Genomic DNA, 57,671 nt, shown 5'->3' on the forward strand with positions numbered 1-57,671 from the left:
CATACGGCGCCCACCGAGATCTTCAAGCAGCCAGAGCAGCCCCGCGCATTCGCCGTGGATCAGCGCACCATCGTCGGCAGCCTGACGTAGATCGCGGCGAATGTCATCACGAATAGATAGCGCGTCGGCATGCTCTTCTGGGAATCCACCGGGCACGATGTAGCCTTCGGCTTCCGGCAGTTCGTCAACCAATGGGTCGAAATCCACGACCTCGGCTCCAGCGGCCTGCAATAGCTCACGGTGCTCTGCATAGGTAAACGAGAACGCAGGACCCGCCGCGACCGCTACACGCACGCGGCGCTGAGTAGCCAGCGGTACAACGAACTGTGCGGGGTTCCATGGTTCAGCTGGATAGGGCTGCCGGGCAAGCTGGATAATCCGGTCTATGTCGATGTAGGTCTCCACCAAGTTGGCCATCGATTCAATGACCGCTTCTAGCTGCTCACCCTGCTCGACTGCAGTGACCAGCCCCAAATGCCTGCTGGGCACCTCAATATCAGTCACTCGCGGAATAGCGCCGAGCACCTCGACCCCCATGGTCTCCACAGAACGGGTAATGATGTCCGCATGCCGCGGGCTGCCCACCTGATTAATAATCACGCCACTGACACGGACGTCAGTGCGAAGCGTGGAGAAACCGTGGACAACAGCCGCCGCCGACTGCGACATATGCCGGGCATCAATCACCAACACCACCGGAAGTCCCAACAGTGAGGCAATCTCAGCCGTCGAGCCCTCCACCGATAGCGGGTCGTCACCAATGCGGCCGTCGAAAAGCCCCATAACCCCTTCGACCACCGCAATATCGCTGTCGGCAGCTCCATGTGCGTAGAGCGGCCCAATCATCTCAGGCGCGCACATAAAGGAATCCAGATTGCGGCCGGGACGACCAGCGGCTACCCCGTGATAGCCAGGATCAATATAGTCGGGTCCGACTTTGAAAGGTGCCACCGCGTGACGGCGCGACAGTGCACGCATCAGGCCCGTGGAGATTGTCGTCTTTCCCGTGCCTGATGCTGTCGCCGCGATGACAATTCCAGGCGCTACCACTCGATGCCCTTTTGTCCCTTACGTCCGACATCCATCGGGTGCTTAATCTTGGTCATCTCCGTCACCAGATCCGCGACCTCCACGAGCTTCGGATCCGCATCGCGGCCAGTCATCACCACATGCTGGCGGCCGGGACGGTTCCTCAATGTCTCCACCACATCGTCGACATCAATCCAACCCCACTTGATTGGGTAGGTGAACTCGTCGAGCACGTAGAAGTCGTGCACCTCATTTTCCAGGCGGCGTTTAATCTCCTGCCATCCCTCGGCAGCAGCTGCCGCATGGTCCTCCTCAGTGCCCTGCTTACGCGACCAAGACCAACCTTCTCCCATCTTGTGCCATTCGACCGGGCCGCCTTCCCCCGTGTCGTCGTGAAGCTCGCCCAACCGGCGCATGACAGCTTCCTCGCCAACCTTCCACTTTGCCGACTTTACAAACTGGAAGACACCGATATTCATCCCCTGATTCCACGCGCGCATCGCCATACCGAATGCCGCGGTGGACTTGCCCTTACCTGGGCCCGTATGCACCGCAGTAATCGGAATCATGCGACGCTGCCTGGTGGTCAGTCCATCGTTGGGAATTGATTTGGGGTCAAGCTTTCCTTGTGCCATGGTCTCGATGATAGGCATGGACCACGCCCGCCACGGCTTCGGCATTGAGTTCGGAGAGATTTATGCAGGTCGCACCCAATTCCACGCTGAGTTCCTGTGCCAGCCCCAGCCGCACGCGAGAGCGCTCACAGTCGATAACCACCGTCGCCGCCAACGCTTGACGACGGATCTTTGCGGCCACAGCCCTCGCCTGCTGCAGGCCATTTTTACCCGTTGCTCGGCCGTCGGAGAGCAAGACCATGATTGCGCGCCGTGTGGGCTCCCTATGGGCTTCCCGAACTACCACTTCGTGTGCCTTCAGCAATCCTTCGGCCAATGGAGTTCGGCCACCAGTGCGGACATCTGCGAGGCGACGTACTGCGGTGTCGATAGACTTCGTCGGCGGTAAAACTAATTCGGCGTTATTTCCGCGGAAAGTAATGACAGCGACTTTATCGCGGCTTTGGTAGGCATCACGCAGCAGCGATGTGACCGCGCCGGTGACGGCTGCCAGACGGTCGCGTGCTGCCATGGAACCCGAGGTGTCCACGACAAAGACGACCAGATTGGACTCAGTTCCCTGTCGGATAGCGCCGTGAACGTCCTCTGGTTCCAGAGGGATCATCGAGTCGCCCATCCGGGCGCCACGATTGGCCGCCGCCAACACTGTCGCCGGCACGTGGAGACCATGGCCTCCCCGCTCGGCACCAATGGTGCTGCCCCGCGGGCCAATGGCCTTGGAACGCCGGCCGGAATCCCCTTGGCCGACACCGTCAACGCTGATTTTACGAACGGCGAAAGGGGGCGCCTTCAGCGGCGCGACCTCCCTTCGATCCCGCGGAATTCGACTGTTGCGGCTCCTGAGGCTCGGAGTTGGAGTCGAACTGGGAGGGCTTCTCAGGTTTGACTTCGGGCTGGTCTGAGGTCTCCGAATCCGACTCTGGCTGATTCTGGTCATCTCGGAACTGCTCCTCTGCATCCTGCAGAGCATCGTCGAGCTGTTCCTGGTCCAGTCCTGGTTCATCAAAGGGGTCACGGCGACGACGGTGCGGCAGTGCCATTTCCGCAGCTACCTTAATGTCTTCAGCAGTGATCTCAATTGGATTGCCGGGTGCCGGCTGCGCCGACTCGTCCCCGGCTACTCGCCAGGCAGCGTGAGCGCGGGCGGTACGTGCAATGACGATGTCGGCACGCATCCCGTCCACATCAAAAGCAGCGCACACTGTGGCAATTTGACCAAGAATGTTGGGGGTCAATTCGACGTCGTCAAGCAGTGCGCGCGCGCGATCGATGCGGGCGTGCAGTGCCTCGTCGTCGGCGGCGAACCGCGTGACAAAGCTCTCCGGGTCGGCGTCAAAGTCGAGGCGGCGGGCGACGATTTCCGCGCGGACAGCCGGATCCTTGGATGCGGTGACGTCGATGGCGAGACCAAAGCGGTCGAGAAGCTGGGGACGCAATTCGCCCTCTTCCGGGTTCATCGTGCCGACCAACACGAACCTGGAGGTTGCGGAGTGCGAGATGCCATCGCGTTCAACAACCACGCGACCGGTGGCTGCGGCATCGAGAACGGAGTCAACGAGATGATCCGGCAGCAGGTTGATCTCGTCGACATAGAGAATGCCACCGTCAGCCGCGCTGAGTAGTCCCGGGTTGAACTGTGCGTGTCCGGTAGTCAGGACGGTCTCCACATCGATGGAGCCTACGACTCGATCTTCCGTAGCGCCGAGTGGCAGGTTTACCAACGATCCGCTGAGAAATGGCGCCAACGCGCGGACCGTAGTGGTCTTCGCTGTGCCCTTCTCACCGCGGATGACGACACCACCAATCTCCGGGGATAGCGCGGTCAGAATCAACGCAAGCTGTAGTCGCTGCTGCCCGACGATCGCAGTAAAAGGAAAAGTGGGCTCTGTTTGTGCAGTGGTCGCTGACGTGATTTTTTCCATAAGCACAGTTCTACCCCACTGCGAACGGATGGCTCACAGCGGGGTAGAACAATGTTGGCTTAATTGAACTCTTTGAAGCTCTTCAGCGAGTTACTAGCGCTCCAACTTCAGGGCCTTCTGGGAAGCCTCCCAGACCTCCTTGAACAGAGCCGGGTCATCAGCCAGGTGCGTACCGTAGGACGGGACGAGCTCCTTCAGCTTCGGAGCCCACTTGCCCATGTGGCGACCGAAGCAGCGCTCAATCAGGCTGATCATCACGGCCGGAGCGATGGAAGCGCCCGGGGATGCACCCATCAGGCCGGCAATGGTGCCGTCCCACGAGTTGATGACCGCGGTACCGAACTCGAGGGTACCGAAGACCGGAGCCTTCATCGGCTTAATGACCTGGACGCGCTGACCAGCGACGATCAGCTCCCAGTCCTCTGGGCGAGCGTTCGGGACGTACTCACGCAGGGACTCAATACGTGCGTCGAAGTCCTTCAGAACCTCAGTAATCAGGTACTTGGTCAGCCCCATCTCCTGGACACCAACACCCATCATGGACGGCAGGTTGGCCGGACGCAGGGACTTAATCAGGTCCAGGTTGTTACCGTTCTTGAGGAACTTCATGTTCCAACCGGCGTACGGGCCAAAGAGCAGGCCGCGCTTGCCGTCGATAACACGGGTGTCCAGGTGCGGAACGGACATCGGCGGCGTGCCGACGGAAGCCTTACCGTAGACCTTGGCGTCATGCTTAGCAATGACTTCCTCGTTGGTGCAGCGCAGCCACTGACCGGAGACCGGGAAGCCACCGAAACCGCGAATCTCGTTAATACGAGCCTTCTGCAGCAGCGGCAGTGCGTCACCGCCGGCACCGACGAATACGAAGTTGGCAACCAGGGTGCGAACGTCCTTGGTGTGCAGGTTCTTCACGGTGACGATCCACTTGGAACCGTCGCGCTTCAGACCGGTGACCTCGTGTCCGTAGCGAATCTCAGTACCCATATCGGACAGTGCGGCCAGGTACTGCTTGGTCAGTGCACCGAAGTTAACGTCCGTACCATTCGGGTTACGAATAGCGGAGACCGGCTTGGAGAAGTCACGACCCTCGGACATCAGCGGAAGGTACTCAGCGAAACGGTCCGGATCCTCAATGAGCTCCTGACCGTGGAACAGTGGCTCCTTCTCAAGTGCCTCATAGCGACGACGCATGAACGCCATCTGCTCCGGACCCTGAGCGAAGGTGGTGTGATCAACTGGGTTGATGAATTCCTTCGGGTCAGTCAGGGTGCCGTTTTCAATCAGCGAGGTCCACAGCTGGCGGGAAACCTGGAACTGCTCATTAATGAGCTTAGCCTTGGTGACATCGACCTTGCCGTTCTTCTCCGGCGTGTAGTTCAGCTCACACAGAGCAGAGTGGCCGGTGCCAGCGTTGTTCCACGGGGAGGAAGACTCCTTGGCGGGCTGATCGAGACGCTCGAACAGAACCTGTGACCAGGATGGCTCGAGCTCCTTGAGCAGCACACCCAGCGTCGCACTCATTACACCTGCACCGATGAGGACGACGTCTACCTCGTCGCCACTGGAAGCAGGAAGCTTGTTATCAGCCATTTTGCTGTCAACATCCTTACTAACTTGATTAGTGATTCAAACTAGCGCTCGCTCACATGCGCGCACACAACTAAAGACGCAAAAGAGAGCTACCGTCTCAGTCCATAATCTATTGTGGCACACATTCCCACTACCCCCGGTAATCGGCGCTAGGCTTGACCCTGTGACTACCGATATTCCCGATTTCGTTACCCCCACCTTTAACCCCGATAACCTAGGCGAAGACTACAGCCAACATGTCATCGAACTCGGCCAGGATCCCGACGGTGAGGGATCCGTACACGCGGTATTGGTCCGCTACTGCCCCGACTCGTCGGCAAGCGACTTCCAAAAACGTCCGGCGGTTCTATGGATTCACGGGATGTCGGACTATTTCTTCCAGAAGCACGTGGCGGAGCGGTACCACGCCGAAGGCTACGCCTTTTACGCTATTGACCTGCGTAAGTGCGGGCGCGCACACCAACCGGGGCAGACTTGGCATGGCTGCAGCGATCTAACGAATTACTTCGAGGATCTCAACAGGGCACTCGCAGTGTTAGACCACGCCGGTCATACAACTGTCACTGTTAATGCGCACTCCACTGGTGGTCTCATTGCCGTGCTCTGGCTCGATTGGTTACGAAGCACAGGCGGCCATTGCCCGCAAGCACCCAATATTTTCGTCACAGCTGCCGTCTTGAACTCACCGTGGCTGACTCTGCACGTTTCCCGGGCAAAGGCTCCCGTGTACTCGCTGGTGACTCGCGTTATGTCGCGGATTCGCCCTAACAGTCTCATTCCGGTGCAGTCTGCGGGCGGCTATGGCAAATCCATTAGCGCCGACCACCAGGGACGCTGGGAGTACAACCGCACTTTCAAGCCGCTGGCTGGCCATGACAAGAACTGGCGTTGGCTCAATGCCATCATCGTCGGCCAGCAACGTGTCAGCCGCGGTATCGATACCGGCGTGCCGACGCTCGTCCTCCACTCGGACAACTACCTTCTCGGCTCCGACTACACACCGGAGCACAGCCGCGTTGACTCTGTCCTCAACACTGAGCAAATTGCCGATGCCACTGCCCACTTGGGACCGCAGGCTCGCAACGTCGCGATTCCGGGTGCTCTCCATGACGTCTACCTTTCCGCACCCGAAGCACTTGACCGCGCTTTTAATGAGACCTTTCAGTTCCTTGCCACAGTCAATCCAGGAGACAGCTCAAAATAGGAGCACAGAATAGGAACTCGGAATAAATCAGCATTCAGTACGGTTGAACCAAACTAGTTTGACCAGAATGCTAGGAGTGCTTGTGACCACTGAGAATTCGCCTGAGACTACCCCACGCCACTACGACGTCATCATTATCGGAACCGGGTCCGGCAATTCCATTCCAGCCCCAGCCTACGACAATGTCCGTATCGCTCTGGTGGAGGAAGGACGCTTCGGCGGTACTTGCCTCAACGTTGGGTGTATTCCCACCAAGATGTTCGTTCTGGCCGCTGATGCCGCCCGCAACATCCGCGAGGCCAGCCGCCTGGGTGTGCACGGCACCTTCGACTCCGTTGATCTCAAGCAAATCCAGGATCGCGTTTTTGCCCAGCGCGTCGACCAGATTGCCGACGGCGGCGAGGCATACCGCCGCGGGGACGAGACTCCCAATATCGATGTCTACGACCGGCACGCAACGTTCGTCGGCCGCCGCACTATTCGCACTGGCATCGGCGAGGAAACCGTCGACATCACAGCCGACAACATCATCATCGCTGCAGGCTCCCGCCCTCACGTTCCGGGCCTCATCGCAGACTCCGGGGTCGATTACTACACCAACGAGAACATCATGCGCGTCGACAAGCTCCCGCGCGAAATGATCGTCGTCGGCGGCGGCTACATCGCTAGCGAGTTCGCGCACGTCTTCGCCTCCTTCGGTACGAAGGTGCACATGCTGGTGCGCTCCGATGTCATGCTGCGTGGCTCAGACGCCGCTATCTCCGAGCGCTTCCACGAGGTTGCCGCCCGCGACATTGACATCCGCATGAACACCTCCATCACTGAACTCTCCCAGGAGGGCGAGATCGTCACGGCCACGCTTGACGACGGCACGGAGATCGCAGCCGATGCCCTGCTCGTGGCAACCGGACGCATTCCCAACGGTGACCGTATGGACCTTGCAGCCGGTGGTGTGGAGATGCACGACGATGGTCGCATCAAGGTTGACCAGAACGGCCGCACCTCTGCCGAAGGTGTGTGGGCGCTGGGCGATGTCTCTAGCCCGTACCAGCTGAAGCATATTGCCAACCATGAGGCCAAGGTTGTCTTCCACAACGTGCTGAACCCGTCGGACCTGCGCGAATTTGACCACCGCTACATTCCGTCGGCAGTCTTCTCACATCCGCAGATTGGTCAGGTCGGTATGACCGAGGATGAAGCTCGCGCCTGGGCTGCGGAAAATGGCACGGAGATTACCGTGAAGGTACAGAACTACGGCGATGTCGCCTACGGCTGGGCGCTGGAGGATCGCGACGGCTTCGCTAAACTGATTGCGGACCGCTCCACCGGCCGCCTGCTGGGTGCGCATTTCATCGGCGAGCAGGCTGCCACCCTAGTGCAGCAGTGCATCCAGATGATGAGCTTCGAAATGGATGTGCGCGAAGTTGTCAAGGGCCAGCACTGGATCCACCCAGCACTGCCAGAGCTGATTGAAAACGCAATCCTGGGCCTGGAGTTCGATAACTAGCCCAGCTGTTCAATACCTGTGGCCTGGGCCAATGCGGGCCCAGCCAGGTACTTCTCGACTGCATTGGCCAACAGGTCGACCTGCAGCAGCCGTTCTCCGGCAAACGAAGTATTAGGACTGACCTCAAAGCCGTCCCGACCGACGGCAACTGCAACTTCCATCAGCAACTCACGGCGCGCCTGATCATTTTCCAGGTAGCCGTGGCGGTGCGTGCCCATCACCATGCCACGCCGCGCCCCTTCTTCAGGCTCAGTGATAAAAGGCGCCTCGCTGCTTCGCACAACCTGTCCATTGTGGACTTCGTAAGAGCCATCCGGGTGGCTCACCAGCGTCTTCGTCCCCGCGAATTCAATGTCGGTATCGAACACGCCAAGCCCGTTCACTGTCCCGGCTACCGACTCCACCGAGTCAGTGATGGTGGTGCAGAGCATTTGGAACCCACCGCAGATGCCAATCAGCGGCAGCCCTCGGGCGGCTCGGTTCTCCAGTACGTCGTCAAGCCCACGCTCGCGCAACCACTTGAGATCGGCGACCGTCGACTTCGTCCCGGGCAACACGACCAGGTCGGCGCGAGCAACGACCGACGGATCGACCGTCCACTGCACGTGTACCCCTGGTTCACAGGCAAGCGCTTCGATATCGGTGGCGTTGGACACGCGCGGCAAGCGAATGGCGGCCACGGACAACGTTTCCGTACCCAGCGGTGCGTTCGCCGGCCCTACCGACGCACCAGCGACTGTGCCGAGCGAATCCTCCGCATCGATCCACAGCCCCGGAATAAAAGACACTACGCCGAGTACGGGCACGCCGGTGTGCTCGCGCACCACGTCCAATCCCGGTGTCAACAGCGAAACATCGCCCCGGAACTTGTTGACGATAAAACCGGTAATCCGCGCGCGGTCTTCGGGGCTCAAAATTGCATGCGTGCCGACGAAATGTGCAAGCACCCCACCGCGGTCGATGTCGCCGGCGACCACAACCGGCAAATCAGCGAGCTCTGCCAAGCCCATGTTGGCGATGTCTGACTCTCGCAGATTGACCTCGGCAGGACTACCAGCGCCTTCGCACAGGACGACATCGAACTGCCCCCGCAGCTCTTCCAATGTCTCCGCGACTACCCCGCGCAACGCTTTTCGACGCGACCGGTACGTCAGAGCGCTCACATGCCCATCGGCTTTGCCCTTCACCACCACCTGACTAGTGTGGTCCGAGCCCGGCTTGAGAAGCACCGGGTTAAAGGAGACATCCGGCTCCAGCCCACAGGCGAGCGCCTGCAGAGCCTGCGCGCGCCCAATCTCGCCGCCGTCAAGCGTGACAGCGCAGTTGTTGGACATGTTCTGTGCTTTGAAGGGTGCGACCTTCACGCCGCGGCGCGCGAGCAGCCGACACATGCCGGCGACCAGAACCGACTTACCGGCATCTGAGGTGCAGCCGGCAATCAGAGCTGCAGGGGCCTGCACGGGTTAGGCCTCGGGCTTCCAACCAGTTTGGAACTGACCTGGCACGTTCTGCTCATCCGGCAGAGTGAGGATTTCATAGCCGTCGGAGGTCACCAGCACCGTGTGCTCGAACTGGGCGGTGAACTTGAAGTCATCATTCTGCACAGTCCAGCCATTATCCCAGATGTGGTACGGCAGCTCACCAAGGTTAATCATCGGCTCAACAGTCAAGGTCATGCCCGGCTCGAAAATGGTGTCCTGGCTCGGCTCATCGTAGTGGAGAACGATTAAACCATTGTGGAACGTGGTACCGACACCGTGACCGGTGAAGTCCCGAACGGTGTTGTATCCAAAACGCTTAGCGTAAGACTCGATTACGCGGCCGATGACATTAATCTCACGGCCCGGCTTGATGACCTTAATGCCGCGCATGGTGGCGTTGTAAGTGCGCTCCACTAGCTGGAGGTGCTCCTCCGAGACATTGCCCGCGAGGAAAGTCGCGTTGGTGTCACCGTGGACGCCGTTCTTGTATCCGGTGACGTCGACATTGACGATATCGCCGTCTTCAATAACCTGAGTGTCCGGAATACCGTGGCAGACAATCTCATTGAGAGACACACAGCACGACTTCTCGAAACCGCGGTACCCCAGCGTGGACGGGTAGGTGTCGTGATCCAACAGGTACTCGTGCACCACCCGGTCAATCTCATCCGTGGTCACGCCCGGAGTTACGGCCTTGCCGGCCTCCACCAACGCGTTGGCAGCAATGCGAGAGACCTCTCGCATATTTTCAATATCTTCCGGAGTCTGTACCAGCGGCTCGCCGACGCCTTCCTGAACCTCGTCCTTCCAGGCGTACTCCGGCCGTTCAATATGTGCCGGAACAGTGCGAATTGGCGTGGACTTTTGCTGAGTAAGTGGAGAACGCTGAGTCATGGAACATACTCTACCCCTACCCCCGGATTAGCCTTTCGGCCTGTGCCGGTTTCGAAGCCAGAAATGCTCTAGCCCTCGTCTCCTGAACCTTCATCCATATTGGCGAAGAAGGCATCGGTAATCGCCACGGCATGCTCCGAACCACCACCGCCAACGATAAGCGTGGCAAAGGCCAAATCATCGCGGTAGCCAGTAAACCAAGCGTGGGAGCCGCCAGCGTACTCGGCCTCACCGGTCTTTGCATAAACTTCACCTCGACCGGCAATGGCCGAACCAGTACCAGAGGTCACCACCGCCCGCATGAGTGTGCGAACCTCATTCAAAACCTCAGGCGGCAGTGGCTTTGATACCTGCGACTGCCAGGTTCCCGCGCTTGGCACGAGTGACGGTGTCGGAGTGCGTCCGGCCGCCACCGTCGCGGAAACCAGCGCCATGCCAAACGGGCTGGTCAAGTCATTGCCCTGCCCATAGCCCGCATCGATACGCTCGACTTCATCACTGCCATCAGACACGCTGCCGGTAATAGTGTCGAGGCCCGCGATGTGATAGTTGATGCCGATGCCGAAGTTCTTGGACTCCTCCTTGAACTGCCCTGGCTCCAACTTGTGAGAGATGTTGCCAAACGTGGTGTTACAAGACCGCGCGAACGCATCGCTCAGCGAGGTATTCCCGACACCACTTCCGTTGTAGTTGGTGACAATACGCGGCCCGATCTCCATCGAACCTGGGCACGGCACAGTCGATCCCGCATTTAGCCCCTCGTGCTGCACACCTGCGGCGGCAGTAACAATCTTGTACGTCGATCCCGGCGGGAACTGTCCCATCAGCGCAAGGTCGCCGTCCTTATCTGCTTCCGCTGTCTGTGCTACCGCCAGAATCTTGCCCGTAGACGGCTGCACAGCCACCAGCATTGCCTTAGCATCTTGCCGCGTATCGACGGCCTTTTGCGCTGCGTCCTGCACCTTTTTACTAATTGATGCCTGCACCGCCGGCGCTACATCCGGAGACACCTCATAGAGGGTGCCGACGACGGCTCCGCCCTCGTTGGCCGCCACGATATTCCAGCCATCGGCACCGTGATCACCGGTGTCCACTAGTCTTTCCACGCGGCTCATCAAATCGGGCGCGAACCCCGGGTCGGGTCGCACCATAGCGGCTTCATCGTTAACCGAAATTCCATCAATGTCAGCGAGATCATCTTTGACACGCTGTGGCGTGGATGCCGGCAACACGATCAGCGAAAAATTACCCCTTCCGCCGCTCGCCTGCTCCCCCACAGCGCGTGCGTCAAGCTTCGGACCGTCTTCCGGCATTTCATTATTGATGACCGTCGCCGCCCGGTTAATCGACGACTGCACATTCTCCGCCCCATCACGATGGAGAATTACCCGGTGCACAGTCCCTGGCTCGAGCAAGGCCGCACCGTCCGAGCCAACCACAGACGGACGTGGAGCTGCGATAGTGCGCAATTCTGGGTGTTGGTTACGCCCCAGCTGTGGATGCAGGGATGCTGGCGACCAGCGCAATGCCCAATCCCGTTGCCCAGTCTCAGTCTTGGTCAGTGTGAAAGTGGTGTCATATCCCCAGCGTCGCTGATGCGGCAGCTGCCAATTCATGGTGACTTCGGCCGAGGACTGATTCGAGCTGGTATCGATACCCTCGATTTCATAGTCAAGCCCCTCCGGCTGAAGGCCGTCGGTGGCCGCATTCAGATCCCCCTCAGCGGAATCCGGATGATCGGTCAGCGCCGCCGCCTTAGCGACATCCCCTCCCGCCAGCGCCCCAAGGAATTCCTCAAGCACCTCGCGCCCGGTGTCAGGCCGCGGCGTACACGCGGCGGATGACAACACCAGACCCGTGATTGCCACAGCCGAGATACTGCGAAGCAGGGGCTTGCGGCGCGAAGTTTGTTCCATGTGGGCTGACGTTAGCACCGCTTTGCTTTACGACGACGCTGGCGCGCCGCAACCTGCTATCAGCGGTTCAGCACAATTGGATTGACCACGTCAGCAGCCATAACCAGAACGCCGAAGACCAGCAAAACTGCGGTAAAGGCCATAGTAATTGGCATGAGTTTGGTGTAATCGGCAGGCCCAAGCGCAGGCTTACCGAATGCCTTGCGAATCAGGTCGCGGATGCGCTCATAAATAACAACGGCGATGTGGCCACCGTCGAGTGGCGGCAACGGCACGAGGTTGAACACGGCCAGGAAATAATTGAGGTTAGCCAGCAACAGAAAGAATGACGGCCACTGGTTCATCTCCACCAATTCACCACCGGCACGCGACGCGCCGACGACACTCATTGGGCTGGCCGGGTCACGCTGAGCACCAAAGATAGAGGCGACCACGCCGGGAACCTTCTCCGGAATGGAGAGCAGCCCGTTCCAAACCGCCCCGAAAAGGCTGCCTGTGAAGCTGGCCGCACCGCCGATGGCAGTCACTGCGTTGTACTCGTGAAGGATGGTCTCTGGTCGCTGGAAGGCGATACCAATTGCTGGCTGGTCGATGTCCTGCCCGTCGTTAGTCTTGCGCTTGACGACTTCCGGGGTGACCGTGACCGTCTCGGAGGTGCCATTGCGGTCGATGGTCATTTTGATGTCGCCACCTGCAGAGCTGCCAATAAGCGACACAGCCTCGGGGTAGGACGTGATCTTGGTGCCATTGATCTTCTCAATCACATCTCCGGCACGTAGCCCTGCGCGCTCTGCAGGACCGGAACCAGTGCAGGGCTCCAGCGTGCCGTCGGCACGCTGTGCCGGCGAGACGCACTGCACCGCCTGAATGCGTGGCGCCATTTCCTTACCCATGTTGGGCAAACCCCACGTCACGGCAATGAAGTAAAGAATGATGAATCCAACGATGAGGTTCATTGCCACCCCACCGAGCATCACGATAATGCGCTGCCACCACGGCTTCTTGTACATGGCGTAGGGTTCTTCGGCAGGATCGATTGGATCCATAGCGGTCATACCTGCGATGTCGCAGAATCCGCCAAACGGAACTGCCTTTACTCCATACTCGGTGTCATGCCCTCCTGCCGCAGCGTGATGCCGCTTGAAGGAAAACAGCGTTGGGCCGAAACCAATGAAGTACCGACGCACTTGCATTCCACACAGTCGAGCTGCGGTGAGATGGCCCCATTCGTGAAGGGCGATTGTCACCGCGATGCCGATTGCGAAGAGTAAAACTCCAAGAAGAAATGTCACGAGTGCTCACCCTACCCCCACTTTGGGCAAACGAGCACACCGGCGGAGAGTTTCCGGCCGGGCGAAGTCCCAATTTCAGCAAGTTCTAAGGTATCCTTACACCCGATACTCAAGATTGTCTGAAAATGCGCTCAGTCGCTTTCAGCAAAATCGCAGATAGACTGAAGTGCATATAGAGTGCAATTCGCCGAAAGTGTTTACAGGAGGACTTTCAAGTGAGCAACCACGAGCCAAAGGAAGAGATTTACCGCGGCGTCAGCACCCTCGACGAGCCGTCGGCGAAGTGGGGCTGGCACGGCATTAGCAAGAGCGCTATGCAGAAGGCCGGCTGGATTTCCGTGATTTTCCTGCTGGGTATGACCATTGGTAACCACAAGGGCAACGTCGAGAACTGGTGGCTGGTCGCCATCGCCGCCCTGATTGCTATTGGCCTGCTGCTGCAGTTGTTCGCCCCGCAGGGTTCTCAGGTCCGCACCGTTACCGGTCACAACAAGCCGGAAGGCCACATTGAGCCGGAGTGGGCACGTGACCAGGTTAACGGCACTGGTGTCTACGCTAACCTGACCGACTCTCAGCTGCGCTCCTGGAACCGCCTGCCGGAAGGACAGAACCAGTAGAGTTAGCCACTTTTGCAGAAAGTCTGGCCTAACAGCTCTATAGCGACAGCTCTATAGCGCTACAGCGCACAAAAAGATCCGCACCGAATTCGGTGCGGATTTTTGCTATTCAGCGACTAAACTTCTTCAGCCGCCAGCTGACCACACGCTGCCGCAATCTCGTTGCCACGGGTATCGCGGACCGTGCACGGTACCCCCTGGGCCTGTACGCGGCGGACGAACTCCTCCTGCTGCTTCTTCGGGGAGGCGTCCCACATCGAACCCGGAGTTGGGTTGAGCGGGATTAGGTTGACGTGGACACGTGAGCCCAGAGCATTGTGGAGCTTCTTACCCAACAGGTCTGCACGCCAATCCTGGTCGTTAATATCGCGAATCAAAGCGTACTCAATAGATACGCGACGGCCTGTCTTGTCTGCGTAGTAGCGAGCTGCATCGAGTACCTCGGCCACTGTAAAGCGATTGTTGATCGGTACCAGCTCGTCGCGAAGCTCGTCATCCGGAGTATGCAGAGACACCGCGAGAGTTACTGACAGGTACTCGTCGGCAAGCCGTCGGATATTCGGCGCGAAACCAACCGTAGAGACGGTGACATTGCGCATCGAGATGCCAAATCCCTCCGGCGAGGGCCGCGTGATGCGATGGACGGCGGCGAGAACACGATTGTAGTTCGCGAGCGGCTCGCCCATGCCCATGAATACGATGTTGGTCAGACGACCGCCCTCAGCTGCCATAGTGGCAGCGGCCTCACGCACCTGGTCGACAATCTCCGCGGTGGAGAGATTACGCTGCAGACCGCCTTGCCCCGTCGCGCAGAATGGGCATGCCATACCGCAACCGGCCTGTGAGGAAATACAGAGGGTCGCACGCCCCGGGTACTTCATCAGCACGGATTCCAGCAGCGTACCGTCACCTGCACGCCACAGAGTCTTACGAGTCTCGCCGTCATCACAGGTGATGTGGCGAACGGGAGTCAACAGAGGTGGGAAGAGACTGTCCTTGACCTTTTGACGATCTGCTTCTGGCAGGTCAGTCATCGTCATAGGGTCAGCCTCAAGCCGACCGTAATAGTGCCGGGCAATCTGATCGGCACGGAAGGCCGGCAGGCCCAGTTCCTTGACCGCAGCCTTCCGTTCCTCAACATCGAGGTCCGCAAAATGGGTCGCGGGCATGCCGCGACGTGGAGCTTTAAGAACGATTGGAAGTGAAGATGCCATGATGACACCCATTTTCGCATGTAATGACGGTTTTGGCCTAATGAGTGACTCGGCAGCCGCAACTAAGTGAACCTTTATAAGTGGTACATACCTGCCAAAACGTGTTGAATGATAGGTATGACTAACGCTAATCAGCCGAATAACGACAGTCCGCTTTTCGACGACGTTCCGTCGTACTCCCCAAATGATTCCGTGGCTCCTGCACCTGAGCAGGACAACCTTCCAGAGCCAGTCGTTGACGCGCCGACAGAGAAGGACTCCGCACCGGAGCCAGCGCCCGCCCCTGGCCAGCGTAAGGTGAAAAAGACCACTGCGGGCTCTATGTGGATTGGCCTGGTCATCAGTGCAGTTTTGCTGATCGTACTGCTGGTGTTCATTCTGCAGAATCAGCAGGAGACCGCACTAAACCTGTTCGGCTGGACCTGGAACTTCCCAGTCGGCGTCGGAATGCTGTTCGCTGCCATCCTCGGCGCCCTCATCACCGCACTCATCGGTGGCTGGCGAATGTTTGATCTGCGCCGCCAGATTCGTAAGGGCGGCAACTAAAGGCCGATTGAACCAGCCGAATTAAACTAGGCTGAATAGCTGCAATATCAGCCACGTCATCGCGGCTGATGGCAGCATGCCATCCAGGCGGTCCATCAGACCGCCGTGGCCCGGCAAAATCGAGGACATATCTTTAATCCCCAGATCTCGTTTGAACTGGGACTCCATCAGGTCACCAAGCGTAGCCGAGATAACCAGGGCGATGCCCAGCACGATGCCCTGCCACCACGGCGCGTGCAACATAAAGATCGCACAGAGCGCTCCAGTAATGGTGGCGAGTACAAGAGAGCCGCCGAACCCTTCCCAGGATTTTTTAGGGCTTACCTTTGGGGCCATCGGATGCTTTCCGAACATTACACCAGCGGCATAGCCTCCGACGTCATTTGAAATAACCCCAATCATGAAGGTCACAATGACCAGACGCGGATCAACTCCCCAGGGATTGTCCATGCGTACCAGCTGCACTGCTAGCGCGGCAAAGAACGGAATCCACATCATCACGAAAACACCGACTGCGACATCCCGCAGCCAGTTCCGTGGTGCTTCGGCCATCCCGTGTAAGAACAGACGAACGACCAGCAAGAGCATCAGAGTCGCGGCCAGGCCCATGACCAAACCGTCAATCCCCCAGTAGGCAGACAACCACACCATCAGCTGTCCGCCGAGAATCAATACCGGGCGAGGGACCTGCCAATCGGACTCACGGAGCCGCTCGCAGACCTCCCAGGTTGCGAGACCAACCGCCGCGGCGACCAGAACGGTCCAGGCGAGCGCCCCCAGTAGCAAGCCGATGATGACGACTGCACCAAGTGCTACGCCCACCGTGATTGCAACCGGCAGGTTCCGACCTGCTGAGTTGCGTGGCTTAATGAGCCGTAGTTCGTCTAGAACACGTTCCTTATTGGACGCTGGCTTCGACGTTGGCATTGGCGCCTCAAATCCCCTCTCCCGGTTGAATATGAAGGCCTAAACCTCCATCAATTCCGCTTCCTTGCGTTCAACCAAGGAGTCCACCTGCTCGACGTAGTTCTTGGTGACCTGGTCCAGCTCCTTTTCGCCTGCCTGCACCTCGTCCTCGCCAGCATCGCCGTCCTTCTGAATCTTCTTCAGAGTTTCCATGCCCTTACGACGGACATTGCGAATCGCGATCTTGGCGTCTTCGCCCTTCGAACGTGCGACCTTAACCATCTCACGACGACGCTCCTCGGTCAGCTGCGGGATAGTTACGCGCAGGACCTGGCCATCATTAGTCGGGTTCACACCCAGGTCGGAGTTGCGAATCGCGTTTTCGATGTCGCCCATGACGCTCAGCTCATACGGCTTAATCAGCAGCATGCGCGGCTCTGGAACCGAAATGGTAGCCATCTGGGTAATCGGAGTCGGAACACCGTAGTACTCCGCAATAACGCCGTTGAACATTGCCGGGTTCGCACGGCCAGTGCGAATGTGGGTCAGCTCCTCGCGGCAGTGTTCTACGGAGCTACCGTACTTTTCTTCACAGTCAAGCAGGACTTCATCAATCATTGTGTTTTTAACCTCGGGTTTCTACGCGGGTTCTAGATAGTTCTAGAGCGCTCTGTGGAAAGAACGTATTACGAACAAATTTATCAGCTGTGGACGAGAGTACCGATTTGCTCACCGGCTACCGCGCGCGCAATGTTTCCGTCGGTAAGCAGATTAAACACGAGAATCGGCATGTTGTTGTCCATGCACAGGGAGAAAGCGGTGGCATCCGCAACGCGCAGGTCGCGTTCCAGAACCTCACGGTGGGTGATGTCGTCGAACAGCTCTGCGTCCGGCACCTCACGTGGGTCGGCCGTGTAGACACCGTCAACGGCCTTGGCCATCAGCAGTACCTCGCAGCCGATCTCCAGGGCGCGCTGGGCGGCGGTGGTGTCGGTGGAGAAGTACGGCATACCCATACCTGCACCAAAGATGACCACGCGGCCCTTCTCCAGGTGGCGCTTAGCACGCAACGGCAGGTACGGCTCCGAGACCTGTGCCATGTTGATTGCAGTTTGAACGCGGCAGTCCACGCCCTCCTGCTCGAGGAAGTCCTGCAGAGCCAGGCAGTTCATGACCGTGCCCAGCATGCCCATGTAGTCAGAGCGTGCGCGGTCCATGCCGCGCTGCTGAAGCTGTGCGCCACGGAAGAAGTTACCTCCGCCAATGACGACACAGACCTCGACGCCCTTTCGGGAAACTTCCGCAATCTGTCGGGCAACGTTTTGCACCACGTCCGGGTCAACGCCAACCTTGCCGCCACCGAACATCTCACCACCGAGCTTGAGCATCACACGTTTGAAGCCATTGCGCTCGACAGATTCTGCCATGACCATGCACCTTTCTCACACCGTTTAAAAAGTCGCAGACGAGTCTACCCGGTCACGACAGCAAGGCACACTTGACGCTCCGCATTGTCTGCAACATGGCAGCAAAATGCCCCACCCGAAGCAATCGGATGGGGCATTCACACTAGCTAGCAGCTAGAGGTTAGAGCACAAATTACAGCGAATTAGTGCTGACCAACCTCGAAGCGGACGAAACCGGTCAGGGTAACGCCAGCCTCTTCCATGAGCTGCTTAACGGTCTTCTTGCTGTCAGCGACGGACGGCTGCTCCAGCAGAACAACGTCCTTGTAGAAGCCGTTCAGACGGCCCTCGACGATCTTGGCGATAGCCTGCTCCGGCTTGCCCTCTTCGCGAGTAATCTTCTCGTAGACAGCGCGCTCTGCCTCGACGCGGTCAGCCGGGACATCCTCGCGGGACAGGTACTGAGCCTTCAGAGCGGCAACCTGCATAGCTGCTGCGTGAGCAGTCTCTGCAGCGCCCTCTCCCTCACCGGTGTAAGCAACCAGAACACCGACAGCTGCCGGCAGGTCTGCTGCACGGCGGTGCAGGTAGACAGCGATGTTGTCGCCCTCGAGAGTAGCAGCGCGACGCAGCTCCAGCTTCTCACCGATCTTTGCGGAGAGCTCCTGGGTAGCCTCAGCTGCGGTCTGACCGTCGAGGTCAGCTGCTGCGAGCTCTTCCGGGGAGTTTGCCTTGACTGCTGCGGCAGCGTCGGCGACCTTGTTGGCGAAGTCGATGAACTCCTGGTTCTTGGCAACGAAGTCGGTCTCGGAGTTGACCTCGACCATGGTGTTACCAGAAACAGCAATCAGGCCCTCGGCAGCGGTGCGCTCTGCACGCTTGCCGACGTCCTTTGCGCCCTTAATGCGCAGGATCTCGACAGCCTTGTCGAAATCGCCGTCGGTCTCGACGAGTGCGTCCTTACAAGCCTTCATGCCGGAGCCGGTCAGCTCACGGAGCTTCTTGACGTCAGCAGCAGTGAAATTCGCCATGCTGGGCGTTCCTCCTTGTGGTGGTTAGAACTTGTGGTGGTTAGAAAGTTCAGCTTTACTCAGCGGATGCCGTCTCAGTTGCAGCGGAGCCCTCGGCGTCCATCTCTGCAGCCTGGTCGGTGTTCTCAGCGGCGGACTCGATCGGAGCGTCGCCTGCTGCTTCGCGAGCAGCGTTGGCCTCGCGCTCAGCGCGAGCCTTGCGGCCCTCTTCAACAGCGGTGGAGATGATGCGGGTCAGCACGGAAGCAGCGCGGATTGCGTCGTCGTTGCCCGGGATCGGGAAATCAACGTCATCCGGGTCGCAGTTGGTGTCCAGGATGGCAACAACCGGAATGCCCAGCTTCTTAGCCTCGGAGACAGCGATGTGCTCCTTGTTGGTGTCAACAATCCACAGTGCGGACGGAACCTTGGACATGTCGCGAATACCGCCCAGGGTGCGCTCCAGCTTGGTGCGCTCACGGGTCAGCATCAGGATTTCCTTCTTGCCGCGACCCTCGTAGCCGTTCTCAGCAGCGTCCATTGCCTGAAGCTCCTTCAGGCGAGCCAGGCGCTTGGAAACGGTGGCGAAGTTGGTCAGCATACCGCCGAGCCAGCGGTGGTTGACGTACGGCATGTCAACGCGCTCTGCCTCGTTCTGAACGGCTTCCTGAGCCTGCTTCTTGGTACCGACGAACAGGATGTTGCCACCGTGAGCGACAGTCTCCTTGACGAACTCGAAAGCCTCGTCGATGTAGGTCAGGGTCTGCTGCAGGTCGATGATGTAGATGCCATTGCGCTCGGTGAAGATGAAACGCTTCATCTTCGGGTTCCAACGACGGGTCTGGTGACCGAAGTGGACACCTGCATCGAGCAGTTCTCGCATGGATACAACAGCCATGTCATATTCAGGGAAGATCCTCACGTCCAGCCTGACTAGGGCTGCGGCTGCTTCCCTTCCTTTCTTATCCGATATAGGTGGTTACAGTTCACGCACAGGCTTTCCCTGTGCCCTAGCGCTCCCCCGCTGCCTCACACCCGACAGATATCCTGCCGAGCACCCGTGAACCAGCCGGAATGGGTCGCGCGCGTAGTCTTTGTGCTAATGCCCGCCCATTAAGGCAGACACCGCGAGCGTAATCTTATCTGATACATCGCGCAGGTCGCAATATCTGACACGCCCTGCTATCCACAGGACAAAAAGTCATCCACAGCTAGAACCGTTTGCAATGCACTGCCGCTTGTCGACGGGTGTAGCGTCCGCCACACTATCGCGCATGACAACCAAGCAGAGTTTCAGGCGCTCGCTAATGCGCACATTAGCGCTATTCGTGCTCGCTGTCGCGCTAACAACACCCCCAAGCCCACCTGCAGCTACCGGCGAGCCAATATCCGCTATTACGCATACTTTCCCTGTGCACGGCAAAGTTCTACGCTTCTACACCCCACCGGAAAAACGCTGGCAGCCTGGACATCGCGGAGTAGACCTGAACGCCTCCCCGGGCCAGCCAATCCGCGCCTCAGCTCCCGGTGTGGTGCATTTCGCCGGTTCGATCGCCGGAATGACTTCCGTGTCAATCATGCACGCCGATGGCATCCGCACAACCTATCAGCCCATAGATACCGCGTTAGAAAAGGGAGACCACGTGGCCGCTGGCCAGGTGATTGGTCATCTTGTGGTCAACGCCAAACATCCCGAACCGGGCCTGCATTGGGGCGCACTGCGCGGCAAAGACTATCTCAACCCACTGGATTTGATACAGCGGAGACCAATCGTGCTCAAGCCTGTACGCAATTAAACAACCCTGCGCAATTAAGCGCGCGGATGTGCCCGCTTATGTACTTCACGGAGACGATCCGCTGAGACGTGGGTATAAATCTGCGTGGTCGCCAGACTCGAATGACCGAGCATCTCCTGCACCACACGCAAGTCAGCGCCACCTTCCACCATGGCCGTGGCCGCAGAATGTCGGAGAGCATGCGGTGAAACATCAGCCCATTTATGAATAACTCGGCGCGCCTGACGAGGATTCAATCTACCTCCACGCACACCGAGAAAAAGCGCATGTTCGGCCTGTGCGGAAGCATGAAAGCTTCCACGCACCTGGAGCCAGCCTTTGAGTGCCGCCTCCGCTGGTGCACCGAAGGGCACGATGCGCTGCTTGTTCCCCTTACCCACTACCGAGATGATGTGGCGGGAAAAGTCCACATCTGAGACGTCGGCCTTGCACAGCTCTTCTACACGCATCCCGGTGGCATACAACAGTTCCACAATGGCCAAGTCGCGAGCCGCAACTGCGCTGTCCTCGGATGAGACTTTCTCGATTGCCTCCTCAACCCTCTCCGGCGAGAGCACTTCCGGAAGATGCTGATGTTTCTTCGGCGTTGACAGCCGCAGCGACGGATCAGCATCGAGAATTTGCCGAGCTACGAGCCAACTACAGAACTGGCGAATGGACGTCGTTAAGCGAGCCAGCGATGACCGCGCAGCACCCTCCGCATGCTTCGCGCCGAGGTGCGCACGGATGACAGGGGTGGAGAGTTCACTGATGTGGTCCAGGCCGGCGAGGAGGGGGATGAGATCGGCTCGATAGGCACGGACGGTTGCGTCAGAGAGTCTGCGGGAATAAGTCAGCTCATCGAGAAAATCCATGAGCACGGCCTCAATATTGGCGGATAACCCGAGATCCAGCTCAGTCCTGTCGTCGTTATTGGTTGCGCGCTTCACGGTTCTGACCTTAGTAGATGCACACCGCGAGACCTCACCAGACAGCGGAAAAAGGCAGTGACTCCGACTTTCGCCAGAGCCACTGCCCTATTGCCTCACCCATGTCACAAGCCCGTTTCCGTAACAGTTACTTAGGCTTGCCTTGCCTATATTACTGAGCGTACAGAGAATTGCAATACCTAATTCAAGATTTTTTCGAGATTCTCTGCAGAAGGCTTTATTAGCGCCTCACTAACGCTTCTGTTCCTGGCGCAACCACCCACCCTCCACCCGACTGGTCAGCCCCTGTCCCTGCAGCTCCAGCAACAAATGTGTCGTAAGCGCCACGGCCAATCCCGCCTGCGCTGCGACTTCTCCCACCGGCGTTGGCTCCGCAGAATTCAGAGAGTCGTAGACAGCGAGCTCGTTTCGAGAAAGCTTCTGCACCGCCGACTTTTCCCACAACAATTCAAGCTGAGCATCCTCGTTCACTGTGCCAACTGACCGATACAGCGACCGCACATTATCGGCACTACACACCAGGACAGCCTCGCCACTGCGGATTAGGTCATGACAGCCAGAGGTAGTTTGCAGCGTCACCGGTCCCGGCACTGCTCCCAAGGGCTTGTTTAGCCTCACTGCCCAGTGCGCTGTGTTGCGCGCCCCTGAACGCCAGCCCGCCTCGACGATTGTGGTTGCTCGCGATAGGGCCGCTACCAGACGATTCCTAGTCAAAAACCGATGCCGCGCAGGTCGCACCCCCAGTGGATACTCCGTAATCAGCGCACCCCGCTCTGCAATCCCGTCGAAGAGTTCTGCATGCGCCCGCGGATAGTCAACCCCTACACCACCGGCTCCGACCACAACCGTAGTGCCGCCAGCGTCGAGCGCAGCTCGATGCGCCGCGGCATCAATACCCAACGCACCACCACTGATGACACTAACCCCCGCATTCGCGAACTGCCCCGCGAATTGGGCCGCCACCTGTGTCCCGTAGCTGCTGGCCATCCGCGTTCCGACAATCGCCACCGCTTCACTGACCACGTCCCGCAAGTCACGGCCACGCACCCACAGCGCAAGTGGTGGTGCATCGGCGCGGTCACGGACTTCGAGCGTCGTAAAGCAGGACAGCAGCTCCCCCGGCCACTCTGGGTGCCCCGGATAAATAAGACGCCACCCCATCGCTGCCGCCAGCTCCAAATCGTGGCCGCTCTGGTCAACGTCGGCCCGTGCCTGCGTCGTATTGAGCAGACCTTCCGGCAGCCCGGCGCGAGCCTTGATCCTCTCTGCTACCTCTACCGGCCCAAACTCCGTCACGAGCCGCACAATCTGCGGATGCGTCGCCTCTATCACACGATTCAGGTAAGCCCACGCGTGAATTTCGTCCATTTCTCCCCCTTGATAGTGGTTCGGTTGTATTAGCCGCCCTCGCGGTCATGCAGCTGGCAGGCACGTTGCACGTGCTCGAAGGTAAACGCGTCTACTCCCCCGAGGTCTGCGAGCGTCCACGCCACTGCGATTACTTTGTCCACTCCCCGCTGGGTAATCTCTCCGTTCCTCAACTGGAAGTCCAATAACGCCATCGCTTCTTCGTCTAAGCCCGCGTGACGACGGAGAAGCGAGCGTGGCACACTCGCGTTGGTGACGGCTGCTTCGTCGGCAAGCCCCAGGGCCTGCCACCTATGTCGGGCACGGTCACGTGCGGCCTGTACCCGATCGCGAACGGCCGCGGAGGGCTCATTGTGTGCTTTGTTTTTAATTCCCAGCTTGGCCCCGGCAGGACTGAGCGTGACGTTGAGATCCATGCGATCGCGTAGCGGGCCCGATAATGCGCGACCATGCTTGGCTCGCTCGGTACTAGAACAGGTGCATTCGCTGGCATACGCCGCCCCACACCGACAGGGATTGGTCGCCATGACTAGTTGTGTTCTCGCCGGAAAGGTCACTCGATGGTGCGTACGCAGGTGGACGACCACCCCGTTTTCCATCGGCATCCGCAACGCATCCAATACCGCCGGGCGCATGAGGGTGATTTCGTCCAAGAACAGCACCCCATGGTGGGCAAGGCTAATCGCGCCGGGCTTGGGCACAGCACCGCCGCCGACTAACGCTGCCACAGTCGCGCTGTGATGTGGAGCCACAAACGGCGGATGTTGAATAAGAGTGTCCGCAGTATCGAGCGCTCCGGCCACCGAATGCAGCGCGGTGACCTCCAGCTGCTGCCACTTCTGCAATGGCGGCAGAATTGTGGGCAAGCGCTCAGCGAGCATGGACTTCCCAGTTCCCGGAGAACCCTGCATGAACAGATTGTGCCCACCTGCTGCGGCTACCTCGAGGGCGAAGCGGGCCTCAGGTTGGCCATCGACATCGGCCAGGTCTACCGAGAAGGCTTGTTCGCTGGGGTCGTCGTTAAGCGCGGTCGTCAAACCTGAGCCGGTGAGTACCCAGCCCCATAGCTGTGTGAGGTCGGCTGCGGTGCAGACTGCGATGCCGTCGACGAGCGCGGCCTCGGCGGCGTTGGCGGCGGGGACGACAACCCAACGGGCACCTGCCTCGCGGGCGGCAAGGACCTGCGGCAGCACTCCACGCACCGGGCGAATGGAACCGTCGAGCCCAAGTTCGCCAATGAGAACCGTGTGGCGGAGACGACCTCGGGCCTCCATGTCATCGCTGGTTGCGATAAGGATGGCGCAGACGATGGCGAGGTCAAAGCTAGTGCCGTGCTTGCGGATATGCGCCGGAGACAGACTCACCACGACTTTTGTCTTCGGCCAGGGCAACTGCGAGTTAGCAACCGCCGTGCGCACGCGATGTTTGGCTTCTCCGACGGCGGCATCGCCGAGCCCACCGATATACATTCCTGGCAAGCCACGCCCAACATCGGCTTCCACCTGCACAATAGTTCCTTCAATGCCGCTGAGGCTGACTGCAAGAGCTGTACCGACAGTCATCTAGCCGTCCCACATGATCGCGTCGCTGATTGCGGGAATGTACGTAACTGCAACGACTGGAGGACCGGACGAAGGGCTGGACACTGTGACTTCTGCGCAGTCGATAACTACGGACTCTAACCAGTAGGTAGAACTCTCTGACAGCCACTGTGCCGCCGCCTTGCGCAAATGACGAAGCTTGGCTGCTGTGATGGACTCTCTGCCGTCCCCAAACTGACTACTTCGCGAGCTGCGCCGCGTTTTTACCTCCACAAAATGCAGCCTGCCGTCAACATCTTCAGCAATAAGATCGAGCTCATAGCGCCCCACCCGCTCATTCCGAGCAATAATTTCCCACCCCTGATCCTCCAACATCTCGGCGACGAAATCCTCCCCAAACGCGCCGAGCTGTCTCGTGGTTAGTTCTTCAAAGCTCTGTGTCATCGCCCTGGTCCCCCTGGTTCCCCGTTGAATTGTGCCTTGGCGGTTTACTGCCTAGACTTTTGCCGCCTTGGCGGTTCGGAAACACTCTTGCACAGCGGGCATGACAAAGGCCCTCCGATAAATGCTCAGAGGGCCCTAACTGTGGATAATTTTTCGACTGTGGATAACTGTTAGCAGCTAGCCATAACATGCGATGACAGGCGACGATACGCGGCGATAAACTACGGCAGTCGCAAGTCCGGCTTATCCAGTTCCTCGATATTGACATCCTTGAAAGTGATAACGCGCACGTAGCGGACAAACCGAGCCGGGCGATGGACATCCCACACCCACGCATCCGACATCCGCAGCTCGAAATAGACCTCGTTCTCGCTGTTGTGCGGAATCAGCTCCACAGCATTAGCAAGGTAGAACCTGCGCTCCGTCTCAACAACGTACGAAAACTGACTAACGACATCGCGGAACTCCTTGTACAGGGATAGTTCAACGTCGGCCTCGTAGTTTTCTAGATCTTCTGCGCTCACGACCGCGACGGCTCCTTCGAGTGTTTACATGTTGCTCTTTTTGTACATGTTGGTCTATTCGGGGTGCTCAAGATACTCCGCGTGTGCCAAGCGCACATTGCGGTATGACCACCGATGCTCCGGGGTTGCGCCATGGCGTGAAATCGCTTCCATATGCGATGACGTGCCGTAGCCCTTATGCCCCGCCAGACCATAGTCCGGATACTTCTCCGATAGGTCAACCATAATGCGGTCGCGGGTGACTTTGGCTAAGACACTCGCAGCAGCAATACATCGGCAAGCGGAATCACCACCAATCACGGGCAAATAGGGTGCCGTGAAGCCAGACACTTTGAGTGCGTCGGTAAGCACATAGCCAGGACGCTGTCCCAACCCGGCTACCGCGCGGCGCATTCCAGTGACATTCGCGTCCTGAATGCCGAATTGGTCGATGTAGGACGCGGGAATCGTCGTCACGCAAAAAGAGGTAGCGAAGCGTTGGATGAGCGGAAAGAGCCGTTCGCGTGCGGCTGGCGTGAGCTTTTTAGAATCGGTGAGCTTATCCAGCTCTGCGATGGGGCGTTCGGGAAGGCAGCAGGCAGCGATAACTATCGGGCCTGCACAGGCGCCGCGGCCAGCCTCGTCGACCCCAGCTACAGGCCCAAGGCCGCGCTTTGCCAGTGCGACCTCCATCGTGCGCGACTGCTTCAACCTCCGCAGTTTCGGCGCCGGCGGCGTGAGCAGACGGTGCTGACTAGTTGTGCTGGATATCCGGATCATCGACGCCACCGATGCGGTTAAACGGCAGGATGATTGCCTGCACCTTGCCGACGACGTTATCCAGAGGCACAGTACCCTGCAGCTCGTCACCCATGTGATAGCGAGAGTCCGCAGAGTTGGTGCGGTTGTCACCCATGACCCACAGATGCCCCTCCGGCACTGTTACCGGCCCGAAGTACGGGCCACCACACTGCTCAGAGCCAAGATTATCCACCACTGGCTTGTCTGCCGGAGTTTTAATGAAATCCTGCTCTGTCATCTTGCCGTCAACCATGATGCCGGGATCTCCTGGGCGACACTGCACAGTCTGCCCACCCGTAGCAATCACACGCTTGACCAACGCATTTTCATCCGGCGCAACAAGGCCAATCCAGGAACCAACCGTCTGCAGCGAGTTCGCCACCGGGTTAGTTGAACGCTGTGACACGTAGTTACTATTCCAGGACTCCGGGCCATTAAAGACGACAACATCGCCGGGCTTGGGATCTGAGAACTGGTAGGAAACCTTATCCACCCAAATGCGGTCACCGGTGCACCCGACACATCCGTTGAGCGTCGGCTGCATCGACTCGGATGGGATCACGTAGACGCGGCCGATAAAGGACTGCACACCAGCACTGATGAGCAGGGCAATCACGATAATGATTGGAATCTCGATGTACCACGGAGTGTGCTTTTCAGGCTCCTCGTCAAGTTTCCGGAAGCCTTTCAAGCCTTCAGTACGGTCTTCTTTTTGGCCGTCAGTCTGTTCGCGCGAATCGTCGTCGGTCATGGGAAAAGACTATACGCGATAGAAAAATCCCCACCGAGCTCAACACTCGATGGGGATTATTTTGCGCCAAAAGACTAGCGGCGCTCCTTGATGCGTGCAGCCTTACCGCGCAGGTTGCGCAGGTAGTACAGCTTCGCACGGCGAACGTCGCCCTTGAAGACAACGCGAATCTCGTCGATGTTCGGGGAGTGCACCGGGAAGGTACGCTCAACAGCGATACCGAAGGATACCTTGCGGACGGTGAAGGTCTCGCGGACGCCGCCGCCCTGACGACGGATAACGACGCCCTTGAAGACCTGAATACGCTCGGTCTTACCCTCGACAATCTTTACGTCGACCTCGACGGTGTCACCAGCGCGGAACTCCGGAATGTCGTCGCGCAGGTATGCTGCATCAACCTTGTCAAGAATGTTCATGGAAACTTATTCCTTTACTTTTTGCATAGACAGAGGACCCTGGCGGCGCTTTCCCACAGAGGGACGCTCGGCCGGTTCATGCCCGAAACAGGTAAAGCTGCCTATAAAGACAACCTGGAAATTATTACACACCCCCTGGTCAGAAACCAAACTCTTCCATGTTCGGCGGGTCTTGCGGGTCTTGGGGAGCTTCCGAGTCTTGGGGGTCTTGCGGGTTGGGAGTATCGGTGTCTTCTCCCCTGCGCGCTTCCTCGACCAGCTTCCGTGATTGCTCTATCAGCTCCTGGCGATACTCGTTATATTCTGCCAGCGCCTGCGTCATCCGCAGTCCCCGTTTGTCGAAAGTGTAGCGCCCGTGCCCGGCAAGCGGCCCGTCTTCCAGGCTCACCGCCTTTTTGCCCGTGCTTGACGACGTCCACAGTTCCACCCCATCCCGATCACGTGCAACATTCCACAGACCAGCTGTTTTCATGTTGTGGTGCCGGCGGCAGAGGCAGTGGAGGTTCGGCGTTTCTGTTGCCCCGCCCTCCTCTGGGTGCTCTTTGTCGTACGGCTCAATATGGTCAATGTCGCAGAGCTCCGCGGGTACATCACACCCCGGAAAGCGACACGTTCCGTCCCGACCTTTAACGAAGGCTCTCTGACTTTCGGTTGGGGCGTAGCCCTCCGCGGTTTCGTCGGCAAGCATACGAATATGCGTGACCTTATCAATCCACGCCTGCGTAGCTAACTGCGAGATCCAGCCAACGCCGCCAAGCCAGGCGGTGCGGGGGCGCTCCTCTGTGGCAGGACAGTATAGGTTGAGTACGATTTTTGCCTCGGCGGTGCCGCGGATGAGGTGTGTCAAAGCTTCGACTCGAGTGCAGCCAGCTGAGCTAGAGATGGACTCGAGGGTGGTTTTGAATTCGAGAGCGCGGGTCTTTTCCAGCTCCATAAAAACTCCCGCGAAGTTGTCGCTCTCTTCAAAACCGATACTCTCTCCTACTATTTCGCGTTCTCCTGCAGGAAGCAGCGGATCGACATCACCCGGAAGGTTTTTGGGGCGAAGCTGAGGTTCAATTTCTTCGATAACCCGTTGCAGGAATTTATGTAGGCTGCGAACTCCCCGGAGTGCCTCGCCATGCTTTCGGGGAATGACAAAGCGGGCAATTTCTTCTTCAACAGCTGCACGCACCTCTGGGTCGTGGAGCGGCGCTGTCGCGCGAGCAATGGTGATCAAATGCGCAAAGGGCAAATGAGCTCGAGCTTTAATAAAGGCACCCAGCCGAGGCATGCGCGCTAACTGAATGCCGACCTCTACATACTCGAGCGCTTTACCGCGGGAAATACCCAACTCGGGCGCGATTTCAGCAATGTATGCATCCACATCAATCTCAAGCGACTTCGGCGTGCAACCGCAAGCTATACCCAGTTCCAAGCGGTTGCGTTGGATACCCGCCACCGCCAACTGGTTCGTGGATGACTCATGAAAAAACTGCGGCGCTTCAGGCAGCAGAGCCGCTTGGTAAACATCGGACGGTTGTTTGGCCGGACTATCTTTTTCAGACATTGTTCCCCCAAAGCCCCAACCCCGCTCAGTGTCGATAACCAGTGAATACCACTAGCCCAACGCCAAGAAGAGAAGCTCAAGCACTTTGTTCTTGATGACTCCATTCTAGCACACCCGTTCGATTATACAACCCCTTCAGTAAAACTTTTTCGCTTGTCTTTTCGAGTGCGTTATTCAATGTCACGAGGTGCATCTTCTGGCGAAACTCCGCGCACACTAAGACGGCACGCTACAACCGCTCACTACAACGTCACGCTGATACAGCACTCCAATAACGACCGCTGCCGACCGTTGCTACAAAGCCCCCCCCCCAACTGCTAGATTGTCTCCATGCAGCAGATTCCACACTTTGACCCCTGGATTGTTCGAGGAACAATCATCGCCCCGTGCGTTCTGGCCATTGCACAGCTTCTGTGGGTAATTGCCATTTCCGACCGACTACCGGAGCAGTTAGCAACGCATTGGAGTGGTAACGACACTCCCAACGGTTTTATGCCGCCAATTCAAAGCACATTGATTATGGCGATCATCGTCATCGCATGTGCGCAGATCGGTTGGCTCGGTGCAAAGACCAGCACGCCGCTTGTCGTGCGCAAGCCAATTGCAATAACCAACCTCGCCCTCTGCGGCTTCTTAATCGGCATTGAATTCGCGATTATCATCCCGCAGATCGGCACGACGGACCCTACGACCGCCCGAATCGGCTGGATCTATGCAATAGCCGGCGTCATCATCGGCCTAGTAGCTGCCCTGTTCGTGACGCGCCGCCTCAAGGACTACTCCTCGCTTACCGACGCCACGATCACCGAGCCGACATCGCCACAGTTGCCCCATCGAGAAGGAGACCCGACTCCCATCGACGTCAGTGTGACCATCTCTAAAGGCGTCAAGATCGCCCTCGCAGTCTGGTGCGTGGTGTCTGTAGCGCTCGCAGTGTTCCTGCCAAGCCTCGGCATTGTTTTTCTGCTGTGCACGCCGCTATTCCTCATCGCATATGAAACCGGCATGACACTAGACACGGACCCGAAGACAGATTCCATTACCGTTTTTAACGGCTGTGGACCGCTGAAGATGAAACACCCCATTGAGCTTCGAACCATCAAATATGCGAAGCCGGCCACTTATAACTGGGCCGACGGTGGCGGTATTGGGCTTCGACTTGGCAATGATGGCCGCATCACCGTGGCGGCACGGTCAGGCGAGGCAGTCAAGATTGAGACCTCGGGGTCCGATTACACCATCGTCGTACCGGATGGAATGGCTGCGGCTGTCGCGGGTGAGATCAACAGCCGCATCGACGCTATGCGCCAATAGGCTATGCGCTAACAGATCAAGCGCTAAAAGATCAAGCGCTAAAAGCCTGCCCTGCGCAGCGCGTCAGCCATGGAACCGCCGCCTCCACCACGGTTGGCTCCACCGCGCTTCTTATTCTGGGAACCACGCTTTCGGCCGCCTCCACGGCCTTCTCCGCGACCGCCGTCACGCTTTGGCTTGGTATCCGAGGCGTCGTCGTCAAGCCTGAGCGATAGACCGATGCGGTTGCGTTCGACGTCAACGTCGAGAACCTTCACCTTGACCACCTCGCCCGAGCGGACGACCTCGTGTGGGTCGGAGACGAAACCGCGGGCCATGTTGGAGACGTGGACGAGGCCGTCCTGGTGGACTCCGACATCGACGAAGGCACCGAAGGCCGCGACGTTGGTGACGGTGCCCTCGAGAATCATGCCGGGCTGAAGATCGGAGACCTTCTCCACGCCTTCCTTGAAGGTGGCGGTGACGAACTCGGGACGCGGATCGCGGCCGGGCTTGTCCAGCTCGGTTAAGATGTCCTGGACGGTGGGCAGGCCGATGCCGGCGGACTCGTCGACGAAGTCTGCAGCACGCACCTTGGACAAGACGCGGGAGTTGCCGATGAGCTCCTGGACACTAACGCCGGTCGACGCGGCGATGGCATCGACGACGCGGTAGGACTCCGGGTGCACGGCGGAGGCATCCAGCGGGTTGTTAGCGCCGTGGATGCGAAGGAAGCCGGCGCACTGCTCGAAGGCCTTCGGGCCAAGACGCGGAACCTTCAGCAGCTCCTTGCGGGAGGTGAAAGCGCCGTTTTCGTCTCGGTAAGCGACGATGTTGTCCGCAACAGTCGAGGACACGCCAGCAACGCGACCGAGCAGCGGCGCAGAGGCGGTGTTGACCTCCACGCCGACAGCGTTGACGGCATCCTCGACCACGGCATCGAGAGAGTGCTCGAGCTTGGTCTGGGAAACGTCGTGCTGGTACTGGCCGACACCGATGGACTTCGGATCGATTTTGACGAGCTCAGCAAGCGGGTCCTGCAGGCGGCGGGCAATCGATACGGCACCGCGGAGAGATACATCCATGTCCGGGAACTCGGCTGCTGCCAGGGACGATGCGGAGTAGACGGAAGCACCGGCCTCAGAAACCACCACAGGGGTCGGCTTTTTGCCGCCGGCCTGAGCGATGAGGTCAGCGATTTCGCGGGCCAGGGTTTCGGTCTCGCGGGAAGCGGTGCCGTTGCCGATGGCCATGAGCTCCACGCGGTGCGTGGCGCAGAGAGTGGCCAGTTGCTCCTTGGCGCCGGACCAGTCATTGCGCGGCTGGTGCGGGTAGACGATGGCAGTGTCGAGGACCTTGCCAGTGGAGTCGACAACGGCGCACTTCACACCATTGCGGTATCCCGGGTCCAGGCCGAGAGTGGCGCGCTGGCCAGCCGGTGCGGCCAGCAGCAGGTCACGCAGGTTACGGGCGAAGACATCCACGGCTTCGGCCTCGGCGCGCTCCTTCAGTCGAGTGCGGGCATCGAGGGCAGCGGACACCTCCAACTTGGTGCGCCAACCGAAACGAACGGCCTGGTCAATCCACTTGGAGGTACCGCCGTCGGGAAGCTCAAAGGCCTCACGGATCATGTGCTCGTAGGTCTCATCCTCACCCGCATCGATGTTGAGCGTCAGGATGCCCTCGGCCTCACCGCGCAGCACGGCCAACACGCGGTGGCTAGGCATGGTGTCCAGAGGTTCGTTGTGCTCGAAGTAGTCACGGTACTTCGCACCCGCAGTCTCCTTGCCCTCCACCACGGCAGCGGCGGCGGAACCGGAGGACCACACCTGCTCACGGACAGAGCCAACCAAATCAGCATCGGTAGCGAAGCGATCGACCAAGATGGCACGGGCACCGGCCAGAGCGTCCTTCGCATCCTTACCAGCTGCCTCGCCGTACTTAGTGGCCAGAGTCTCGGGGTCCGCGGCTGGGTCGGCCAGCAGCTCCTCCACCAGCGGTTCGTACCCGGCCTCACGCGCAATATCGGCCTTGGTCTTGCGCTTCTTCTTGTACGGCAGGTAGAGATCCTCCAACCGCGCCTTAGTGTCGCAGGCGAGGATGGCGGCCTTCAGGTCGTCGTTAAGCTTTCCCTGCTCTTCGATAGCGGCGAGAATCGTTTGCTTGCGATCTTCTAGTTCGCGCAGGTAGACGACGCGTTCCTCGATGAAACGCAGCTGTGTGTCATCGAGTCCGCCGGTTACTTCCTTGCGATAGCGGGCGATGAAAGGCACGGTGTTGCCTTCGTCGAGAAGCTTGATAGCGGCGGCGACGGCACTTTCGGCAACGTCCGCACCAGTGGCGGCGAGTTCTCGGGCAATTACTGATGAAATCACCCGGGCAACTTTACTATCGTGGAAGTACCAATTGGCGAACGCCCCACAGAAGGCTCGCAGTAATCACCGGAAAAGGAGCCCCATGAAGCAGAAACTCTGTGCCGAATACCTGCGCATCTCCGACGAGGAGGCAGCGCGGTTAGTTGAGGTCGCAGCACCTGCGGCGACCAGCGACGGCGGCACGGCGGGGCTTGTTACCGACGGCGCGGAGAAGATTATCCTGCAGCACTTCGTCGACGTTCCGGACGAAGATGCCCTGGACATCGACACGGACTGGGAGTCCCTGCTGCGCACGTTGACCGGCAATCCCATCGACGGCCAGGCACTCGGCGACCCGCTGGCGGAGGCCATCCTCGGTGCCGACCGCGTCTGCCGCAAGCCGCTGTCCGCAGTCATCCGCGCCGATCGCGTCGGCGACGTGCACCAGACGCTGGCAAGCATCGATCTTGCCGCCCGCATCACGGACAATGGTTCGCTTATCGACGAAGCCACTGCGACACAGCGGTACCGCGAACTCGTGGCCTTCTACGAGGAGACTAAGGCAGCGCGTAGCGCCGTGCTCGTGGCCATCTCCTAAGAACTAGCAGCGCAACTGCTAAGCCGATAACTCCGGCGATGAGGCCGCCGATAACATCGGTGAGCCAGTGCGCCCCGACCCACACGCGCGACAGTGCCACAGCGCCGATAAGCGCGATGATGGCCAGGTCGAGCAGCTTGCGGGCTGTGCGGCGCAATACGGGGATGGCAAGCTGCATCGCGGCCATGCCACTGGAGGTAACCGCTGCCACATGTGCAGAAGGAAACGCCGCATCGTGCAGGTTGACCAGTGAGAACTCCTCTCCCGGTCGGTCGCGGTCCAAAAACCACTTCATGGCATAAGTCACCGCAATTGACGAACCGAATGACGCCGGCAATAGCAACGCCCACGCACGGAAGCGGAACCACAGGAGTGCCGCAGCAACAAGCGTGACCGGCGCGACGTAAATCGGCCGGATAATCTCGCTCAAAGCCAGCATCACACTATCGACGCGGCCATCCCGCGCCCCATGCAGGTCACTGACCCAACCCGCAAACGACTGATCCATACTCCCCGCCAGCTGCGTCTGAGTGAACCACGCCAGCGCCCCAAGGACAGCTAGCCAACCAATGACGTGCCGAGGTCGCGCAATTCGAACACGTGCCACTAGCAGTTCTCCTCGGTTACTTCCCCAATGACTCCCTGGATTATTTCCCGGTCACGGGCGCTGAGGTCGACGTCGGCAAGCAAATCGGGACGACGTTCGGCCGTGCGGATGAGCGATTGGTCGCGCCGCCAACGGTCCACCAGCGCGTGATTGCCGCTGAGGAGAACGTCCGGCACTGTCAGTCCACGCCACTCGCGCGGCTTGGTGTAGGACGGCCCTTCGAGCAGACCGTCAGAGAAAGAGTCCTCCTCGTGGCTTTTGCGATTGCCCAACACACCCGGGATCAACCGCACGACGGACTCCGCAATCACCAGCACCGCCACTTCCCCGCCGATCAGCACATAGTCCCCAATAGAGACCTCACGCACGCGGTAACGATTAGCGGCATCATCAATAACTCGCTGGTCGATGCCCTCGTAGCGCCCGCACGCGAACACAATGTGCTCCTCGTGTGAGAACTCCTGCGCCATCTGCTGCGTAAACGGCTCGCCCGCCGGGGTCGGGACGATCAGCAGGGGCTTCGCTGAATCTTCTTCGCTTAACGACGGCACTTCCGCTGCAGCATAGGAAGATTCCTCGACCAAGCCCAGTTTCTGATCATGGCGGACATTGTCCAAATGTGGCACCGCGGACGTGAGCGACTGCTCCGCTTTCAGCGTCGCCACCTCGTCGAGGGCGGGGCCCCAGACATCCGGCTTCATAACCATGCCGGGGCCACCGCCGTAGGGCGAGTCATCCACGGCTTGATGTACACCTGGCGCCCAGTCGCGCAGGTTGTGCACTCCGACACTCAAAATGCCCTGCTCAATTGCCTTGCCCAGCAGCGCATGACGCAGTGGCTCGAGGTACTCCGGGAAGATTGTGACTACATCGAGACGTAAGCTCACAGCTCCAACAGTCCTTCCGGCGGGGTGATGGTGACAGTAGAATTCTCAAGGTCAACTTCCGGAACGATGTCCTCTACCAGAGGGATGAGTACCTCCCGGGCCCCGTCGTCAAGCGTGACTTCAAGGAGACGATGAGCGGGCGCGCGGACGATAGAAGTGACCTCGCCTATATCGGTGCCGTTATGGACTACGCGCAGGCCTTCAAGTTCAAAGTCATAAAAGTCCTCGTCTTCGAAGACGGGCTCGGCATAAAACTTCATACCCCGATGACGCTCGGCCTCATTGCGGCCCGGAATCTCCTCGAAGCGAATCAGCAAACGCCCCTGGTGCGGGCGTGCCGTTTTCACAGTCAGCTGTTCCTCACGGCCGGCCTGTACACCCAACAGCGTGGCCCCGACTGCGAAACGCCCTTCCGGGTCATCCGTTGTCGCATCGACGACGACTTCCCCGCGCACACCGTGGGGCTTGATCACTCGGCCAATAAGCACCATGTCAGCTACCGACACGCGCACACTCCCTCTCTTATAAAGGCTCTGTAAAACACCCCGCGTAAAGCAAAAAGGCGCCACCCAACACTTCGTCTTGAAGTATAAGGTAGCGCCCGGATTAGCTAAGCGGCGTACTCAGCGTCCTTATTACTCGGCGTCCTCGGAAGCCTCGGACTCAGCAGCCTCAGCCTCGGCAGCCTTTGCGGCCTCCTCAGCTTCCTTAGCAGCCTTAGCTGCTTCCTTGGCCTCGCGGCGCTTAGCGGTGATGGCCTCAGCGGACGGGCCATTGTTGGCCTCTTCCAGAGCCTTGTTGAACAGCTCGAGCTTGGTCGGCTTCGGCTCAGCAACCTTCAGAGTGCCCTCTGCACCCTCGAGACCCTTGAACTTCTGCCAGTCGCCGGTGACCTTCAGCAGAGCCAGAACCGGCTCGGTCGGCTGTGCACCGACGCCCAGCCAGTACTGAACGCGCTCGGAGTCAATCTTGATGATCGACGGCTCTTCCTTCGGCTGGTAGATGCCCAGGTTCTCAATGACCGCACCGTTGCGACGGGTACGAGCATCAGCAACGACGACGCGGTACTGAGCAGTACGAATCTTACCCAGGCGCTGCAGCTTAATCTTGACTGCCATGAGGAGTTCCTCTTTCTTCTATGTCACTGGACAATACTTATGCATCCGAGCTCACGAGTAATTACTAACGAAGTACCTCGGACCGGTTTTGCCCTTGGGATATTTACACTGCGCGTGACCACCGGGCGGCCGTGGCCGGATCCGATGAATTCGCAGTCGTGCCTCAGTTGAGGATTCTCATTGAGACAACTCGAGGTATGTTACCAGCAGTTTTTGGAAATTAACAAAACTGCGCACTCGAAACGCTGCATACCCACTAAAGCTGAACGTCGTTGACAGTGCGGTAACGTAACATTCTATGAAAACCACCGGCACCCAATATAGGTATGACTTGGACGGACTACGGGGCATTTCGATTGCCCTCGTAGTCCTTTTCCATGTTTACGTCGGCCGCGTTTCCGGTGGTGTGGACGTATTCCTCTTGCTCTCCGGGTTTTTCTTCTTCGGCGCGCAGTACCGCAATGCCATCAATCCCCGGCAGTCCATCAATCCATGGTGGAGCATCTGGCGCACGCTGCGTCGCCTAATCCCGACACTAGTGCTGGTCCTCTTTGCGACAACCCTGTTTGTCATTTACTTCATTCCATCGCTTCGCACGATCGACATTGCCCAGCAACTCCGCGCCAGCCTGCTCTACTACCAAAATTATGAACTGGCACTCCAGGGCTCGGACTACGCAGCCGCAGAGAGCGAAACCTCCCCACTGCAGCACCTGTGGTCAATGTCGGTACAGGGCCAGTTTTATCTCGGCTCCATTTTGCTCATCTCCCTACTCGCCTGGATGACGCGCTCACCCCAGATTGTCGGCGCGGTTACCTCACCGGTGGAGGCGAAGCGCACCGACGCTACCGGCGGTAAACTCCGCCGAATCCTCACTCCGTTGCTGGCAGTTATCACTCTCGGCTCGATTGCCTATGCCTTCTATATGCACTCCGAGAACCAGGGGTGGAACTACTACTCCACTGTCAGCCGCCTCTGGGAACTCTGCCTCGGCGCACTACTCGGACTGATTCTTGTCCGGGGATCCATCCCCATGCTCAAGCCACTTCGAGTGCTGTTAGCCAGCATCGGCCTCGCACTGGTAGTCTCCACCGGTTTCATCTTCGACGGCGCCGCACAGTTCCCAGGCCCTTGGACCCTATGGCCCCTCGGTGGTGCTGCGCTGATTATTATCGCCGGCCCTGAGGCGGGCTGGATCTCCAAGTTCCTGGCCAGCCGCCCAATGCGCGAAGTAGGCCAGAGCGCCTACGCGCTCTACCTGTGGCACTGGCCTCTTCTCATCCTGGCCATAAACTACCTCAACCGCGATACTCCGGGGCTGAAGCTTGGCACCGCAGTGATCGTCGTTTCCTTTATTTTGGCCAAACTCACCAACAAGTATGTCGAGCTGCCGCTGGCTCAATCGACTCGCCGACCGACCCGGACTCAGCCCGTCGTCGGCGATGCAATCCACGCAATGAAGCATCGTCGCCCGGCTCGTCGTCTAGCGGCAGTCGGCACTGTTGTCGTCATTGCGTTGGTCGGCATGTCCAGCCTTGTCAACGTGCAACAGGTGCGCGTCGATCGCGCCTCCGCCACCAGCCTAGATCCAGAGGTCTATCCAGGTGCACTCGCGCTTACCGACGGGTACGAGGTCCCCAAGGCAGCCACAAAGCCGAATACCGATTTCATCACGGACCTTTGGCCGGAACCTGCCCTCGATGGCTGCCTTGCGACAGGCGGTGAGGACGTCGGATACTTCCCGCCGAATCGCCGTTGGCGCGATGAGACCCAGCCGTGTGTCTACGGTGATCCAGATGCTAGTGACTCGATTGTCATCGTCGGCGGCTCGCACATGGAACATTGGTTTGCCCCGATTGATGCCTACGGCAAAAACAACGGGTACCGAGTGGTGGTTCTTCTCCGACAAGGCTGTCCAGCGACCTTAGAACCGATCCACGGAGTCGGCGATATCTGCGTGGCCTGGACTTTCGAGGCTCTGCAGAAAATTGACGAGATTCAGCCAGAGATGGTTTTCACCACTTCAACCAGACCCCTGTTCCAGGCGGACCCACCGCAGCCCGGCGACTACACACCGGATGGTTACGTTTCGTTTTTCGCTGCTCTACAAGAACGCGGAATTGATTTCTTCGCCATCCGCGATAACCCATGGGCGCTACGGGAGGACTTGGACCAATTCTCCCCCAGCGTATGCGAAGAAGCGGAAGAAGACTGCACTATCCACCGCAAAACTGCCCTAAATGCAGAAAATCCCGCTGAGGAGATTCTTGCGAACTTCCCCAACGGGCACAGTCTAGATTTCTCCGACATCTTCTGCGGTCCGACCACCTGCCGTAAAGTTATTGGCAATATCTACGTCTACCGCGACAGCAATCACATCACCGATGAACTAGCGGCCACTTTCAGTCCTGAAATGGACCGCCAGATTCAGAAGGCTCTGCGGGACTAGCTACTTCTAGTCCCCGCTACTTCTTGCCCTGTCCGAAGTCGAGATTGTTGAGGTCAAAGTCCTCCATACCTTCTGGCAGCTGATTACCCATCTGCTTCTGCAGCTTCTGCAGTTCAGCCATGCTAGGCATACCCGGTATGCCCTGCATACCTGGCATTCCAGGCATACCGGGCATTCCGCCACCGCGCATTGCCTTCGGCGGCGTTGGACCACGGTTAGCGCCCTTGCGCTTATTCTTGCCCTTGCCCTTTCGACCACGCTTGGCCTTGCGGTTCGATGGGCGACCACCGCCCATACCAAATCGGCCGGCCATCTGCGCCATCATCTTCCGCGCCTCATTGAAACGCTCGATGAGCTGGTTAACCTCTGAAACGGACACACCGGAACCGTTGGCGATACGACGACGTCGTGAAGCATTCAGAATCTTCGGATTCTCGCGCTCTTCCGGAGTCATACCGCGGATAATCGCCTCGATGCGGTCAAGCTGCTTTTCGTCGACCATCTCGGCGGCCTTGGACATTTCCGCGCCGCCGGGGAGCATCTTGAGGATGTTGCCGATTGGGCCCATCTTGCGGACCATCATCATCTGCTCGAGGAAGTCCTCAAGAGTCAGTTCGCCGGAACCAATCTTCTGGGCGGACTTGGCAGCCTGCTCATGATCGATTTCCTTGGAAGCGACCTCAACCAACGTCTTTAGGTCACCCATCCCCAGGATGCGGCTGGCCATACGGTCTGGGTGGAAGACGTCAAAGTCCTCCAACTTCTCGCCCGTGGAGGCGAACAGAATCGGCTTACCGGTGACCTCACGGATAGACAGTGCAGCGCCACCGCGCGCGTCGCCATCGAGCTTGGTCAGTACAACGCCGGTGAAGTCAACGCCGTCTCGGAAGGCCTTGGCGGTCTCTACCGCGTCCTGACCAATCATGGAGTCGATGACAAACAGAACTTCATGCGGGTTGATGGCATCGCGAATGTCGCGGGCCTGCTTCATCAGAACCTCATCGATACCCAGGCGACCTGCGGTATCGATAATCACCACATCGTGGCGATGCTGGCGAGCATAAGCGAGGCCACGGAACGCGGCGTCAACTGGGTTGTCCTCGCTGGTGCCCATTTCATGGGCGGAATCGAGGCTGGTGCCCGGGAACGGTGCGAAGCACGGCACGCCTGCACGCTCAGCGACAATTTCCAGCTGCTGCACCGCGCCCGGACGCTGCAGGTCACAGGCGACGAGGACCGGAGTGTGCCCCTGATCCGTGAGGTACCTGGCCAATTTACCGGCCAAGGTGGTCTTACCAGCGCCCTGCAGACCGGCCAGCATGATAACCGTTGGTGGCTGCTTCGACATATTCAGCCGTCGAGTCTCGCCACCGAGGATGTTAATCAGTTCCTCATTGACGACCTCAATAATCTGGTTTGCCGGGTTGACAGTCTGGCTGCCAATAATTTCGTTAGCGCGTTCCTTGATGCGCTTGATGAAGGTACGGACAACCTCGAGGGAGACATCGGCTTCCAGAAGAGCCAGCCGAATCTCGCGGGCGGTGGCGTTAATATCCGCCTCAGTCAGGCGGCCCTTCCCGCCCAGCCCCCGCAGGGCACCCGTCAAACGATCGGAAAGAGACTCAAACAAGTTTCCAGCTCCCCTTTTGCCTTGTTTTTTCTTAACTGTTCTACCGTACCCGCTGGATACTCCATTTGGCACATATCTACAGCTTCGCCTATCGACAACGATTGCAGCCCACCCACCCTAAATGCCCCGATTCGGGTGTAACCAATAGGAAGTAAAAAATAGCAATAGGATAAAGCTCTTTTATTCTCGCGGACGTTAAATTACTGTTCGTTATTTTAACGTGACAATTAAACGAGCCTCCAGATATGAATGCCCTACTGCGTAAAGAACGTTTATCCAACTCAGCTACCACCAGTTAGATAACAGACAAATGACGCCAGTGGCCAGCTTTTGCTAAGGGCACCCTTAGTAAGAACCTCCCCCGGAATGGTGTAAGCCAAATAGCAAACCGGCGGCATTGCAGCAGGTCAAAGCACGCCACTGCGCACCTGATGTTATTCCTATAACTACCTCCAATACCATTCATATATCAACCAGTTTATGGTTAATCATGAACCTAGTTAACCGCAGTTGGCCTGGTTTTATTTTCCGCCGTGCACGATGAGGGATGAACGGCGAAATCATATTCATTGGTCTCTGACCGTTTGACTCCTTGAGAGGTTTTCATGAAGAAGTTCACCACGGCTATCGCCGCCGCTGCCTTCTCCGCCAGCATGATTGCAAGCGCAGGCACCGCTACTGCACAGATTCCGGACTCAATGCCGACCGAGTGCCCCGCCGGCCAGCACTTTGAAAACGTCGGAGGCACCTTCCAGTGCGTCGCAGACCAGCCTGAGCAGGATTCCACTGACGGAATTCCGGCCCCAATGCCGGACAAGTGCCCAGACGGGCAGCACTTTGAGAACGTCGGCGGAACCTTCCAGTGCGTCGCGGACCAGGAAGCTCCTAAGCCCGAAACACCGGGCGACAATGAGTCCCAGCCGGGCGACCTGGGAAACCCAGGCATTTCTGATAAGCAGTGCCCGGAGGGCGAGCACTTCGACATGAGCAAGCCAGTCCCAGGCAACCCGAACGTCTTCGGTGTCTGCGTCAAGGACGAGGCGAAGCCGGACACTGACAAACCAGGCACGGACAAGCCGGACGCTGACAAGCCAGGCAAGGACGACGAGAAGCCGGGTAAGGACGGCAAGGACGGTAAGCCAGGCAAGGACGGCAAGGATGTCAAGGTAAACGTTGACATCAAGATCTCTGCTGAGTGCAAGAACGAAAACAAGTGCACGAAGGAAGAGAAGAAGGCCAAGGAAAAGGCTGAGAAGAAGGCTTCCGAGTCCAAGAAGACGACCTCTTCCGAGAATGTAAAGAAGGTTTCGGACTCCAAGAAGTCTGAGCACAATACCTCGGAGTCCAAGAAGGCTTCTTCGACTCAGAACACTGGCCTGGCAGCCACTGGCGTTGACGCCACCACCCTGGGTGGAGCCGCTCTGGTTCTCCTGGTCGGCGGTGTCGCCGCTACCCGCATCGCCCGCAAGAACCGCTAAGAAGCTTAGGGTTCTACCCCGCTAACGAAACATAAAATGCTCCTGATGCCAATTCAGCATCGGGAGCATTTTTGTGCGTCACACCTCCGAAAAGTCATAACGTCTAGAGCTCGAAGCATAAAACCCACAGGTACCGATTTTTTACCAAACCTCTACGCTCCCACCCGCCTCTCGCCACCCCGACACGATCAGATGCCAAGCTTCGCTAGCGAAGACAGAAAAGCCTCCCCGCCGAGTGAACAGTGACGAGTTCTAAAGATGCTCCAACCACAACGGGTGTACACACTCAGCGTTGTAAATATAAGTTCCCGCTTTCCCTTACTGGGACTTGGACGAGTCAACAATTTCGATTTACCCCCTCCCCAAGCTCACGTCACCAAAGACTGTAATTAGTTATTAGAATCAAAAGTGTGAACAGTGTTCCCCCCCCCCCTTAAGCCCGTTGATTACAGGGCTTTCCTATAGACATTGTGAGGTCTCCAAATGAAGAAGCTCTCTTCGACCATGGTGGCCGCTGCCGCTTCAGCCGGCATGCTCATCGGCGTTGGCGCTGCCACCGCACAGATTCCTGACCCCGCCCCGTCGGAATGCCCCGCCGGTCAACATTTTGAAAATGTTGGCGGTACTTTCCAGTGTGTAGATGACGCTGCAAATCCGGATCCAGGAGGTTCATCTAACGATGGCATCCCACCGGGCGTTGAGGACACCCAGACCTGTCCCGACGGTTCCCCGCGTGACATGAGCAAGATTGACCCGGCAACCGGGGCTTACGGTGCTTGTGGCACTTCAGATGATTCCGGCCCAACTCCGGAGCCTGATGAAGATGCCCCAGAAAATGACGGAATTCCGCCGGGAGTCGACGACACCGCAACGTGCCCCGACGGTTCCCCGCGTGATATGAGCAAGATTGACCCGGCAACCGGAGTCTACGGCTACTGTCCGACCTCCGATGACGAAACTCCGGGCGACGACGAGAACCCAGGCGACGAACAGCCTGGGGACGACGAGAAGCCCGGGGAGGAAAAACCAGGCGACAAGCCCGACAACCCTAAGAATGACGGTAAGAAAACCGGGACCAAGAACACTGGGCTAGCAGTCACTGGTGTTCAGGCGACTGCCCTCGGCGGTGCCGCTCTTGCACTCTTGGTCGGTGGCGTGGCAGCTACCCGCCTCGCACGCAAGAATTCTAAGGATTCCTAGCACAACTCTCCGCTAGATTCCTAGCACCTCAACATTAAAGGCCCCGGAGCCCCGCGTATCCTCTACAGAAATCTACGCGGTGGCTCCGAGGCCTTTATTTTTGCCGGGGGCAACGGGCGACGCTGTACTCACCAATCGATGGAAAATTCACTCATCGATGTTAGTTACTATTTGCGGCCGCCGAGCAGTGCGTCTACGAAGCTCTCCGGCTCAAACGGCGCCAGGTGGTCAGCACCTTCACCAAGGCCAACCAACTTCACCGGCACACCGAGCTCGTTTTGCACCTGGAATACAATGCCGCCCTTCGCGGTACCGTCCAGCTTGGTCAGGGCAACGCCGGTGATGTCTACTACATCCCGGAACGTACGAGCTTGCAGTAGACCATTTTGGCCAACCGTCGCGTCCAAAACCAGGATGACTTCGTCAACCTGAGCCTTCTTCTCCACCACGCGCTTAATCTTGTCCAGTTGGTCCATCAGACCGACCTTGGTGTGCAGGCGGCCGGCGGTGTCGATGAGCACCACATCAGCGCCGGACTCGATACCGTGAGCAACTGCCTCAAATGCAATAGAAGCAGGATCGGCGCCTTCAGCGCCGCGAACGGTCTCCGCGCCAACGCGTCGCCCCCAGGTCTCCAGCTGGTCGGCTGCAGCAGCACGGAAGGTATCCGCTGCGCCGAGAACAACACGGTGGCCACCGGCGACCAGTACACGAGCCAGCTTGCCCGTCGTCGTGGTCTTACCTGTGCCGTTGACACCGACTACCAGAATCACTGCGGGCTTGCCCTCGTGCGGAAGTGCGCGGATGGAGCGGTCCATCTCAGGCTTGCACTCCTCAATCAACACCTCACGCAGCAGGGCGCGCACTTGCTCTTCCGTGCTCACCTTCTGGCTGGCAATACGCTCGCGCAGCTTATCGACGACACGCTGCGTCGCAGCCGCACCGAGGTCAGCCATAACCAGGATGTCTTCAACCTCTTCCCACGCGTCCTCATCAAGGTCACCCGCGCCCAAGATGCCGAGCACAGACTGGCCAATTGCATTCTGCGACCGTGACAGACGACCGCGCAGGCGGCCCAGACGTCCCTCAGCCGGGTCGATGGAGTCAATCTGCTGTTCTGCTTCTGGCTCTGGCGTCGGCTCCGGCGCAGCTTCCGGCTCCGGTTCGGGAGTCGGTTCTGGTTCGGGAGTCGGCTCCGGCTCCAGCTCCGGTTCAGGAGCAGGAACTACCTCTACCTCAGGCTCTGCTTCGGGCTCTGGTTGTGGTTCCGGCTCGGGCTCTGATTCCTCTTCCCCGGCCGTTGGCAAATCGATTGGGATTTCCCGCATTACGCGGTCATAATCCCCCTCCATTTCGGTGGGGTTATCCGGAATAACCAGTCGACCTTCTGGTTTCAGCAGTGAACCGTCCGGCTGATCGGCAGGTATATCAGCCTGCTTTTCCTCTGGCTCCGGGGCCTGCTTTTCAATCGGCTTTTCCGCCGGTTTCGGCATCGGTTTTTCAACCGGCTGCTTCTCGCGGGTATCAGTCCCACCACCGGCCGGAGCGAAGTTAAAACCACTAGCGGCCTGGTAATTTCCAGACTTCTCCTGCTGGGTGAGTTCCTTAGTATCTTCCTTCGCAAAGGAAATGCGCTGGTTCTTCCTGCGGACATAGCCCACAACAAAGAGCAGCGCGATAATAACGACAATCGCGACGACAAGGAGTATCCACTGAGTTGGAGTCATAACTCTCATTATGCAGTATCAACGACTCTTCCTCACTTACTCCGCGCTTACTCCGCTCCTGTCGACGGAGTTGCGGATGCCGGTGACATTCGCTGCGAGATTACTCGAGTCACACCATCGCCCCGCATGGTCACGCCGTAGAGCACATTCGCAACGTCCATTGTTGGCTTCTGGTGCGTAATGACAATCAGCTGACTGGTCGCGCGGAGTTCCTCGAGCAGCGCAATAAGGCGACGCAGGTTAACGTCGTCAAGCGCGGCTTCCACCTCGTCGAGTACGTAAAAGGGACTCGGGCGCGCGCGGAAAATAGCGACGAGCATTGCCAGCGCCGTCAGCGACTTCTCGCCGCCGGAGAGCAACGACAGCCGCTTAACCTTTTTGCCCGGCGGGCGGGCTTCAACCTCGATACCTGTCGTGAGCAGGTTGTCCGGCTCGGTGAGAACCAGTCGTCCGTCGCCGCCCGGGAAAAGCGTTTGAAAGACTGCGGGGAATTCTGCCTCGACATCGTTCCACGCGTCTGTGAAGAGCTGCAGGATCGTGGCATCGACTTCCTCGACAACATCGGTGAGGTCCTGGCGGGCCTTGAGGACATCATCGAGCTGCGTGGATAGGAAAGAGTAGCGCTCCTCCATCGCCTTATACTCCTCCAGCGCCAACGGGTTGACGCGGCCGAGCACACGCAGATCCTTCTCCGCCTGTTTGAGCTGCTTCGTCACGGCTGCGCGGTCGAAGTTCTCATCAGGAGCAAAGTCCGCGAGCAGGTCATCGACAGACAGCCCCAACTGGTCGACGATGCGCTCTGCAGCCTCGGTCACGCGGACCTGCGCCTGCGCACGGGCGATATCGCCCTGGTGCGCGGAATCAGTTAGCTGTGCCAGCTCACGTTGCGCCGTATTCGCCTCCGTCCGGGCCGCTGATAGTGCCTGCGACACCGTCTTCTTCTGCGCCTCGGCATCGTCGCGATCGGCCTCTGCCCGCGCCAACGACACGTTGACCTTCGCGTGCAAGTCCTCAGCCAGCTCCGCGACGACTTCTGCCAATTCGCGCTGGGCAACCTTCGCCATCTGCGCCTGCTCATGGCGGGCCTTCGCTACGCGCTCCGATGCAGCCTGGCGACGGAGCCGCTCGGCCTTGCCTCGTACACTCGACAGTCGCTCCTCTGCCGTACGCAGCGACAGACGCGCCTCTGTTTCCATGGCGCGCACAGCCGTCAGCGCCTCCGAGGCACGGTCACGTTCGCTTGTCGACGGTTCCCCCTCCTCGGGGTCACGGTCAACGCGAGCTAAGCGGTCTGCGACCTCCGCCAACTCCTTCTGGAGCTTCGTTACTCGGTCCGCGGCTTCGGCTCCGCGCTGCTCAGCGCGTTCGGCATCATGCACCACGCCGGACAGCTGCGCTGTGGCCCGAGTTCGGGCATCCGTGAGGACCTTCATACGACTCTGGTGTTCACGCAACGCAGCACGGGCGGCCGCCGCGTCCGTGCGGCGGTCCTCTTCTTCGGCCTGTGCACCGGAGAGCACACCACCGAGGTCACTCAAACGCACCTGTGCTTCTGCTAGTTCTTCGCGAGTCTTAGCAATGTCGGCGGCGATTTCCACACCTGATGCAGTGCCACCAGCACCGCCAGCTACCCAACCAGAGCCACGCAGCACACCATCGCGGTCAACAACGCGCAGTCGAGTATCCTGGGTCACCAGCTCACGGGCGACGTGCTCGTCGTCGCAGGCCACGACGTCAACGAGCAGAGAGGTCAACGAACCTGAAAGCTCCGCGGGCACTGTCACATGATCGAGCAGCCAGGATGCCTGTGCGGGCAGAGTGATGTCCAAGCGCCAGGAGTCGGATGCATCCGCAGAATTGATAACGACGGCACTACCCTTGCCCGCGGCCACAAGCTCGTCGATAAGCGAATCTCCACTGCCCTCGCTGACCAGTGCTTCGGCGGCCGCGCCGAGGGCGGCAGTGAGCGCTTTTTCCCAGCCAGCGTCGACATCGATGACTTCAGAGAGAACGCCGAGCTCGTGTTTTTCACGTAGCCACGCGGTGCCGTCGTTGGCTGCGGCGGTGCGGGCGGTCTCCAAAGCTTCGATGCGGGCGGACAGACCTGAGACGCTGCGCTCGAGGTCGCGCTCGTCAGCGCGGAGTTCTTTCAACCGTGTAGAGGCCAGCTCTGCTTCTCGGTTGGCCTGTTCATAAGCACTCTGCAGCTCGGGACCTTCGAATTCGGCCTCGGCTAGTTCCTGCGCGGCGTTTTCCACGGCTTCGGTGGCATCGGCACGGCGTTCGTCGGCCTCATTGGTTTGCTCGGCAAGGCGTGCAGCTTCGGCTTCGGCGGCTTCCAAGCGGGTGCGCAGAGATTCTTCTGCGGAAATGAGACGAACCACGCCTTCGCGACGGTCGGCGATTGCGCGAACGGCCGCGAGGTGCTCCGCTTCGGCTTCACGGAAAGTCTCCTCGGCGTCGAAGAGCGTTTCGCGGATTTCCTCCAGTTTTTCGCGGGCCTCTGCCTCAGCCTCAGCGAGCGTGGCTTCTTCGGTGGCGGCGTCGTCGGCCCTCTGCTCCAGGAAGTCCGGGTCCGGGCCTACCCACGGAGCGACGGAGTGGTCGGCCGCGCGATCGGCGGCGATGCGGGCCGTCGCTTGGATACGCTCACCGAGTGCGGAGAGACGAAACCACAAATCTCGGGCAGCATCGGCAGCTGGAGTGATGTCCTCCAGTTCGGCTTCGAGTTCTGCAGTGCGCTCAGCGGCAATCTCGGCTCGCTCCGTGGCGGCCTCCACCTTTTCCTCAATGAGCTTGGCTTGACCAGCAATGTCATTGAGGCTGTCCTGCAAATCCACGAAGTCCGCGGCAGCCAAACGCAACTTGGCGTCGCGCAGGTCTGCCTGCACAGTCTGGGCGCGAGAGGCGGCCTCAGCCTGACGCTTCAGCGGTTTGAGCTGACGGGAAAGCTCACCTGTCAAATCCTGCAGACGGTCGAGATTGGCCTGCATCGACTGCAGCTTGCGCTGCGCCTTTTCCTTGCGACGGCGGTGTTTGAGCACGCCTGCGGCTTCTTCGATAAACGCACGACGCTCCTCTGGCCGCGATTCCAGAATCTGCGAAAGCCGACCCTGGCCGACGATGATGTGCATCTCGCGGCCAATGCCGGTGTCGCTGAGGAGCTCTTGGACATCCATGAGGCGGACGCGAGAACCGTTGATTTCGTACTCACTTGCGCCGTCGCGGTACATGCGACGCGTGACAGAGACTTCCTTATATTGAATGGGAAGTGCCCCATCGGAATTGTCGATGGTAAGAGTGACCTCCGCGCGCCCCAAAGGCTTTCGCCCGGAGGTTCCCGCGAAGATGACATCTTCCATTTTGCCGCCACGGAGGGTCTTGGCGGAATGCTCACCCATAACCCACGCGAGGGCATCGACGACATTCGACTTACCAGATCCATTCGGGCCGACAACTGCGCAGATGCCGGGCTCGAATTTCATCGTCGTCGCCGAAGCGAAGGATTTAAAGCCCTTCAGAGTCAGCGATTTCAAATACATGGGGCAATATCTTACCCGTAGTTACGGTTTGGAGCTGAATTACCCCAAGCACGCACCCTGTTACACAAGATTGTTTACACAGCGTTGTTTACACCACTGCCTGCTTAGTTGACGCGTAGGCCGACTCACCGTGCTGAGCGACGTCGATACCAGAATGCTCCTGCTCGCCGTGGATACGCCAACCGACGGTTGCCTTCAGGACTCGGGCAATGATGTACGTCAGCACGCCTGAGAACACCGCTGCGACGACAGCAATAATGACCTGGATGGCAAACAACTTCAGGCCGTCGATGCCACCGCCGGTAAGCAGTCCGCGATCATTAGCCAGCAGGCCAACACCAATCGTTCCCCACATAGCTGCAACCAGATGCAGACCAACCACATCCAGGGTGTCATCGAAGTTGAATTTGTACTTCAAGCCCACTCCCCAGCAACCCAGCGCACCGCCGATATAGCCCAGAATGATTGAGGTCACTGGGTTCATATCTCCTGCGGCCGGAGTAATAGTCACAAGCCCTGCGATGACACCCGAAGCGGCGCCCAGCGAGGTGGGATGCCCATCACGAATACGCTCGAGTGAAATCCAGCCGAGCATCCCCACGCACGCTGCCACCGTCGTATTCAGCCATGCCAGACCAGCGACACCGTCGGCCGCAAATGCCGAACCGCCGTTGAAGCCGAACCAGCCGAACCACAGCAGTGCAGCACCCAGCATGACGAGTGGCAGATTGTGCGGGCGATGCTGGCTGCCATCGATGGACTTGCGCTTACCGACGATAATCGCCAGCACCAAAGCGGCAGTACCAGCAGCAATGTGCACAACCGTACCGCCAGCGAAGTCAATTGGAGCGATCAATGCTTCACCGTCAGCGGTACCGAACAGCTTTGCCGACAGCCCCTCTGCCGAGTGGCTCAGCAGGCCACCGCCCCAGACCATGAAGGCCATTGGGAAGTACACCAGCGTCGTCCAGAAGCCGACGAAAATCAACCAGGTGGAGAACTTCACGCGTTCGGCCAGCGCCCCAGAGATCAGCGCTACAGAAATCGAGCAGAACGTGAGCTGGAACCCAATGTCGATGATGTTTGGGTAACCGTTCGCACTCGCAATGTAGTTGCCGTCGCCATCCGTGATTGAGTTACGCAGACCGAAGAACTCGAATGGGTTGGCAAAAACACCACCGATCGACTGCGATCCGTAGGACATCGACCAGCCCCACAGCACGTAAATGGCACCGACAACGCCGACAGCACCAAAGCTCATCATCATCATCATGTTGAGCACCGACTTCTGTCGCGACATGCCGCCATAGAACAGCGCGAGCGCCGGTGTCATCAGCAAAACCAACGAAGCCGAAATCAGCATCCACGCTGAGTTTCCAGACTGTGCAATTACTTCTTCAGGCGTCATATGTGCCTCCCCTGCCTGTCAGTAGGTAGTTATTAACTTAATCCACTCGCCTTTCGTATTTACGTATTCTTTTTCCCGGTTGCGTAGGTTTTTAGCGCTCTGAGACCTCTACAACGCACCAATCGACTACCTCAAGACACGAAAAATCCCCCGCCAACTGCGCAAAAACAATGACATAGAGCGAGGGATAGAACGTATTCGAATTTTTCGGATTCCTACACCGACATGGGGGGGGAGGAAGGCAGTTGGCACCCGCTTAACGACGGTCAAACGTGCTCAATGCACCCTTCGGTTCCTGCCATAACGGCACCACTGCCGTCACATCGCCCGGAGTATTCAGCCCCTCAAGCCAAGCGAGCAAACTCTCACAGTCTGCCCGTGGCCCTTCAGCAACAACTAACACCCGACCATCCGGGTAGTTCTGGGCGTAACCAACCAACCCCAACTCCAGAGCCGTCGCGCGGGTGTGCCAGCGAAAACCGACGCCTTGAACGCGTCCGTGTACCCATGCGGTGAGGCGGACGTCGTTAAGCGGCATCGGTCTCACGCACCGTCATCGGGTCGGAACCATCCCAGCACTCAATCTTGTCGTGGCCGAGGAGATTTGGCAGATCATCGCGGTGGAATACTGGATTAAGTCCCTTGGCCTTCTGCTCGGAGTAGTTCCGCAGAAGCGCGACGGCTACGCCACCCAGCGGCAGAATCGCGATGATATTAATGGTGGCCATGAGTGCGGAGAACGTATCTGCAAGCGACCAGACTAGTGGCACGGAACCGACAGCTCCGCCAATCACGCACAGGATAACCAGGACGCGCACGGTGTTCAAGACAGCCTTGCTCTTTGACAGGAACGGGATATTCGCCTCGGCGTAGTAGTAGTTACCCACCAGCGAGGAGAACGCGAGGAAGAAGATGATAACCGTGACCGCGTGGATGGCCCACGTACCCACCTGCGCCGACAGCGCAGCCTGAGTTAACGCGGTGCCCTCCGCATCGCCGCCGAAGGTCGGATCGGACAACAGGATGATAACTGCGGTGATAGTACAGACGACCCAGGTGTCGAAGTAGACGCCCATCGTCTGGATGAGGCCCTGTTTGACCGGGTGCGACACCGACGCCGTAGCCGCCGCATTTGGTGTGGAACCCATACCGGCCTCGTTGGAGAACAGACCACGGCGAATACCCTGCATCATGGCGGTACCGACAGCGGCACCAGCGATCTCACGGATACCGAAGGCGTGCTCGAAGATGAGCTTGATCATGCCCGGCACTTCAGTGATATTGAGAGCCAGCACAATCAGACCGAGGATGATGTAGGCCACGGCCATGATCGGTACGACAATTTGCGTCACCGCCGAAATGCGCTGCACACCACCGAAGATGATGACGCCGGCCAAGATTGCCAGCACAATGCCGACGCAGAATTTAAAGATCGGCGTTCCCTGACCAGTCGACTCAGCCACAGCCGCCGTGATTGAGTTGGACTGCACCGCATTGAACACAAAACCGTAGGTCACCGTGATAGCGATGACGAAGAGCGACGCCATCCAGCGCCAGTTCTCTCCCAGCCCCTTGGTGATGTAGTACGCGGGCCCTCCTCGGTAAGAGTCCTTATCCCGCACCTTGTACAGCTGCGCCAGCGTCGACTCCACGAAGCTGGTAGCACCGCCAATCGCAGCGAGCAGCCACATCCAAAACACGGCACCTGGCCCACCCGTAGTGATTGCCACCGCCACACCTGCGACGTTACCGGTACCGACACGCGAGGCAGCAGAGATTGTGAAGGCCTTAAAGGCCGAGATGCCCTTGACCCCCTCGGAGATGTCAGACGGCTTTTCGGTAATTGCCTTGAACATCTCCGGGATGTACCGGAGCTGCACCACAATGGTCCGCCAACAGAAGTACAGGCCTGCACAGACAAGCAGCACAATCATGAACAGCCAGTACTTGTCATTCCAAGCATTTACCCAGTCGGTTGCTTGTTCCATGAAACTCATAAGGAAATTCTAGCGCTGACAGGTGGGACACAGATAACTCGATCTATTCCCAAATGGCAGACGGACAATTGCGCGCCCACACCTCGAGCACGGCTCCCCCGCTTGGCCATAGGCGTTCAAGCTCCGCTCGAAATAGCCACTTTCGCCGTTGACATGCACATATAACGCATCGAAGCTCGTGCCACCCGCCGCTAGCGCCCGCTCGAGTACCGATTGCCCCTCGCGCAAAAGTTTCGCTAAACGACGGACCGAAAGGTCACACGCCGGCACGCGCCCATCGACCTTCGCTGCCCAAAGCATTTCGTCGGCATAGATGTTGCCGATACCCGACACAATGTTCTGATTGAGCAATACGGCCTTAATCGGCGAACGCGACTTCATCATGCGGTGTGCAAGTGCAACCACATCGACAGTTGGCTCCAATAGATCGGGCGCGATCTTGGCTGCGGGTTCCGGAACAAAGCGACCGTGGGATTCGACCATTTCACAGGCCCAGACCCAACCAAAGGTGCGCTGATCGTTGAAGTTGATAAGGTGCCGAGCGCCGTCCGGCAGGGCTATGTCAAATGCGGCCCTGGTGTGGCGTCCGGGCAGCGTATCGGGCGTGTACGGAGCTTCCACACGCAATTGGCCGCTCATACCCAGGTGGATGGCGATTGCGGAGTCGTCGTCAAGCGTGAGCCACATGAACTTGCCGCGGCGATCCGTAGCGATAACCGTGCGCCCGCGCGTGCGACCGATAAACTCTGCGGCACCACCGGGTTGGCGCCGCACGGCACGAGCGTTGTAGACGAAAGTGTCCTCGATGCGGCCACCGACGACGTAAGCGTCGAGACCGCGGCGTACGGACTCGACTTCAGGAAGCTCGGGCATTATGCCAGTGCAGTATGCGCCTGATGCGCGGCGTGCATCTCGGCTTCCTTCTTCGTGGCGCCAGTACCGCTGCCCTTAACCACGCCGTCAACCAGCACGTCGACGTAGAAAGTTAGGTCATGGTCGGGGCCGGTGGTGCGCACAGTGTACTCAGCAGCCGGTAGTTGCTTGGCTGCCAGGCGCTCCTGCAACAGCGTCTTCCAGTCACGACCGCGAGACTCCGTCGGGGCATCGTCAATCATCTGGTTAAACAGGCGAAGAACGGTCTCGCGGGCAACCTCAAAGCCATGCTGCAGGTAAATGGCACCCAGCAGCGCCTCGGTGGTGTCAGCGAGAATCGAGTGCTTATCCGCGCCACCGGTGGCCTTCTCACCGCGACCGAGGAGAATGTGCTCCCCCAACCCGATACTGCGGGCCAGGTCAGCCAGCGCGTACATGTTCACGACACCTGCGCGCATCTTGGAAATATCCTGCTCAGCACGGTCCGGGAAGCGACGGTAGAGTTCTTCAGCAACGCACATGCCCAGCACGGCGTCGCCCAGGAACTCTAGACGCTCGTTATTGGTCAGCATGCCATTTTCATTTGCGAAACTGCGGTGGGTCAGAGCGAGCTTCAGGGACTCCTCTGGTAGTTCAACACCGAGTTTTTCCAGCAGCGGGGCGTGATCGACGGCCTCAAAGGCCGCCTTTCTAGCCGCTTCACCGGTTAGCCGACGCTTGCGGCTCATCCGTTATATCTCCTTTAAAGTCTTCGTCTAAGTCGTCGTCGATTACTTCTCGTCGCCGAGCGAGCCAAACTTTTCCGCCAGGCCAGCCCAACGCGGATCAATACGCTCCTCTTCACCCGAGATGCCGTCTGGTTCCGGCACTTCCGAGTCCGACTCAGCACAGCTGGAATCGAAATCCAGACAGGTCGGATTGAAGGGCAGATTCAAGCCCGCCTCATCGATGACGGCTTGAGTGATATCCACCGTATTGTCGACGATCTGACCAACTTCGTCCTCGAGGTCTTCTTCCTCGGCACCGTCGCCTGTGATGAAGTCCTCGTTGTTGGAAAAGACAGCCGAAATATGGAAGCTGAGCTCCGGATTCAGCGGGGCTAGGCAGCGCACGCACTCGCCGGTGGCCTTGGCAGTCACAGTCGCGTCAACCATGACACCACTGCCGAGGTTCGTGACAATGCCGTCAACGACAACCTCCTCGCCAGCGGCGATGCCAATCATCTCGACACCAACGCGGACTGGGCTATCGCCTACCTTGCGGAACTGCTCGGGCATGCCGCCCTGCAGACATGTCGAAACGTCCAGAACAAATGGGGATGAGTCAGTCATGATAGACCTCAGTCTACCCCGAAGATGCGCTAACGCTCGTACCGGCGGCGTTCCTGCCCCTCGGAGAAGGAAGACGGCGCGTTCTGCGCCCCTGCACCACCGCCGACGGCACCGGCCCCTGAACGCAGTACAGAGCGATTGCGACCGACATTGCGCAGGGTCTCCTGGAGGGTCTGCTCAAACTCGGCGAGCTTGGAGTCAACGTAACGGTCACACTCTTCGCGGAGGCGAGAGGAATCCGCGTGTGCGTCGGACAGCAGACGATTCGCCTCGTCGTTGGCCTCGCGGACGACCGTCGACTCAGCGACCAGGCGAGCCTGCTCCTCACGGCCTTCCGCAACGGAACGCTCGTAGGATTCGTTACCAGCGTGAATCAGGCGATCGGACTCGGCAGAAGCACGATCCACAATGTTGTCGTACTCGTGCTGAGCATCCTCGCGGAGACGACGGGCGTCGTCCTCAGCGGCCGCAACGGTGCCAGCCGCGTGAGCATTGGCATTCTCGACGGTGTGGTTAGCGCGGGCCTCTGCCTCGTCGACAATACGATGGGCTTCTTCATCCGCAGACGAAATGGTGTTGTTCGCCCGGGCTTCAGCATCGTTGATAATCTCATCCCGCTGGTCCAAGACATCCTGCGCGTCATCGAGCTCAGCCGGGAAAGCATCCCTCAGTTCATCGAGCAACTCGAGAACACGCTGACGCGGGACCATACAATTGGCCGACAGTGGCACGCCGTGTGCCTCTTCTAGGATCTGGACCAGTTCATCAAGAGATTCGAAGACGCGAAACATGACTTACATGCTACTTCAGTCTGAGCTGCAGGGCGTGCAAGACAGGCTCAGGAACTAGGCCTTCCACCGAACCGCCGTACCGAACAACTTCCTTCATCAGTGTCGACGACACGTGACCGTACTTCGGATCAGCCTCCACAAAGAGAGTTTCAATGCCAGTCATGCGCCGATTCATCTGTGCCATAGGAGCCTCGTACTCGTAGTCTGCTGCCGAGCGCAGTCCCTTGACCAGGCAGGTAATCCCCTGCGCGGAGGTGTAGTCCACCAACAGCTTCGACCAGGAGTCCACCCGCACATTGTCCAAGTGCTGCGTGCACTGCCGAATAAGGTCCATGCGCTCTTCGACGTTGAACATGCCCTGCTTATTCGGGTTGTGGGTAACTAACACGGTCACCTGATCGAATTGACGCGCGGCACGCTCAATCACATCGAGGTGACCAGAAGTCATGGGATCGTAGGAACCGGGGCAGCATGCGTGGGTCATAGAGGTCAAACCACCTTTGGCCGTCGTAAAGCGTAAAGAAGAACGTTAAGCGTTGTAGATAGCGGTGTCGAAGCGCGCCATACCGTGAATGCGACGCTTCAGCTTCTGCTGGAGCTGCTCGTAGCCCTCGGGCCACTGCGTCTCCTCGTCATCTCGGTGACGCTCCACAGTCACGACCGCGCCCGGCGCGAGGAAGCTGCGCAGAGCCTCCAACATCTCTGTAACGGCCTCCCCCGCCAGCTCGTAGGGAGGATCAGCGATGACGCGGTCAAAAGGCTCGCCCGGCGCGCCCGCAAGGTACGACGACACTTTCATCGGAGACACGGCCACATCGGGATGCCCCACGGTGCGAATGTTCTTTTCAATGGCGGCAATGGCGTTCGGGTCGTTTTCCACCAATACGACGGAACGCGCGCCACGGGAAGCCGCTTCCAAACCGAGCGCACCTGAGCCCGCGAATAAGTCGAGAACGCGAGTTCCCTCTAACCCAAAGCGTGTGGACCAGGATGAAAAGATGGCTTCTTTCGCGCGGTCACTGGTTGGCCGAGTGGTCTCTCCCTTGGGTGCGACTAGTCTGCGACCGCGCGCCTCACCTGCAATAATGCGGGTCATCTACTTCCCTTCGTGCGATGTGTTCTCGTTGCCGTTGTGCTGTGCCGTGGCGCTGTGAGTTGCTGGCGTGATTCGTGCCAGCAGCTGACCGCCTTCGACATCCACAAATTGATCTGCCGCCACCTCCGCGACCGTGCCCGGGCAGGGCGCTAAAACCGGCGCTTCTAGCTTGACGGCCTCCACGACCGCAATAACCTGACCGGTCGTCACCGAGTCTTTCTCGGCGACCTCCCAGCGGACTACTCCTGCAAAAGGTGCACAGACATTTACCATGCCCAACAGTCTACTTTGGTCTTACTAGGAGCGGTCCAAGTAGTTCGACTGCTCTTCATCGATATCGGAGATAAGCTCTCCCACAAGCCTTTCATCACTGTCGAGGAGAGCCGTGGCATCGTGTCGGGTGCGCTCGATGATCTCGCCGTCGGTGGTGAGGTCCACCAGGCCGAGGCCTGTTGCCAGTCCCGATTGGTCATCGCCGAGCAGATCGCCGAAACTACGCGTGGCCAGGTCCAACTCCGCCAGTTGAATGCCGTCGGTGGTGGCGGCAATGCGATCTAGCCGGGTGCGCTCTGGTGTCTGTGAATGCGTGTGTGTACACAGGAAGCACAGTCCACCACGGTCACCACGGCCGACACGACCGCGCAGCTGGTGGATCTGCGAGATGCCGTAGCTCTCGGCGCGGCGAATCATCATGATCGTGGCCTCTGGTACATCCACGCCGACTTCGATAACTGTGGTGGCCACCAGCACATCCAGCTGTCCTGTGGCAAAGGCCTGCATCACGCGGTCTTTGTCCTCCGGTGCCATATTGCCGTGCAACTGACTGATACGTACACCGGGCAGTTTCTTCCTCGCTCGGTCGAACACCGCCTCCACGGACTCGTCGAGGAACTGTTCCTCGTCGCGGGTAATGCGGGGACAGACAATGAAGGCGCGGTTGCCCTTGGCCACTTCTTCCCCAATCCGCTCCCAGGTTCGTGCCTCCCAGCGCGGCTTTTCCAGCGTCGGTACGACAAAGGATTGGATTTCCTGACGTCCCCGTGGCAATTCCGTCAACTGCGAAACTGCGAGGTCGCCAAAAATGGTCATCGCTACCGTGCGCGGAATCGGGGTTGCCGACATCACCAACAGATGCGGTGTCATTCCACCCCGTCCCCTACTTCGCAGCTGATCGCGCTGGCGCACACCAAAGCGGTGCTGCTCATCGACGACCACCAGCCCGAGATCGAAGAACTCCACGCCCTCACTGAGCAGGGCATGCGTGCCGACGACAATGTCAGCCTCCCCGTTGACTGCCTCCAACAGGGTTGCCCGGCGCTCCTTCGTCGACATCGATCCCGTCAACAGTCGTACAGTCACTGCTACTCCGGCTTGCTCCAGCATCGCTGTCAGCGATCGGTAGTGCTGTTGGGCCAGGACTTCCGTCGGCGCCAGCATCGCGCACTGCCTGCTGGCATCGACTGCTTGCAGCATTCCCAGCAGGGCCACCACGGTTTTACCCGAGCCAACTTCACCTGCTAGCAGGCGGTTCATTGGGTTAGGCCTCGCCATATCGTGCGCAATATCGGCTGCGACCGCGACCTGACCGTCGGTAAGCGAAAACGGCAACCCCCGGCGTAGCTCGTCGCGAAGTCCCCCGGCGACTTCCATGCAGGCCGGCGCGGTGAGGCTCGCTTGAGTACGCTTGCGTGCACCAACGGCGAGCTGGAGCTCAAGCGCTTCGTCGTACTTCAGTCGGGCAAGCGCGATGTCGGGGCCCGCGATGGAGGGAAAGTGTGCGCCACGCAGCGCGGAATCGAAATCGGTAAGTCCCTCCGGTGCGGCGGGCAACGGGTCTGGCTGCAGCGGCAACCATTCGAGGATGCGCTGCATGTACAGAGCCAGGTGAATACCCGCTACTCCTTTGCGGCCACGGTAAATGGGCAAGTAAGGACGCGTGAGCAACCGCTGCATCTCCGCAATCCCCTTGGCTGTCTTCGTCAGCGTGGCCAGCTTGCCAGTGGCTGCGCCTACCGAACCGTCGGC

Annotated in this window: 53 protein-coding genes (1 of these 53 running past the window's edge); 10 read left to right on the forward strand and 43 right to left on the reverse strand. The window is 58.9% G+C overall.

Annotation, left to right across the window (positions count from 1 at the left end; genetic code table 11):
- From HMPREF3135_RS10435 to mqo, 5 genes are all read right to left on the reverse strand, one after another.
- Window positions 1-1,050 (reverse strand): cobyrinic acid a,c-diamide synthase CobB (locus tag HMPREF3135_RS10435; RefSeq protein ID WP_070439679.1); only part of this gene is annotated, 1,050 nt, incomplete at its 3' end.
- On the reverse strand, window positions 1,044-1,664 hold the full coding sequence (gene cobO / locus HMPREF3135_RS10440; RefSeq protein WP_042389270.1) for a cob(I)yrinic acid a,c-diamide adenosyltransferase: 621 nt from the start codon (window positions 1,662-1,664) through the stop codon (window positions 1,044-1,046). The genes cobO and HMPREF3135_RS10435, both read right to left, overlap by 7 nt.
- On the reverse strand, window positions 1,645-2,322 hold the full coding sequence (locus HMPREF3135_RS11475) for a vWA domain-containing protein (RefSeq protein WP_016422575.1): 678 nt from the start codon (window positions 2,320-2,322) through the stop codon (window positions 1,645-1,647). The genes cobO and HMPREF3135_RS11475 overlap by 20 nt, the downstream gene beginning before the upstream one ends.
- 106 nt (window positions 2,323-2,428) lie before the next feature.
- On the reverse strand, window positions 2,429-3,586 hold the full coding sequence (locus HMPREF3135_RS11480) for a magnesium chelatase ATPase subunit I (protein ID WP_016422574.1): 1,158 nt from the start codon (window positions 3,584-3,586) through the stop codon (window positions 2,429-2,431).
- Window positions 3,587-3,679: 93 nt separating this feature from the next.
- Window positions 3,680-5,176, reverse strand: coding sequence for a malate dehydrogenase (quinone) (mqo, locus tag HMPREF3135_RS10455; protein WP_016422573.1), 1,497 nt, complete (start codon window positions 5,174-5,176; stop codon window positions 3,680-3,682).
- 163 nt (window positions 5,177-5,339) lie between these two features.
- Between mqo and HMPREF3135_RS10460 the strand changes: the two genes are divergently transcribed.
- Both HMPREF3135_RS10460 and mtr read left to right on the forward strand, forming a co-directional pair.
- Window positions 5,340-6,380 carry an alpha/beta hydrolase gene (locus HMPREF3135_RS10460; protein ID WP_070439601.1) on the forward strand — a complete coding sequence of 347 codons (1,041 nt, stop codon included), beginning with the start codon at window positions 5,340-5,342 and terminating at the stop codon, window positions 6,378-6,380.
- 67 nt (window positions 6,381-6,447) lie between these two features.
- The gene (gene mtr, locus HMPREF3135_RS10465) at window positions 6,448-7,887 is read left to right on the forward strand and encodes a mycothione reductase (RefSeq protein ID WP_070429299.1); all 1,440 of its coding nucleotides are present in this window, start codon (window positions 6,448-6,450) and stop codon (window positions 7,885-7,887) included.
- Here the strand turns inward: mtr and HMPREF3135_RS10470 are convergent.
- The 4 genes from HMPREF3135_RS10470 to HMPREF3135_RS10485 all read right to left on the reverse strand — a co-directional run bounded on the left by HMPREF3135_RS10470 (window position 7,884) and on the right by HMPREF3135_RS10485 (window position 13,470).
- Complete coding sequence (locus HMPREF3135_RS10470; protein WP_069358763.1) at window positions 7,884-9,347, reverse strand: cobyric acid synthase; 1,464 nt, start codon at window positions 9,345-9,347, stop codon at window positions 7,884-7,886. The genes mtr and HMPREF3135_RS10470 overlap by 4 nt on opposite strands.
- A 3-nt stretch (window positions 9,348-9,350) precedes the next feature.
- A complete protein-coding gene (gene map / locus HMPREF3135_RS10475) occupies window positions 9,351-10,262 on the reverse strand; it encodes a type I methionyl aminopeptidase (RefSeq protein WP_049189666.1) in 912 nt (303 codons plus the stop codon).
- A 68-nt stretch (window positions 10,263-10,330) separates the two neighbouring features.
- Window positions 10,331-12,178, reverse strand: a complete 1,848-nt coding sequence (locus HMPREF3135_RS10480) for a penicillin-binding transpeptidase domain-containing protein (RefSeq protein WP_070439603.1) — start codon at window positions 12,176-12,178, stop codon at window positions 10,331-10,333.
- A gap of 59 nt (window positions 12,179-12,237) precedes the next feature.
- On the reverse strand, window positions 12,238-13,470 hold the full coding sequence (locus tag HMPREF3135_RS10485; protein WP_070439605.1) for a M50 family metallopeptidase: 1,233 nt from the start codon (window positions 13,468-13,470) through the stop codon (window positions 12,238-12,240).
- A 215-nt stretch (window positions 13,471-13,685) separates the two neighbouring features.
- Here HMPREF3135_RS10485 and HMPREF3135_RS10490 point away from each other — a divergent pair, with 215 nt between their 5' ends.
- Complete coding sequence (locus tag HMPREF3135_RS10490; protein WP_038628682.1) at window positions 13,686-14,087, forward strand: DUF2631 domain-containing protein; 402 nt, start codon at window positions 13,686-13,688, stop codon at window positions 14,085-14,087.
- 116 nt (window positions 14,088-14,203) lie between these two features.
- Here HMPREF3135_RS10490 and rlmN read toward each other — a convergent pair whose 3' ends face one another.
- Window positions 14,204-15,301, reverse strand: a complete 1,098-nt coding sequence (gene rlmN, locus HMPREF3135_RS10495; protein WP_049170933.1) for a dual-specificity RNA methyltransferase RlmN — start codon at window positions 15,299-15,301, stop codon at window positions 14,204-14,206.
- Between the two features lie 117 nt (window positions 15,302-15,418).
- On the opposite strand from rlmN, the gene HMPREF3135_RS10500 reads away from it, so the two are divergent.
- The gene (locus HMPREF3135_RS10500; protein ID WP_070439607.1) at window positions 15,419-15,847 is read left to right on the forward strand and encodes a lipopolysaccharide assembly protein LapA domain-containing protein; all 429 of its coding nucleotides are present in this window, start codon (window positions 15,419-15,421) and stop codon (window positions 15,845-15,847) included.
- A 21-nt stretch (window positions 15,848-15,868) separates the two neighbouring features.
- Here HMPREF3135_RS10500 and HMPREF3135_RS10505 read toward each other — a convergent pair whose 3' ends face one another.
- The 5 genes from HMPREF3135_RS10505 to rpsB all read right to left on the reverse strand — a co-directional run bounded on the left by HMPREF3135_RS10505 (window position 15,869) and on the right by rpsB (window position 20,067).
- The gene (locus HMPREF3135_RS10505) at window positions 15,869-16,774 is read right to left on the reverse strand and encodes a phosphatidate cytidylyltransferase (RefSeq protein ID WP_048735546.1); all 906 of its coding nucleotides are present in this window, start codon (window positions 16,772-16,774) and stop codon (window positions 15,869-15,871) included.
- Between the two features lie 39 nt (window positions 16,775-16,813).
- The gene (gene frr / locus HMPREF3135_RS10510) at window positions 16,814-17,371 is read right to left on the reverse strand and encodes a ribosome recycling factor (RefSeq protein ID WP_038628675.1); all 558 of its coding nucleotides are present in this window, start codon (window positions 17,369-17,371) and stop codon (window positions 16,814-16,816) included.
- An 83-nt stretch (window positions 17,372-17,454) separates the two neighbouring features.
- Window positions 17,455-18,180, reverse strand: a complete 726-nt coding sequence (gene pyrH, locus HMPREF3135_RS10515) for a UMP kinase (protein WP_070429358.1) — start codon at window positions 18,178-18,180, stop codon at window positions 17,455-17,457.
- 182 nt (window positions 18,181-18,362) lie between these two features.
- Window positions 18,363-19,190: a translation elongation factor Ts gene (tsf, locus tag HMPREF3135_RS10520; protein WP_048735543.1), complete on the reverse strand. Its 828-nt coding sequence runs from the start codon at window positions 19,188-19,190 to the stop codon at window positions 18,363-18,365.
- Between the two features lie 55 nt (window positions 19,191-19,245).
- On the reverse strand, window positions 19,246-20,067 hold the full coding sequence (gene rpsB / locus HMPREF3135_RS10525; RefSeq protein WP_038628671.1) for a 30S ribosomal protein S2: 822 nt from the start codon (window positions 20,065-20,067) through the stop codon (window positions 19,246-19,248).
- Window positions 20,068-20,443: 376 nt separating this feature from the next.
- On the opposite strand from rpsB, the gene HMPREF3135_RS10530 reads away from it, so the two are divergent.
- Window positions 20,444-20,965, forward strand: a complete 522-nt coding sequence (locus HMPREF3135_RS10530) for a murein hydrolase activator EnvC family protein (RefSeq protein WP_070429359.1) — start codon at window positions 20,444-20,446, stop codon at window positions 20,963-20,965.
- A gap of 14 nt (window positions 20,966-20,979) precedes the next feature.
- On the opposite strand, the gene HMPREF3135_RS10535 is transcribed toward HMPREF3135_RS10530, so the two are convergent.
- The 9 genes from HMPREF3135_RS10535 to HMPREF3135_RS10575 all read right to left on the reverse strand — a co-directional run bounded on the left by HMPREF3135_RS10535 (window position 20,980) and on the right by HMPREF3135_RS10575 (window position 29,267).
- Window positions 20,980-21,819: a tyrosine recombinase XerC gene (locus tag HMPREF3135_RS10535; RefSeq protein ID WP_176719093.1), complete on the reverse strand. Its 840-nt coding sequence runs from the start codon at window positions 21,817-21,819 to the stop codon at window positions 20,980-20,982.
- 306 nt (window positions 21,820-22,125) lie between these two features.
- Window positions 22,126-23,262 (reverse strand): DNA-processing protein DprA, encoded by a 1,137-nt coding sequence (gene dprA, locus HMPREF3135_RS10540; protein WP_049189671.1) that lies wholly within the window; start codon window positions 23,260-23,262, stop codon window positions 22,126-22,128.
- A gap of 29 nt (window positions 23,263-23,291) precedes the next feature.
- Window positions 23,292-24,824, reverse strand: coding sequence for a YifB family Mg chelatase-like AAA ATPase (locus HMPREF3135_RS10545; RefSeq protein ID WP_049194022.1), 1,533 nt, complete (start codon window positions 24,822-24,824; stop codon window positions 23,292-23,294).
- Complete coding sequence (locus tag HMPREF3135_RS10550) at window positions 24,825-25,247, reverse strand: YraN family protein (protein WP_070439609.1); 423 nt, start codon at window positions 25,245-25,247, stop codon at window positions 24,825-24,827. It abuts the gene before it with no gap.
- A 221-nt stretch (window positions 25,248-25,468) separates the two neighbouring features.
- Window positions 25,469-25,771, reverse strand: coding sequence for a DUF2469 domain-containing protein (locus HMPREF3135_RS10555; RefSeq protein ID WP_005509529.1), 303 nt, complete (start codon window positions 25,769-25,771; stop codon window positions 25,469-25,471).
- Window positions 25,772-25,825: 54 nt separating this feature from the next.
- Entirely contained in the window at window positions 25,826-26,470 is a 645-nt protein-coding gene (locus tag HMPREF3135_RS10560; RefSeq protein ID WP_083280658.1) for a ribonuclease HII, read from the reverse strand.
- A 34-nt stretch (window positions 26,471-26,504) separates the two neighbouring features.
- A complete protein-coding gene (gene lepB, locus HMPREF3135_RS10565; RefSeq protein WP_070439613.1) occupies window positions 26,505-27,302 on the reverse strand; it encodes a signal peptidase I in 798 nt (265 codons plus the stop codon).
- Window positions 27,303-27,376: 74 nt separating this feature from the next.
- A complete protein-coding gene (gene rplS / locus HMPREF3135_RS10570; protein ID WP_048761860.1) occupies window positions 27,377-27,718 on the reverse strand; it encodes a 50S ribosomal protein L19 in 342 nt (113 codons plus the stop codon).
- Window positions 27,719-27,857: 139 nt separating this feature from the next.
- Window positions 27,858-29,267, reverse strand: coding sequence for an HNH endonuclease signature motif containing protein (locus HMPREF3135_RS10575; RefSeq protein WP_070439616.1), 1,410 nt, complete (start codon window positions 29,265-29,267; stop codon window positions 27,858-27,860).
- A gap of 330 nt (window positions 29,268-29,597) precedes the next feature.
- On the opposite strand from HMPREF3135_RS10575, the gene HMPREF3135_RS10580 reads away from it, so the two are divergent.
- Entirely contained in the window at window positions 29,598-30,581 is a 984-nt protein-coding gene (locus tag HMPREF3135_RS10580) for a DUF1648 domain-containing protein (RefSeq protein WP_070439618.1), read from the forward strand.
- 38 nt (window positions 30,582-30,619) lie between these two features.
- Here HMPREF3135_RS10580 and HMPREF3135_RS10585 read toward each other — a convergent pair whose 3' ends face one another.
- The gene (locus tag HMPREF3135_RS10585) at window positions 30,620-32,935 is read right to left on the reverse strand and encodes a Tex family protein (RefSeq protein WP_070439620.1); all 2,316 of its coding nucleotides are present in this window, start codon (window positions 32,933-32,935) and stop codon (window positions 30,620-30,622) included.
- A gap of 82 nt (window positions 32,936-33,017) precedes the next feature.
- Between HMPREF3135_RS10585 and HMPREF3135_RS10590 the strand changes: the two genes are divergently transcribed.
- Window positions 33,018-33,512 (forward strand): DUF1877 family protein, encoded by a 495-nt coding sequence (locus HMPREF3135_RS10590; RefSeq protein WP_049171521.1) that lies wholly within the window; start codon window positions 33,018-33,020, stop codon window positions 33,510-33,512.
- Here the strand turns inward: HMPREF3135_RS10590 and HMPREF3135_RS10595 are convergent.
- The 4 genes from HMPREF3135_RS10595 to rpsP form a co-directional block, all read right to left on the reverse strand.
- The gene (locus HMPREF3135_RS10595) at window positions 33,472-34,119 is read right to left on the reverse strand and encodes a phosphatase PAP2 family protein (protein ID WP_070439622.1); all 648 of its coding nucleotides are present in this window, start codon (window positions 34,117-34,119) and stop codon (window positions 33,472-33,474) included. The two genes, HMPREF3135_RS10590 and HMPREF3135_RS10595, sit on opposite strands and share 41 nt — an antisense overlap.
- The gene (gene trmD, locus HMPREF3135_RS10600; RefSeq protein WP_049171525.1) at window positions 34,119-35,006 is read right to left on the reverse strand and encodes a tRNA (guanosine(37)-N1)-methyltransferase TrmD; all 888 of its coding nucleotides are present in this window, start codon (window positions 35,004-35,006) and stop codon (window positions 34,119-34,121) included. The genes HMPREF3135_RS10595 and trmD overlap by 1 nt, the downstream gene beginning before the upstream one ends.
- Window positions 35,003-35,497, reverse strand: coding sequence for a ribosome maturation factor RimM (rimM, locus tag HMPREF3135_RS10605; RefSeq protein ID WP_049171609.1), 495 nt, complete (start codon window positions 35,495-35,497; stop codon window positions 35,003-35,005). The genes trmD and rimM overlap by 4 nt, the downstream gene beginning before the upstream one ends.
- Before the next feature lie 144 nt (window positions 35,498-35,641).
- Window positions 35,642-36,124 (reverse strand): 30S ribosomal protein S16, encoded by a 483-nt coding sequence (gene rpsP / locus HMPREF3135_RS10610; protein ID WP_038628648.1) that lies wholly within the window; start codon window positions 36,122-36,124, stop codon window positions 35,642-35,644.
- A gap of 298 nt (window positions 36,125-36,422) precedes the next feature.
- Here rpsP and HMPREF3135_RS10615 point away from each other — a divergent pair, with 298 nt between their 5' ends.
- Window positions 36,423-38,573 (forward strand): acyltransferase family protein, encoded by a 2,151-nt coding sequence (locus HMPREF3135_RS10615; RefSeq protein ID WP_070439624.1) that lies wholly within the window; start codon window positions 36,423-36,425, stop codon window positions 38,571-38,573.
- A gap of 16 nt (window positions 38,574-38,589) precedes the next feature.
- On the opposite strand, the gene ffh is transcribed toward HMPREF3135_RS10615, so the two are convergent.
- Window positions 38,590-40,203 (reverse strand): signal recognition particle protein, encoded by a 1,614-nt coding sequence (gene ffh, locus HMPREF3135_RS10620; protein WP_070439626.1) that lies wholly within the window; start codon window positions 40,201-40,203, stop codon window positions 38,590-38,592.
- Window positions 40,204-40,808: 605 nt separating this feature from the next.
- Between ffh and HMPREF3135_RS10625 the strand changes: the two genes are divergently transcribed.
- Both HMPREF3135_RS10625 and HMPREF3135_RS10630 read left to right on the forward strand, forming a co-directional pair.
- Window positions 40,809-41,681, forward strand: coding sequence for a hypothetical protein (locus HMPREF3135_RS10625; RefSeq protein ID WP_070439630.1), 873 nt, complete (start codon window positions 40,809-40,811; stop codon window positions 41,679-41,681).
- A gap of 483 nt (window positions 41,682-42,164) precedes the next feature.
- Window positions 42,165-42,881 carry an intestinal mucin gene (locus HMPREF3135_RS10630; protein ID WP_070439632.1) on the forward strand — a complete coding sequence of 239 codons (717 nt, stop codon included), beginning with the start codon at window positions 42,165-42,167 and terminating at the stop codon, window positions 42,879-42,881.
- A 167-nt stretch (window positions 42,882-43,048) separates the two neighbouring features.
- Here HMPREF3135_RS10630 and ftsY read toward each other — a convergent pair whose 3' ends face one another.
- The 13 genes from ftsY to HMPREF3135_RS10695 all read right to left on the reverse strand — a co-directional run.
- On the reverse strand, window positions 43,049-44,608 hold the full coding sequence (gene ftsY / locus HMPREF3135_RS10635) for a signal recognition particle-docking protein FtsY (RefSeq protein WP_070439634.1): 1,560 nt from the start codon (window positions 44,606-44,608) through the stop codon (window positions 43,049-43,051).
- 47 nt (window positions 44,609-44,655) lie between these two features.
- A complete protein-coding gene (smc, locus tag HMPREF3135_RS10640; protein ID WP_070439637.1) occupies window positions 44,656-48,150 on the reverse strand; it encodes a chromosome segregation protein SMC in 3,495 nt (1,164 codons plus the stop codon).
- Window positions 48,151-48,238: 88 nt separating this feature from the next.
- A complete protein-coding gene (locus HMPREF3135_RS10645) occupies window positions 48,239-49,558 on the reverse strand; it encodes an ammonium transporter (protein ID WP_070439639.1) in 1,320 nt (439 codons plus the stop codon).
- A 256-nt stretch (window positions 49,559-49,814) separates the two neighbouring features.
- A complete protein-coding gene (locus HMPREF3135_RS10650; RefSeq protein WP_070439641.1) occupies window positions 49,815-50,096 on the reverse strand; it encodes an acylphosphatase in 282 nt (93 codons plus the stop codon).
- Window positions 50,086-51,546 (reverse strand): alanine/glycine:cation symporter family protein, encoded by a 1,461-nt coding sequence (locus HMPREF3135_RS10655; protein ID WP_070439643.1) that lies wholly within the window; start codon window positions 51,544-51,546, stop codon window positions 50,086-50,088. The genes HMPREF3135_RS10650 and HMPREF3135_RS10655 overlap by 11 nt, the downstream gene beginning before the upstream one ends.
- A gap of 18 nt (window positions 51,547-51,564) precedes the next feature.
- Window positions 51,565-52,428: a bifunctional DNA-formamidopyrimidine glycosylase/DNA-(apurinic or apyrimidinic site) lyase gene (mutM, locus tag HMPREF3135_RS10660; protein WP_070439645.1), complete on the reverse strand. Its 864-nt coding sequence runs from the start codon at window positions 52,426-52,428 to the stop codon at window positions 51,565-51,567.
- A complete protein-coding gene (rnc, locus tag HMPREF3135_RS10665; protein WP_038628630.1) occupies window positions 52,428-53,156 on the reverse strand; it encodes a ribonuclease III in 729 nt (242 codons plus the stop codon). The genes mutM and rnc overlap by 1 nt, the downstream gene beginning before the upstream one ends.
- Window positions 53,157-53,198: 42 nt before the next feature.
- Window positions 53,199-53,759 (reverse strand): YceD family protein, encoded by a 561-nt coding sequence (locus tag HMPREF3135_RS10670; RefSeq protein ID WP_070439647.1) that lies wholly within the window; start codon window positions 53,757-53,759, stop codon window positions 53,199-53,201.
- A gap of 29 nt (window positions 53,760-53,788) precedes the next feature.
- Window positions 53,789-54,550: an SPFH domain-containing protein gene (locus HMPREF3135_RS10675; RefSeq protein ID WP_038628626.1), complete on the reverse strand. Its 762-nt coding sequence runs from the start codon at window positions 54,548-54,550 to the stop codon at window positions 53,789-53,791.
- A gap of 10 nt (window positions 54,551-54,560) precedes the next feature.
- Window positions 54,561-55,034 (reverse strand): pantetheine-phosphate adenylyltransferase, encoded by a 474-nt coding sequence (gene coaD, locus HMPREF3135_RS10680; protein ID WP_070439649.1) that lies wholly within the window; start codon window positions 55,032-55,034, stop codon window positions 54,561-54,563.
- Window positions 55,035-55,079: 45 nt separating this feature from the next.
- Window positions 55,080-55,646: a 16S rRNA (guanine(966)-N(2))-methyltransferase RsmD gene (gene rsmD, locus HMPREF3135_RS10685; RefSeq protein WP_070439651.1), complete on the reverse strand. Its 567-nt coding sequence runs from the start codon at window positions 55,644-55,646 to the stop codon at window positions 55,080-55,082.
- Window positions 55,647-55,919, reverse strand: coding sequence for an acyl-CoA carboxylase biotin carboxyl carrier protein subunit (locus tag HMPREF3135_RS10690; RefSeq protein ID WP_070439653.1), 273 nt, complete (start codon window positions 55,917-55,919; stop codon window positions 55,647-55,649). It abuts the gene before it with no gap.
- Between the two features lie 24 nt (window positions 55,920-55,943).
- Window positions 55,944-57,671 carry the 3' portion of an ATP-dependent DNA helicase RecG gene (locus HMPREF3135_RS10695; RefSeq protein WP_070439655.1) on the reverse strand. 423 nt of this gene lie beyond the right edge of the window, so the window shows 1,728 of its 2,151 coding nt (coding positions 424-2,151); its start codon lies off the right edge, out of view — the gene reads right to left on this strand; the stop codon is at window positions 55,944-55,946.

This window comes from Corynebacterium sp. HMSC14H10, assembly GCF_001807105.1.
Taxonomy (GTDB): Bacteria; Actinomycetota; Actinomycetes; order Mycobacteriales; family Mycobacteriaceae; genus Corynebacterium; species Corynebacterium jeikeium_D.

What these genes read in the sequence shown, in the direction of transcription:
- HMPREF3135_RS11480 (WP_016422574.1), bottom strand. Translation starts at nt 3,586, where the DNA reads ATGGAAAAAATCACGTCAGCGACCACTGCACAAACAGAGCCCACTTTT.
- pyrH (WP_070429358.1), bottom strand. Translation starts at nt 18,180, where the DNA reads ATGGCAGAATCTGTCGAGCGCAATGGCTTCAAACGTGTGATGCTCAAG.
- rlmN (WP_049170933.1), bottom strand. Translation starts at nt 15,301, where the DNA reads ATGGCATCTTCACTTCCAATCGTTCTTAAAGCTCCACGTCGCGGCATG.
- HMPREF3135_RS10655 (WP_070439643.1), bottom strand. Translation starts at nt 51,546, where the DNA reads ATGGAACAAGCAACCGACTGGGTAAATGCTTGGAATGACAAGTACTGG.
- mtr (WP_070429299.1), top strand. Translation starts at nt 6,448, where the DNA reads ATGCTAGGAGTGCTTGTGACCACTGAGAATTCGCCTGAGACTACCCCA.
- HMPREF3135_RS10630 (WP_070439632.1), top strand. Translation starts at nt 42,165, where the DNA reads ATGAAGAAGCTCTCTTCGACCATGGTGGCCGCTGCCGCTTCAGCCGGC.
- HMPREF3135_RS10550 (WP_070439609.1), bottom strand. Translation starts at nt 25,247, where the DNA reads ATGACACAGAGCTTTGAAGAACTAACCACGAGACAGCTCGGCGCGTTT.
- HMPREF3135_RS10480 (WP_070439603.1), bottom strand. Translation starts at nt 12,178, where the DNA reads ATGGAACAAACTTCGCGCCGCAAGCCCCTGCTTCGCAGTATCTCGGCT.
- smc (WP_070439637.1), bottom strand. Translation starts at nt 48,150, where the DNA reads ATGTATTTGAAATCGCTGACTCTGAAGGGCTTTAAATCCTTCGCTTCG.
- tsf (WP_048735543.1), bottom strand. Translation starts at nt 19,190, where the DNA reads ATGGCGAATTTCACTGCTGCTGACGTCAAGAAGCTCCGTGAGCTGACC.
- dprA (WP_049189671.1), bottom strand. Translation starts at nt 23,262, where the DNA reads ATGGACGAAATTCACGCGTGGGCTTACCTGAATCGTGTGATAGAGGCG.
- HMPREF3135_RS10575 (WP_070439616.1), bottom strand. Translation starts at nt 29,267, where the DNA reads ATGTCTGAAAAAGATAGTCCGGCCAAACAACCGTCCGATGTTTACCAA.
- HMPREF3135_RS10690 (WP_070439653.1), bottom strand. Translation starts at nt 55,919, where the DNA reads ATGGTAAATGTCTGTGCACCTTTTGCAGGAGTAGTCCGCTGGGAGGTC.
- HMPREF3135_RS10505 (WP_048735546.1), bottom strand. Translation starts at nt 16,774, where the DNA reads ATGCCAACGTCGAAGCCAGCGTCCAATAAGGAACGTGTTCTAGACGAA.
- HMPREF3135_RS10580 (WP_070439618.1), top strand. Translation starts at nt 29,598, where the DNA reads ATGCAGCAGATTCCACACTTTGACCCCTGGATTGTTCGAGGAACAATC.
- map (WP_049189666.1), bottom strand. Translation starts at nt 10,262, where the DNA reads ATGACTCAGCGTTCTCCACTTACTCAGCAAAAGTCCACGCCAATTCGC.
- lepB (WP_070439613.1), bottom strand. Translation starts at nt 27,302, where the DNA reads ATGACCGACGACGATTCGCGCGAACAGACTGACGGCCAAAAAGAAGAC.
- cobO (WP_042389270.1), bottom strand. Translation starts at nt 1,664, where the DNA reads ATGGCACAAGGAAAGCTTGACCCCAAATCAATTCCCAACGATGGACTG.
- frr (WP_038628675.1), bottom strand. Translation starts at nt 17,371, where the DNA reads ATGATTGATGAAGTCCTGCTTGACTGTGAAGAAAAGTACGGTAGCTCC.
- HMPREF3135_RS10645 (WP_070439639.1), bottom strand. Translation starts at nt 49,558, where the DNA reads ATGACGCCTGAAGAAGTAATTGCACAGTCTGGAAACTCAGCGTGGATG.
- ftsY (WP_070439634.1), bottom strand. Translation starts at nt 44,608, where the DNA reads ATGACTCCAACTCAGTGGATACTCCTTGTCGTCGCGATTGTCGTTATT.
- HMPREF3135_RS10670 (WP_070439647.1), bottom strand. Translation starts at nt 53,759, where the DNA reads ATGACTGACTCATCCCCATTTGTTCTGGACGTTTCGACATGTCTGCAG.
- rimM (WP_049171609.1), bottom strand. Translation starts at nt 35,497, where the DNA reads ATGGTGCTTATTGGCCGAGTGATCAAGCCCCACGGTGTGCGCGGGGAA.
- HMPREF3135_RS10615 (WP_070439624.1), top strand. Translation starts at nt 36,423, where the DNA reads ATGAAAACCACCGGCACCCAATATAGGTATGACTTGGACGGACTACGG.
- HMPREF3135_RS10535 (WP_176719093.1), bottom strand. Translation starts at nt 21,819, where the DNA reads ATGGATTTTCTCGATGAGCTGACTTATTCCCGCAGACTCTCTGACGCA.
- rsmD (WP_070439651.1), bottom strand. Translation starts at nt 55,646, where the DNA reads ATGACCCGCATTATTGCAGGTGAGGCGCGCGGTCGCAGACTAGTCGCA.
- rpsP (WP_038628648.1), bottom strand. Translation starts at nt 36,124, where the DNA reads ATGGCAGTCAAGATTAAGCTGCAGCGCCTGGGTAAGATTCGTACTGCT.
- rnc (WP_038628630.1), bottom strand. Translation starts at nt 53,156, where the DNA reads ATGAGCCGCAAGCGTCGGCTAACCGGTGAAGCGGCTAGAAAGGCGGCC.
- HMPREF3135_RS10530 (WP_070429359.1), top strand. Translation starts at nt 20,444, where the DNA reads ATGACAACCAAGCAGAGTTTCAGGCGCTCGCTAATGCGCACATTAGCG.
- rplS (WP_048761860.1), bottom strand. Translation starts at nt 27,718, where the DNA reads ATGAACATTCTTGACAAGGTTGATGCAGCATACCTGCGCGACGACATT.
- HMPREF3135_RS10650 (WP_070439641.1), bottom strand. Translation starts at nt 50,096, where the DNA reads ATGCCGCTTAACGACGTCCGCCTCACCGCATGGGTACACGGACGCGTT.
- HMPREF3135_RS10625 (WP_070439630.1), top strand. Translation starts at nt 40,809, where the DNA reads ATGAAGAAGTTCACCACGGCTATCGCCGCCGCTGCCTTCTCCGCCAGC.
- rpsB (WP_038628671.1), bottom strand. Translation starts at nt 20,067, where the DNA reads ATGGCTGTTGTATCCATGCGAGAACTGCTCGATGCAGGTGTCCACTTC.
- HMPREF3135_RS10675 (WP_038628626.1), bottom strand. Translation starts at nt 54,550, where the DNA reads ATGTTTCGCGTCTTCGAATCTCTTGATGAACTGGTCCAGATCCTAGAA.
- mqo (WP_016422573.1), bottom strand. Translation starts at nt 5,176, where the DNA reads ATGGCTGATAACAAGCTTCCTGCTTCCAGTGGCGACGAGGTAGACGTC.
- HMPREF3135_RS10500 (WP_070439607.1), top strand. Translation starts at nt 15,419, where the DNA reads ATGACTAACGCTAATCAGCCGAATAACGACAGTCCGCTTTTCGACGAC.
- HMPREF3135_RS10590 (WP_049171521.1), top strand. Translation starts at nt 33,018, where the DNA reads ATGAAGCAGAAACTCTGTGCCGAATACCTGCGCATCTCCGACGAGGAG.
- mutM (WP_070439645.1), bottom strand. Translation starts at nt 52,428, where the DNA reads ATGCCCGAGCTTCCTGAAGTCGAGTCCGTACGCCGCGGTCTCGACGCT.
- HMPREF3135_RS10545 (WP_049194022.1), bottom strand. Translation starts at nt 24,824, where the DNA reads ATGACTGTCGGTACAGCTCTTGCAGTCAGCCTCAGCGGCATTGAAGGA.
- coaD (WP_070439649.1), bottom strand. Translation starts at nt 55,034, where the DNA reads ATGACCCACGCATGCTGCCCCGGTTCCTACGATCCCATGACTTCTGGT.